This window comes from Bacillus sp. FF-1 (assembly GCF_028548245.1).
In the GTDB taxonomy this organism is placed as follows: Bacteria; Bacillota; Bacilli; order Bacillales; family Bacillaceae_G; genus Bacillus_A; species Bacillus_A paranthracis.
The window spans coordinates 140969-198639 of sequence record NZ_JAQQGG010000006.1 but is presented as its reverse complement, the minus strand read 5'-3'; the positions used below and the strand labels follow the sequence as shown (position 1 = coordinate 198639).

Genomic DNA, 57671 nt, shown 5'->3' with positions numbered 1-57671 from the left:
GGATTAGGAACAGATGTATGGATGCTCTATGCAGCGAGGGTGTTAGGCGGAATTAGTGCTGCGTTTATTATGCCTGGTGTTACGGCATATGTTGCGGATATTACATCTATACAGGAACGTCCAAAGGCGATGGGATATTTATCTGCTGCTATTAGTACCGGCTTTATTATAGGACCTGGAATCGGCGGATTTATTGCAGAATACGGTATACGTGTACCGTTTTTCGTTGCAGCTGCAATTGCTTTTATAGCATGTGTCATTTCGATCTTTATTTTAAAAGAACCGTTAACGAAAGAAGAGCTTGCAGAGATTTCTTCTAATACGAAAGAATCAAGCTTTATTGGTGATTTAAAGAAATCATTACATCCAATGTATGCAATTGCATTTATTATCGTATTTGTACTTGCGTTCGGTTTATCGGCGTATGAAACGGTGTTCAGTCTGTTTTCTGATCATAAGTTTGGATTCACACCGAAAGATATCGCGGCAATTATTACAATTAGTTCAATCTTTGGGGTAGTTGTGCAAGTATTTATGTTTGGAAAATTAGTTGATATGTTCGGTGAAAAAGTGTTAATTCAAATCTGTTTAATTGTAGGTGCAGTATTAGCGTTCATTTCAACTGTAGTCTTTAATTATTGGATTGTACTTCTCGTTACGTGCTTCATTTTCCTTGCATTTGATTTGCTTCGCCCAGCTTTAACGACGTTTTTATCAAAAGCAGCTGGAAAAGAGCAAGGATTCGTTGCTGGTATGAACTCGACTTATACGAGTTTAGGAAATATAGCAGGACCAGCGATGGGCGGAATATTATTTGATATGAATATTCATTATCCATATGCATTTTCAGGAGTTGTCTTAATAGTTGGTCTCGCTATTACATTTATGTGGAGAGAGAAACAGTTAGCTGAAAGTTTTGCGAAGTAATCAAACCCCTTACAACGGTAAGGGGTTTTTGTTTTATAAACTTAATCTAAATCGTTTTAATTCAATAAAAATCCTCTCTAATTGCTTTCCTTTATCCGTTAATGTGTACTCTACACGAGGCGGAACTTCTGGATATACTTTTCTCGTTATAATGTCTTGAGCTTCTAATTCTTTTAGTTGAAGCAATAATGTTTTCGGACTAATGCCGTCCATTGATTTTGTAAATCACTAAAGTGTAATGTTCCTTCGATAAGAAGGTCACGGATGATTAAAAACGTCCATTTTGTACGAATTACATCAATCGTTTTAGCGATAGGGCACAAGGTATGCCAGGTAAACCTTTCGTTAATTCAACTGGATTTATATCGTTCATGGAACTAGCCTCACCGCCATCAACCTAAGCAATACAAATACCCTCAAAATGAAAAAATGAATATTTTATTACAAGTTAGTACAAAATTTCGTTCTAGGGGTACTATATACTATAAAATTTCAGCTGAATAACGATGTGGCGGGACCAAAAAAATGCGTTTTAGTCTTTAAACACGCTCAGTTTTTCAAATAGATCTCCCAGGATATTGATAAACATTTCTTTTTCCTCATCGCTGTAGTTTTCCATTACCGCAGAGATTTTACTGAAATGACCGGGTAGAAATTGTTTCAGTTGTTCTTTTCCCTCTTTTGTCAGTTCAATGCTGATTTTTCGTTTATCCTTATTTTGATGCGTGCGGCTGACAAAACCGTCCCTCACCAGCCCGTCCAGCAAACCTGTAATCGTTGCTTTCGTAACGTTTGATTGCTTTGCAAGTTCTGTCGGACTTAACGAGTGGTCTTTTGCGTCGAAGAGTAGCATCAGGATTTTGAATTTTCCTTCAGACAGCCCTCTGCCTGCAAAGTAACGCTCCATCACATGATTCATTTTTTTTGATATATCAAATAGAGATAAAAACAATTCAAGAGAACTGGCATCTATATTGGAATACGTCTCGGTGTGTTCTGTTAAATATTTATATTTAGGTAAATGTTTTAATTCCATTAAAATAAGCTCCCGTTCGTTAGTTATGACACGATTATAAAGGAGTTAATATCATAATACAACCTGACTTAAAGATGATTGACAATTTTTCTGAGGATGTAGTAAAGTAATGTAGTTAGGCGCCTAACTATTTTCGAAAGAACTAAAAGGGGTTATTTATATGAAACATATTTTGATAGCTGGTGGGGGAATTGGCGGATTGTCAGCGTCTATTTCCCTTAGTAAAGTAGGATTTTCTGTTACCTTGTGCGAAGCGGCTTTAGAAAATCGCAAAACCGGTGCGGGGATTCTTATGCCGCAAAACGCACTGGCTGTCTTGAAAGAATTGGACGTATTCGAAGAGTGTTGTGAACATGGCTTTCAAACAAAATGGCTGAAAACATTTGATGCACAGGGGAATCTGCAGTTTCAAGTCAGTGAATCCTTTTTAGACGACACACTTCCAGGGCGCAATAATATCCCGCGAAAAACATTAAGTGATATTCTCATCAAGCATGCTGATGCAGCGGGTGTAGATATCAAGTGGGGGAAAAAGGTTGTTGCTTATGAAGAAAGGGCTGAATCGGTCTCTGCCATATTTGACGACGGAGAAAAGATAAAGGCTGATATTTTAGTAGGTTTTGACGGCATTCATTCAACTGTAAGGAATATGATGCTGCAAAAGGAAATAGAAAAAGAGCATCTCGGTATGGGAGCGTGGCGATTTTATTTCGAGCTTCCTGATTACAAATTTGAGGATTCGTCATTGATGTATATAAGCGGAGAAACGCAAATCGGCGTCGTACCATTAGCTGAACGCGCCGGCTATGTCTTTGTGCTCCAGCCTTGCGCCAGCGATTACTGGGATGAGGAAGATACCCGGTTTAATAGAGTCAAAGAGATTCTCTTAGGCTTTCCGGGACTTGATTTTATTACAAAGCATATGTCAAAAGATTACCCTGTTATTTTTAACAAATTGGAACAAGTCGCAGTGCAAGAGCCATGGTACAAAGGCCGCGTCGTCATTGGAGGAGACGCCGCCCACGTCGGAGCTCCGACTCTTGCGCAAGGAGGAGCCATGGCTATTGAGGATGCAATCGTTCTCGCCGAAGAGCTCAAAAACAATAATGACATTGAAGCAGCCTTTCAGGCATACTTCGAAAGAAGAGCACCAAGAGCGCTCAAAGTCCAGAATCTATCCTCAGAAATCGTTCGCCGTAGGCTGAAAGGCCAGACGGGAATAGAAGAGCTGATTTGGGAGTGCCACGAGGTGTTAAGGAAAGGTTATTAAAATCAAAAATTCAAATAAAAGAATTAGGTAAGAGAGAGGAAGACAATTTAATATGGGGAATCAACAAACAACAGCAGAGAACTCTAACATCAGAGCTCTCCCGATTATTACGTCATTTCTTATTGCTGGATTTATCGGCTTGTTTAGTGAAACAGCCTTAAATATGGCGTTAAAAGATTTAATTACAGGTTTTGATATTCTAGAGACAACAGCACAGTGGCTGACAACCGGCTACTTATTAACATTAGGAATTCTTGTGCCAATTTCAGGTTTAATTCTTCAATGGTTTACAACAAGACAGCTTTTTATCGCATCTCTTGTATTCTCCATTATCGGAACATTAATTGGAGCTATTGCACCAACATTTAGCGTATTAATGATTGCCCGCATTGTACAAGCAGTAGGAACAGCTTTACTTTTACCACTTATGTTTAACACCATTCTTGTTATTATTCCACCACATAAGCGTGGAAGAGCTATGGGAATTATCGGGCTTGTCATTATGTTTGCTCCAGCTGTTGGACCAACCGTCTCAGGGTTGATTCTAAAAACGTTAACGTGGCACTGGATTTTTTGGATTTCACTCCCATTATTAATTATCGCATTAGTATTTGGTACATTCTTCATGCAAAACGTAACAAAACTAACAAAGCCAAGAATCGATATTTTCTCAATCATTCTTTCAACAATTGGTTTTGGCGGTATCGTATTTGGTTTCAGTAGCGCTGGAGAAAGTGGAGGCTGGGGAAGCTCACACGTTATTCTTTCTCTTGTTATTGGAGTCGTTGGATTAATTGCATTTTCCCTTCGTCAAATGAAGATGGATGAGCCAATGTTAGACCTTAAGGCTTTTAAATATCCAATGTTCGTTATTGGACTTCTCTTAATTTTAGTATGCATGATGGTGCTGCTTTGTACGATGATGATTTTACCATTATACTTACAAACATCATTAGCGTTATCAACGTTTGCAGCGGGTCTTATGCTTCTACCGGGAGGAATTATTAATGGAATTCTTTCGCCTGTTATGGGGGGATTATTTGACCGTTTTGGTCCTAAATGGCTAGTTATTCCTGGACTTGTCATTGTAGCATGTGCACTGTATGGTTTCTCAACTTTAACATTGGAAACATCTACAGGATTTATTGTTGCACTACACATTGCACTTATGGTTGGAATTTCAATGATTATGATGCCAGCTCAAACAAACGGATTAAATCAGCTGCCACCTGAACTATACCCGCATGGAACAGCGATTATGAACACCTTACAACAAGTTGCTGGTGCTATTGGAACAGCTGTTGGAATTTCAATTCTTTCCTCAGGTTCAAGAAGCTTCCTTCAGACAGTATCTGATAAAGAAAATCCATTAAACCAAGTTCTGGCCTTTACAAACGGTGTTCAAAATACCTTTATCTTTGCTATCATTGTAGTAATTGTTGGATTAATAATCTCGTTCTTTATTAAAAGAGTCAATGTTGAACAGCGAGCATAATAATAAAAAAGTACTGGCATTGCCAGTACTTTTTTATCTCTATAAGACCTAGTGACAGAGGAGCTGCTCTCTTCATAGACTCTTTCTCTTATTTTTTACTATATGCTATATAAAATCCTCATATATATTTAAACTTCTGTTTTTTGTAATGCTCGCTTTAATGCACCGATATATTCTTCCTCAGCTCTTTGGCTAATTTCAGCATTGGGCACTATTAATTCGAATCCATGGTAGCCACCAGGATAAACATGAAACTCTGTTGGTACTCCAGCTTGCATTAATCTATTCATATATTCAATTGTCTCGTCTCGGAATAAGTCTATTTCACCCACCATTGTATAAGTTGGTGGAAGTCCTGTAAGGTCAGTTGCACGAGCTGGAGCAGCGTATGGGGATACCTCATCACCGTAAACTGAACCTAAATACATTTTCCAGCCAGAGATATTAGCTTTTCTGTTCCATAATTTTGAATCCGTTATCTCAAAAGCAGAAGGTTTTATATTACGATCATCAATCATAGGGCATAGTGGCATTTGGAATATGATTGAAGGTCCCTTTCTATCCCTTGCTAAAAGGGCAAGGGCTGCTGTTAGTCCACCTCCCGCACTCATTCCGGCAATTGCAATTCGAGAAGAATCGACACCAAGATCTTCCGACTTATTAGAAACCCACTGTAAAGCTGCATAGCAGTCCTCAAGTGGTGCAGGGAATGGATTTTCCGGTGCTAATCGATAGTCAACCGAAACCACTATACAGTTGGCTTCCAATACGAACTTTTCACAAAGTTTGTCATCCATTTCGGGTGATCCCACTTGATATCCACCACCGTGTATCCAAAGGACCCCAGGTAAAGCTTTTGTTTTTTTAGTTGGCTCATAAATGCGAACTCTAACTTCAGGCGCTCTTTCAGGCCCAGGTATAAATCGATTAGATACAGTAACTTCATCATTCGATGATAGAACTGTTGCAGTAAAAGATTCTTTAGCCCATTTCCTATATTGCTGGAAATTTTCCGGACTATTATCTACTTCTGGTAATACAGAAAACATTTCTCTTAATTCTGGATGAACTCTATTCTTCATTAAAAATTCTCCTTTATTATGAAATTTTTTGTCGCTACCTTAGTTACTTTCTTGCGAAACCAGTTTTAACTGCTCGCACATAATCATTCCAAGCGTGAATAGATATATCAGTATCCGGATGCATCATTTCGAACCCATGATAAGCTCCAGGATATAAATGGAACTCGACATCAACACCAGCTTCTGCAAGTTTGGTTACATAGGTTAATGTTTCACTACGGAATGGGTCCAATTGACCAACGCATGTGTAGGTACGTGGTAAATTACGATAATCTTCTGCTCGAGCAGCGGCTGCATAAGCGGGAATATGATCCGTTCCATGTAATTCTCCTAAATACATTTTCCAGCCAGCTTCATTTGATTTTTGATTCCAAACAAACCCTTCTTTAATTTCATTGGCAGAAGGTGTGTTATTACGATCATCAATCATTGGATAAAGCGGCATTTGGAAACAAATAGAAGGATATTGGCGATCACGGGCTAATAATGTTAATGCAGCTGTTAGTCCGCCACCAGCGCTCACTCCTGCAACACCAATTCGATTCGAATCAATGTTCAATGTCTCCGCGTTATCAGCAATCCATTTTAATGCTGCATAACAATCTTCAATTGGAGCTGGATAAGGATGTTCAGGAGCTAAACGGTAATCTACAGAAACGACCATACAGTTAGCCTCTTTTGCAATTTTTACAGCAAGATCATCGTTATCATTTATAGATCCCAAGATATATCCGCCACCATGTATCCACAACAGAGCAGGTAAGGATTCATTATTTGATTTTGGACGATAAATTTTTAATCGTAATGGATTTGCATCAGGTCCCTCAATGACTTCATTTGTTACAGAAAGAGTTTCATCAACAATGGTAGGAGGGAAGACTTTTGATGCTTCTTCTCTCATTACTGGCAAACACTCTGGGCGTAAATCTTGATCTGGATACATTTCTAAGCCTGGTAATAATGCTGGGTTTACTCGGTTCTTCATTTTAAAAACTCCTTTTTATTTTTTATGAAAGGTGAAATATTATTTTTAGAAATATAATTGTAAGCTAGCTATGTATAGCAATTTATCATAGGCATTAGAGGAAAACGATAATCAAAAATGTTTATGTGTTTCAAAATGCGACATATATCTCAAAGTGGTTCATTTTTTAATGGATTTTTAACGATATAAAGTATACACAGTGCTAAAACTAGCCTGTATGAAATATTCATTTTCTTGATTTTTCATATGTATTTTGACTGTTATTCTCCTTTTCCGAGGGGATAGGAAAAGGGAAATTAACTATCTTGAAATGGATTGATGTGGGATTTATAAGTTGTATTGTAAAAAAAGAAAAAGCATGCCCTTCTCGCAGTATAAAGAAGGGGCATGCTTTTTCTTTTATTCCAGCTGCGTAACACCTAGAAAAAATAAAACTGAATGAAATGTACAAAATGAAGCAACAAAGCGTAGGGCTTGATTAAAATTTAAGGCTTTAAAGATTTCAATGCTAAATTCATATAAGTATTCATTCTCTGTTCTAGTGAGTATTTTCCATCTAAAAGACACCAATCTAATATAAGTCCTCTAGCAATTGTAAAAAGATACGTTGTTATTTCTTCTACACTCATATCATTTGTTAATTCTTTTTCAAGTTGTCCTTTGTAAACAAAGCCATTTAGAGCTTCGTAAATGAGTGAAGGCTCATATATAAATGACCTTTTGTTGAAATCGTTAAGAAGATTTATATGTAACTCTAATTTAGTTGTATATTCAGCTATGCATTGGAAGAAAGTTAAAATAGTTGTTTGCATTGTTGTATGTTGATCTATATTTTCTAATTCAACATGTAGATTTTCTTCAATTTGTTGAAATAATTTTTTATAAATATCCTCTTTGGAAGTGAAATAATGATAAAAAGTTCCTACTGATACATTTGCTTTTTTACATATATCTTCAATTGTTATATTTTCAAATTTCTTTTCTTTCATTAAATTTAAAAACACATGAAATATATTGTTCTGTGTTAGTAAAGCTTGTTGTTTTCTATTTGTCAGAGTTTTTTTGTGCAATGTCTATTCCCCCTTATTTATATATTAACGGATATTTTAAAACCGAAAAAGTAGTTTGAATATTTTGGTTCTTGTTGTATAATCCTCATTACACCGAATGATATTCGGTGAATGTTATTCGATGTAATGAAATTTTTTTGAGAGGAGATTGTTGTATATGAAAACACCTTATCAATCAGTTGTTATGATTCCTACAAATAAGTTGATGGGAAAAAAGGCTTTAGAAGATCCGTATAAACCATTTGCATGGTATAAAGAGATGCGAGAAAAGGAGCCTATTTGTTTTAATCATCAGGCAGACATGTGGAATGTTTTTTTGTACGAAGATGTAAAAACTGTCTTAGAGGATAAAGAGTACTTTTCTAGTATTATGCCTGAGAAGAAAAAGTCTCCATTTCCACAAAGTATTCTTGGGATGGATCCGCCAAAGCATACGCAAATTCGGTCTATTGTAAATCGGTCTTTCACTCCTAAAGCATTAAGGGAATGGGAACCTAGAATCCAGCAAATCACAAACGATATACTCAATCAATTATCTAATCGTGAAACTTTTGATATTGTTAGAGAGTTATTTTATCCGTTACCAGTTATAGTAATTGCTGAAATGTTAGGTGTTTCTGCTAAGGATATGGAAAGGTTTAAGAGATGGTCTGATATTATCGTAAGTTCACCGAGTCATGATGATTCGGATTATTTGGAGGAATTTTTTAATACACGTTTACAAGCAGAAAATGAATTAGGAGAGTTTTTTGAAGAAATTATACAATCCAATCGAGGGAAATCCAAAAAAGATTCAAATAACATTATTTCTTTATTAGTTCAAAGTGAAGCGGACAAAAATATTTCAGGAAAAGAAATAGTACCGTTTTGTAAACTACTTTTAGTAGCGGGAAATGAAACAACAACCAATTTACTTGGAAACGCTTTATATTGCTTCATAGAACATCCAAATGTTTATGATCAATTACAACAGGATGTATCTCTTGTTCCGAAAGCAATTGAAGAAGTATTGCGGTATCGTTCACCAGTTCAAAGAATTGTACGCAGAGTAAAAAAAGAGATTCAATTAAAAGGACAAACTTTACAAGTAGACCAAATCATTTCAGCTTGGGTTGGATCAGCTAACCGTGACTCGCATCAATTCAAAGATGCCGATAGTTTTAACATATATCGTAGACGTAATCCTCATCTTACATTTGGACATGGCATCCATTTTTGTTTAGGTGCTCCTCTAGCTAGATTAGAAGCGAAAATTGTATTAACGGAATTAATAAAAAGATATAAATCATTTTCATTTATTGACCAGGATCTTCCTGTTCCTATCTCAAATAGTAGTTCTATATATGGATTACATTCTTTCCCTGTAAAAAGTGAACTAAATTAAATATTTTGGCTCTGGTATATTCGCGCCAGAGCCAAATTTATATGATCCATCTCAGTTTCATAAAAGGATTATATTCGTGGGGAAATGCCAGATTATCATTAATTTAGGCATACTAAAAGGAGATAAGGATTAGGAAAACAATTACAAATTCATGCAGTACTTAGATTCAATATAGGAGGATACTAAAATTGAGTAATTTCACACGTTTACGCACACAAAACATAATAAAAGATGCGTTTATGGATTTATTAAAAGAAAAAACATTTTCATCCATCACAATCAATCATATTTGTGAAAAAGCAATGATTCATAGAAGCACATTTTACCGTCATTATGAGGATAAATATGAATTATTTAGCGATGTATCAAATTCCATCGCAATCAATCTTTTTGAACAAACAAAAGAAGGATTGGATTTAGAACATACATTGTTTGAGGAAATAATTGAATACATAGATGTTAATCGTGCATTGTTTTTTAATATTACTAGTAAAAATAATAGCCTTGAGTTATACGAAAAATTGATTCGATTTGGTGCAGAAAATTTATATGAAAACTCAATGGAATATAATGATCCGCTTTCGAAAAAAATCCAAAACTCAGATTATCCAATGGTACTGTGTGATTTTTACTGTAGTGGCTTTTTTGAGATTATAAAAAAATGGTTAAGCAATGAATATTCCTATACAAAAGAAGATTTGATTCAGATTTCTAAGAACTTATTGATAAATGAACCAAATTAAAACAAATGTCTCAATTCGAGACGTATATTATTTTTTGCTCATCGTCTTCCTTAAAAACCTATGATAGATTATTGAACATAGCAAAGGAGGCATGAGTAAGGTTAAAGAGCAAAAGAATTACCGTTATGCTTTAAAAAACGAATTACGATCTAATATTAAATGAAAATTATATATAATATTCCAATTATTTGAGGGAGGATTTTTTATGAAAGCCGCAGTGTGGTATGGTGAAAAAGATATTCGTATCGAGGAAAGAGAAACAAAAGAGTTACAACCCAATGATGTAAAAGTTAAAGTGGCATGGGCTGGTATTTGTGGTTCTGATTTACATGCATACTTGCATCCAGATTCAGTACCAATGAATAAGAATATGATAATCGGACATGAATTTTCTGGTGAAATTGCAGAGGTTGGTGCTCATGTAACAAAATTTAAAGAAGGGGACAGAGTATGTATTTATCCAATGATGCTTAAAGATCCTTCAAATGCTGAAACTGAACGTTTTATCACTTTAGACGCAGTAGGTGCACAAATCGACGGAGGGTTTGCTGAATACGTGATACTTCCACAAAAAACGATTTTTAAAATTCCAGATACTTTACCACTAGAAGTAGCAGCAATGGTAGAACCAGCAGCTGTATCATTCCAATCAATTAAGGATTCAAATGTAGGAGAAGGAGATACTGTTGTTGTTTATGGCGCCGGTCCTATTGGGCTATTTGCTGTTTTAGGTGCAAAAGCTGCAGGTGCTTCTAATATTATTGTTGTTGATTTATTTGATAGTCGGCTTGCCAAAGCAACCGAAGTGGGTGCGACGCATGTCTTTAATGCTAAAGAAGTAAACCCTGTAGAAGAAATTCGTAAATTATTCCCAGATGGAGCAGATGTAACAATTGAAGCTGCGGGTGTTGAGTCAACATTTAATCAAGCCATTCAATCAACTAAAGTTCGTGGCACAATGATGGTTATTAGCTTCCATACTCAAGATATCCAATTTAATGCTCCTGCTTCCTTACTCTTTAGTGGCGTAAAATTAATGGGATCTGTGGGATACAGTAATGAAACTTATAATGAGGTCATTCAATTACTCGCTAATGGAAGATTACCTGCACAATCCATTATTACAAGTAAAGTTGATATAGATAATATTGCTGAACAAGGTTTTGAAGCGTTAATTCATGATAAAGCGCAAGCAAAAATTTTAGTTAAATTAAGTGGCGCACATTAATCATATTTTAGATAAAATAACTTGAGAAGATTAAAAAATTGTAAAAGTAGTCGAGAATATTAGAATGTAATTGAAATGTCTTTTAAAAGAGATTGGAAAAGAAATAATTAAAAATATAGAGAACTCTTAACTATTTACTCAAGAAATTCAATTCTTTTATCCTCTAATATTTTACGAGATCCTGCTAGAAATGTAGGGTTTGTGCAACGAACTAGTAAATAACAAGCCAAAGATTTAGTTGCTTTGCGTGTATACCCTCACAAGAAAAAATATAGATTTTATCTTGTGGGGGCATTATAAAATTTTTAAGCTGATGCACACATATGGAGACGTTTAATAGTGTGAAGATAAACTAATAAAATATAAATTTATACGCTACTTATTGACAGAATAAAGGTGGACAAAGTTCCCCCTCATATTCTAAATTCTTTTTGTATATATCTGCATAAGCAATCTTCAATTGCTCACGTAATTGTTTCTTCTCTTCTGCTAACTTCTTAATCTTACGTTTCAATGAGGCTATAATTACTTCTAATTATAGCCTGTTTAACGATGGTAAGGTTTTTTGGTTTATAAGCTTAATCCAAACCGTTTTAATTCAATAAATATCCCCTCTAATTGCTTTCCTTTATCCGTTAATGTGTACTCTACACGAGGCGGAACTTCTGGATATACTTTTCTCGTTATAATGCCTTGAGACTCTAATTCTTTTAGTCGAAGCGATAATGTTTTCGGGCTAATCCCGTCCATTGATTTTTGTAAATCACTAAAGCGTAATGTTCCTTCGATAAGAAGGTCGCGAATGATTAAAAACGTCCATTTCGTACGAATTACATCAAGCGTTTTAGCGATAGGACAAGGTATGCCAGGTAAACCTTTCGTTAATTCAACTGGATCTATATTGTTCATGGAACTAGCCTCCATAAAATTTTTTTGATGAATTTGCTTTATAGTATCACAAAACTATACTTTTGGTAACTATATGAAAAAAATATCACTACTTCCATAAAGGAAGTTAGTGTATATACAATAGCAATACGAAATATAAAGTTTTTTATGAGGGGGAGGTGATTTTCATGGGGGTAAAAAAGTTGTTTGGATTTCTTAGTTTGTTTGTTATTTGTATTGTGCTTGTAGCATGTGGCGTGGAGGGAAAAACTGAAGTACAGTTATTAAAAGAAATGCCAAAGGCAAAAAAAATGACAATCGATCCTTCACTAAGTAAAATGGAAGCGACCGAAATGGTTCATGCAGCGCAGCGTTTTTATGCATTTTGGGATACAGGTAAAGAGGAGCTTCTTTCGCAGACTGTTACAAAAGATTTTTTCGATAATACGTTGCCAAAAGGGCGACCACAAGGTGTTGAAGGGTTAAAGTTTGCAGCACAAAATTTTCGTAAAGTCGTTCCTAATATACATTGCGAGATTGAAGATTTATTAGTCGTCGGTGATAAAGTAACAGCTCGTCTTTCTTTTACAGGAACGCATAACGGTAAAAATATTAGCTTTTCTGCAATAGATATTTTGCATGTGAAAGACGGAAAGATTACGGAAGACTGGCATTTAGAAGATAATCTTACGTTGAAACAGCAACTTGGGTTAATAAGCGAGGAATAGAGTAGGGGAGAGGAAAACGATGAAAAAAATATTTATTATAAATGGACATGAAAAATACGGTACAAAGGAAGGACGATTAAATAAAACGTTAGTGGATCATATGGTGGCGGTATTAAGCGAGAACCATCAAGTAAAAACAACAACGATTCAAGATGGATACAATATAAAGGAAGAACAAGATAAATTTTTATGGGCTGATGTTGTGATTTATCAAACACCGATTTATTGGTTTAGTGTTCCAGGATTATTTAAAACGTATATGGATGAAGTATATGAATACGGTTTGTTCTTTAAAGGTGCAGATGAATACGGAACAGGTGGTTTATTAACAGAGAAAGAGTATATGTTCTCTACAACTTGGAATGCACCTGAAAATTCATTTGGAGATAAGACGAAGTTCTTTGAAGGGGAAAGTCTAGAATCAACGCTTAGTCATTTACACCGCGTGCAGAAGTTTCTTGGGATGAGTCCGTTAAAGAGTTTTGCTTGTTATGATGTGGTGAAGAATCCGGATATTGAGCAATATTTATTGAACTTGAAGGATCACTTAGATGAAGTAATTAAATAATAGTTTGTATTTGTATGTGAAGAAGGTACTACTAAGGATGTAGTACCTTCTCCTTTTATAATGAATTACATTTTAAGACATGGATGGCTGTATCCATAACTTCGCAAAATTTGCCCAACCGAATGAATCAATTGTTACGTTTTTTAAAGAAGAAGGGTATGTCTTTCTTTTTAAAACGTGATAGTTAAATAAAATGATGTGTTCTGTTTGTAAAAATTCTTCGATCTCATACATGAGCTCGTAGCGCTTTTCTTTATTTTCTTCTAATAAAAATGTATCAAGTAAACAGTTAATTTGTTTTTCATAGTGCGGGTCCATGAACCGGTTTACGAAGCAACTTTTATTTTTAAATACATTTAAGAATGCAAGTTCATGATCGGCAGCAAACACTTCTCCCATGAAAATAATATCGGCATGTTGATCGATAGAACGGTTCATATAATCTAAAACGAGAAATGGGTGAAGCTCTACTTGTATACCTAAACTTTCACATCGTTCTTTTAAGAAATATGCATCATTTGCACTATCTTTAAATGCGAAGAAGTAAATATGTATCGTCTCTCCATTATAGGTGCTCTTTTTTAAATACTCTTTCGCTTTTTCTAAAGAGTAAGACCTTTTAGAAGCTTGGCGACTTCTTTCAGGGAAAAAGCTTGATGCAGCAATTGTTCGTCTACCCTCTATGCTACGAAGTATCGTTTCAACATCATATAGTTCTCTCCAAGCCTTTCGAAAGTAAATGTCGTGATGAGGACCAGGTTTTGTAAAGTTGAATCCAGCATAAATACAACCTATTTCTTCTATTTGTATATTATGCCTTTCATTTTCTTCTTCATTTGGTAGTTCATAATCAGCATCGATTTGTACATGATCCGGAATACCCCAAAATTCAATACGATCTAATAAAGCGCGCTCTTTAAAATAATGAGTGAACGCTTCGAGCACGATATTGTCTTCAGAGTAATGAGCAAGTTTGAAAGGTCCAGTACCTATATAATGATGATTTTGAATAACTGCATCACGCGGCAAAATTGCTAGTTGTATGGAACTTACATAGTGTAAGAAGAAAAGGTTGGGCTTTGCTAAATGGAACCGTATTTGCAGTGGTGATGGTGTTTCAATTTGAACAATTTCTTCTGTTAACCATTCGAAAGGGGAATGAACTTCTTTTAGTCTTTCAAATGAAAATTGTACATCTTTAGAAGTTAAAACTGTTTCGTTATGAAAATATACATCCTTTCGTAAATAAAAAGTCCACGTCAGCCCGTCTTCACTTAATTCCCACGTATGCGCAATGTGTGGCTCCATTTTTTCCGTAACATCGTTATAAACGACTAACGTATCAAAAATTTGACTTGTAAGATGGCTTTCTGTAGTTACAGCCACAAAAGCCGGATCTAATGGGACTATCTTTCTCGATATAGGAATTTTTAGTATGTCGTACATATCATTTGAAGGTTCGTATCCAAAATGATGATGTAGTTTATTTTCTATCTTTTTTTGAAGTGCAAGGGGTAGGGGTTCTTTTAAAAGAAGAAAGATATCTTTTAATTTTTCTTGCGCTAACAGTTCATCTGTATAGGACTCAATCGCTTCTACGAAATTATGTATAAATAGAATTTCCGTTTTATTCCCGCGACCTCGCCCTGGAGTCCAGCTAATTAATTGCTCCTCGCTCATTTTCTTTAATAAAATCTTTACGTTTTTCGTACTGCAATATAAAACATCCGCTAATTCTTGTAAGCTATTTCGCATATGCTGTTGATCTTGTGCATGTAGTCTTAGTCTAATGTAATAGTCCATAATTTTCATATATACACTTCCTTCTATTATAAAAGGGGAAACTCTTTAGAATATTCTAACCTTTTTCTTCCTTTTTTTCAAAGTAAAATAAGTAAGCATAAGGAGGGGGAAACAATGGGATTTTGGAGTATGCATCGAAATATAAAAATTAGAATTATAACTTCGTTTTTAACACGTACTGTATCCACGATGATTTTTCCATTTATGGCGATTTATTTTTCAATAAAGTTAGGTAGCGCGATTGCTGGTGCGTTACTACTTATTAATGTCATAGCTTCATTAGTAATTGGTTTGTACGGTGGGTATGTTGGAGATCGGCTTGGTCGTAAAAAGGTTATGATTATCGGTCAAAGTATACAAGTCATTTCCATTGCTTGTATGGGGATTGCAAATTCCGATTATGTAGATTCACCTTGGTTAACATTTATCTTTATGCTAGTGAATAGTTTAGGATCTGGACTTATGAATCCTGCGACAGAGGCGATGTTAATTGATGTGAGTACACCTGAGAATCGAAAAGTGATGTACAGCATTAACTACTGGGCAATTAATTTATCCATTGCGATTGGAGCGATATTTGGCGGATTACTATTTGAGAACTATAGATTGCAATTGTTTATCGGATTAACAGTGATTGCGGTTATTACTTTATATGTGATGGCTGTATATATGGAAGAAGTGTATGTAGCACGGAAAACGGTGGAGAAGAAAAATGTATTAAAAGATATGGCGGATAGTTATAAAGTCGTAATGAAAGATAGAGCGTTTTTAATTTTTTGTGCAGCAAGTATATGTACATTATCGTTAGAGTTTCAAATTAATAATTATTTAGGAGTACGTTTGCAGAAGGAATTTGAAACGGTGCACTTTTTATTCGGGAATGGTGTTACGTTTGATTTAACAGGTATTCGCATGCTGAGCTGGATTTCTGCAGAGAATACAATTTTAGTTGTATTATGTTCAGCACTTCTTATTAAAATGCTGAAAAGCTTCAACGATTTGAAAATTTTATATGTAGGCTTATTCATTTATACGATTGGTTTTACAATACTCGGAACGAGCAATAGTTTATGGATTTTATTAATTGCAGGGCTTTTCCAAACGGTAGGCGAGATGATGTATGTGCCAGTACGTCAATCTATTATGGCAGATATGGTGCCAAATGAGGCGAGAGGTTCATATATGGCGATTAACGGAATGGTCTTTCAAGTGGCAAAAATGAACGGGGCATTGGGTGTTATGCTAGGTTCATTTATCGCATCTTGGGGCATGAGTGCTCTGTACTTTATCGTTGGTATGAGCAGTATTTTATTATTTATGAAGGCGATTGGGAGAGAGAAGTATGAGGGGGAGGTTTCTCAGATTGGATAAAACGATATGAAAAGCGATGCTAGAAATCGCTTTTCATATGGCTTTTAAAACGGATCAACTTCAGCTAAATTTGGAGTGGTGCTCGGTTGTAGTAAAAGATTTTTTAACGTTCCTACTTCAGAAAGAGTGACTAATATGTAGCCACTAATCAGTACAATAAGTCCGATGACGCGTAACGTTTGTAAGCTCACTTCATTATTATTCGTTTCCGCTGGATTTGGGGGCGTTGAAGGTGGATTGTTATTCATAAATAAGGCTCCCATCTTTTGTATTTATATATGTGTAAAATCATTATTTAACTTATGGATAGGAATTGTATAGTCATTTTCACTATATGAGAACTGCTTATGAAAAGTGATTAGAAGTTCCAGGGAGAGAAAAGAGGGTGTATGAAAAGATCATTAAAATAAGGTTCTTTTTTGTTTTTCATACAAATAAAAAGATTAATCAAAGTAGCTAAATAGCTACTTTGATTAATCTTTAATAACTATTCCAATATACGCAACGATTCTTCAATAAACGCCGGGATGTCCTCAGGTTGTCTACTTGTTACTAGCTGATTTTGGCATACGACAACTTCTTTGTTGTGGAAATTTCCACCGGCGTTTTTTAAATCGACTTCAATAGATTTATATCCAGTGACATCACGTCCTTCAAGTGTTTGTGCAGTGATGAGTAGCTGAGGTCCGTGACAAATAGCGAAAACAGGTTTTTCCGCATCCATAAATGCTTTACTAAAGCGAACGAAACGCTCATCTGCACGAAGTATATCTGGGGAAAATCCACCCGGTATGAAGAGTGCGTCAAAGTTTTCTGGAGAAACATCATCGATACCTTTATCAATTACAACTTCACTTTTTCCTTGCTTACCGTGTACCGTTTTCCCTTTTTCTGCTTCAATAGTTGTTAATTCATATCCCTTTTGTTTAAAAGCTTCTGCTGGCTCTGTGTATTCTGTGTCCTCGAAATAATCCGTTATTAAAATAGCAATTTTTTTACTCATTCTAATCCGCTCCTTATATTATATTATCGGTTCCAGAATCGTCCTTGGGCAATGCCTTCTATAAATGACTCAATTGAAGTGTTTGTTAAGTTGTAAATTCCTGCTCCATCTAATTTGATTTTACTATTGTCTAAAGCATGAGGATCGCTAAGGACATAGGCTATCGGTTTAAAGTGTTTAAAAGTAGTTTCTGCAAATTCTAAAACAGGGGGTTGAATGACAGATTCGCTACTAAACACTAATACCGCATCAAAAAGTGCAGAGTCTGCTGTTGTATAAGTATCCGTTACTTTAATGGAATCATTGAACTGATGAATTTTATTATCTATGATGCTATAGTTCATTCGGTGTTGTACAAAAGCTTGAATCCATTCGGACAGAAGGGAGACGCTTGGGTCACCATTCAATAGAATTGCCACATTTTTGGAATCAGCTTTAAAAATAGTGTTGGACATGCTTAGTGCAGGTGATTTTGCATCCGAATTTATTTCGTGATTTTCTTTAGGCAAAGGGGCTCCAATCATGTTAGCGACTTCCTTTGCTAATTGGCGATCGACGTGGTTTAAAAGAGCAATTACATTTGCCTTCACCATGTCTGATTTGCACTTCCCAACTTCAAAGCAAAATGCATCTTTTATGTGCTGCTTTTCAATAGGGTTCATACTATTGTAGAAAAGTTTAGCTTGCGAATAAAAGTTAAGAAAGCTTTTACTGCGCCCCCTAATTTTATGTCCATCAATCTTTTCTTGATAATGCTCATATCCGCCCTGTTCAGCTTGCACGGTTGCTGGTTGATTATTATTTAAGCCATTAGGGTGATAGCTTGTTTGACCGCGATGAATTTGCATTTGATGCATGCCATCACGTTGATTATTATGAAAAGGACATACGGGCTGGTTAATAGGAATTTGGTGAAAATTAGGGCCTCCTAAACGAGATAATTGTGTATCTGTATAGGAGAACAATCTTCCTTGCAGAAGAGGATCATTTGAAAAATCAATACCTGGTACGACATGGCCAGGGTGGAAAGCTACCTGCTCCGTTTCTGCAAAGAAGTTATCAACATTTTTGTTCAATGTCATTTTACCAACTAGTTTTACAGGAACTTCTTCTTCTGGCCATAATTTCGTTGGATCTAAAATATCAAAATCAAATGCATGCTCATCTTCTTCTGGAATTAGCTGCAATCCAAGCTCCCATTCTGGATAATCGCCCTTTTCAATTGCTTCATATAAATCTTGACGATGGAAATCAGGGTTTTTCCCAGCAATCCTTTGAGCTTCATCCCATACTAATGAATGAACCCCGAGGGTAGGTTTCCAATGAAATTTTACGAAGTGGGCTTTTCCTTCTTTATTAATAAGTCGAAATGTATGAACCCCAAAACCTTCCATCATTCGTAAACTACGCGGAATAGCACGGTCGCTCATCTGCCACATAACCATATGAGTAGACTCGGGATTATGCGCAACAAAATCCCAAAATGTATCATGAGCGCTAGCTCCCTGAGGAATATCATTATGTGGTTCTGGTTTAACTGCATGGACAAAATCAGGGAATTTAATAGCATCTTGGATAAAGAATACAGGCATATTATTACCTACTAAATCATAGTTACCTTCATCTGTATAAAATTTTGTGGCGAATCCGCGTACATCTCTTACTGTGTCATTGGATCCTTTAGAGCCTTGAACGGTCGAGAACCGTACAAATACAGGTGTCTTTTTTGAAGGGTTAGTAAGAAAATCTGCTTTCGTATATGCCTCTAACGATTCATAAAGCTGAAAATAACCATGAGCGCCAACTCCGCGTGCATGAACAATTCTTTCAGGAATTCGCTCGTGATCAAAATGGGTCATTTTCTCTCGAAAGTGGAAATCCTCCATTAAGGTTGGGCCTCTTAAGCCCATCTTTAAAGAGAATTCATCCTCGGCTATTTTTACTCCTTGGTTTGTTGTTAAAGCATGTTTGCGTTGATTATCCGTAACGTGGTGTTCCAATTGTTCCGTTTTTTTATTCACAATATAGGCCCCTCCTTTACGCTGTTAATTAATAGATACCCTTTTTGTTAGGATGTAAACATGTATTATCGTTTTTGTATGTAAAAATCATAAAACGTTGGTTGTACCAGTGATTCTTGTTTGAGAAGGGAAAATAAAAAAGCCAAGGAGATACTTTATTTTCTCCTTGGCATTTAAGATAATTCTTTTCGTTAAAACGAAGAAATGCGTTGTTTCGTTTTTGGTACAATAATAAATTTGATCCAGAGTAACCCGACAATCATAATGATAAGGCTATGTAAAAATTGACCTGTAGCAATGAGTATAACAATTGAAAATATAATGAGCTGAATGCTTAGCAATATAAAGATTAAGTGAAGAAATTGATTCATTCGTTTTTCAGTATCAATTGGATATAATGCTACAATAATATTTCCCGAAAAATATTTCCATAGGGAACGGAGCTGCATAGAAATCATATATAGGACGATATATGCGATAGCGCCTTTTACGTATATGTTTGGTATAAAATATAAGGCGAAGGCACCGATCAACCCTAAGCGAATATATATACCGAAATAATCATTCCCGCGTAAAAATGCGAGTGTATGTAAATAGAAGAAAGTTGCTCGTTTTTTATGTAATAAAGGTTCAATCCAAGTTGTAAGCCATTTTCTTTTATTTACTTGCTTATTTAGTTGCGGAACATCAGTGAAGATGCTAGCAAATTGATAGAAACGAACGTTCATTTTTTCTTCTTGCTCGATTATGTAATCCCACGGTATTCGTTTTGTAGGCTGTTTTTTCGTATATAGAAGCAGGAAAGCAAGTAGTAAAAGTAATCCGCCCAATATGAGAACATTTGCCGCATAAAACAGTATATAAATGACTAGGGCGTTACAAGCAATACGAATAATCAGCCATATATTTTTTTCGTGACAATCACGCCACATCCAATGTATGTATATGTTCCAAGCTTTCGTAACCATTAAAATGATAAAGGTTGTACATAAGAAAGGTATCGTTAATTGTAATGATTGCAGTGCAAGCGGAACGAGAATAAGGAACGTAAATAATAATGGGAAAAGCTGAATGATGTAATTGTATAGAAGAGATTTTTTGAAATAAGAAGTTAATTTCTCTTCTAGTGCTAGTAAATAGACAGCGTCAGGTTTTTGAATAAATGTACGAATAGGGCATCTCGTTATAATGAATGTAAGTACAATCGTGATGAGTAGTAAAGATATTCCTTTAGAAGGAGATGCTTTTAGAAACTGAGCATAGTAGTATGCGCCAACGCATGAAATAAAGATAAAGCTATATAGTAAACCGTTAATCATACGTGCAAAGTATGTAATGATATTTTGCATATGTTGTTGGAAACGGCTGCTCCATAGTGATTCGATTGACATGTTTTTCACCTCTTTGTTCTATTATATATGTTTTGGAAAAGAAAAAACGAGCAAATTGCGTTATGCAACTTGCCCGTCTTTCTTTTCGTTATTTTTTTTCTGATCACGATTCATTAAAGGATAGAAAGCAAAGCCGATTACGAATAAACCAATTCCGAGAAGGAATGTTTTTATATCGGCTGCGCCTGTTTTAATAACCCACAGTGCGTAGCAAAGTGCAATCACTGCGACTATGCCATCTGTAATTCTTGCCCGCATTTCATTTTTATACGTTTCACCAGTTGCGACTAGTTTTAACTGGAAGATTGGTGAAACGAGATATGGAATGAGGTAGGCCAGTGTCGATACAGTAATAACGAATGTATAAGCTTCCGCAATTGTTCCTGATAATGTTGAGAATAAGAACACTTGCGACATAATGTTTGTTAATCGTAATGAATAAATTGGACTTCCTTTTTTGTTTGTTTTTGTGAAGAAGGAAGGGAAGAAACCTTCTTTTGCTGCTTGATATGGTACTTCTGAGCTTAATAAAATCCAGCCTAAGATGGAACCGAATAGGGAAGTAAGAGCAAGTAATGCCATCAGTTTCCCGCCGCCATGACCCATTGCAGCGTTTAGTGCATCTGCTAATGGACGTTCAGAAGCTTGTAATTTATCAATGTGAAGTACACCCATTGTTAAAATTGTAATTCCTAAGTAAATCGCAACTGTAATAAGTAATCCTGCAACTGTTGCGCGTTTTACCGTTTTTGGAGAAACAGCACGGTTTGATAAAAGAACCGCTGATTCAATTCCGATAAATGCCCAAAGCGTCGTAAGAGCAGCTAAGTTTACTTGTGAAAGAAGGCCGTGTGATACACCTGATTTATCGATCATCGGTGTGTACCATTGTCCAAACTTAGAAGCTTCGAATGCAAATAATGTAACGACGATGAATAATAGGAATCCAGTTACTTTCGTTGTTGTTGCTAAGAAGTTTAGCTTTCCAGCTCCGCTTACACCGTTTGTTAATATAATATGAGTTCCCCAAAGTAAGATGGAACAAATCGTAAATGTAATTAGTTTTCCGACTTCTACATTAAAAGAACCGATTGAAAATAGTAGTCGTGTATCTTTCATAATTGGGAAGAAGAGTGATAAATATCCCGCAAATGATGTAATGATGGCAACGTTACTTGCCCAGTTTGCAACCCAATATCCCCATACCATACTGAAACCAGCCATTTTTTTCTTTTTTGGTGTTGAGAATAAAGCATATGCATGACTTTGTGGCCCTGTCGTTAAATCAGGACGACGAATTGCTAAATTACCGAAAACAAGAGCTAGCATTAAAACACCAAACCCTGTTGTTAACCAAGCTAAAGTGACACCGAGAGGGCTTGCTGTTTGTGCCAACGTACTTGGCACCATGAAAATACCAGCGCCAACCATATTACCGACAACGAAAGCTGTGAGTACCCAAAAGCCCCATTTTTTTTGTTGCATAGAAAATACCTCCAAAGTTAGTATAACCAAGTCAAGCGAGGAGATATGTATGTCTTCCTGAGTCAGGAAGAGAAGTCCCAAACAAAACAAAAAAAGCACGTAATTTGCCGCTACATGCTTTCTATCTTATAAGAAACCCACGACATACCTCTCGATAGCTCTCCACAAACGAAACGTTTGTGACAGTTCTGCACTTATTAAGTAGCAGACCCAGCAAGCGTGCATGGTGGACACGGGCTTACTTCGGCAACCATTCCTTTCTCATTCCTTCATCAATGCCACTACATCTCCGGAAATGATACTCTTAATGATTGCAACCTCTACCTCACCGAGATACGAATGAGGATTTAAATATTAAATTAACGTATTTAAGAGTAACAAATGAATTTTTATACGTCAATGGATATAATAATAATCAGATTATAGAGAAGAGTTTGTGATTAAAAGTAAGAGGGATTATTATGTAATATTGAATTTTCATAATATAATAAATGTTGTTGGCGCTAGATGATTGAAAAGGGGATGAAGTATATGTCTGTATGTCATAAACATTCAGTAATAGGTGTGTTAGATTCGGGAGTTGGGGGATTAACAGTTGCGAGCGAAATTATAAGACAATTGCCTAAAGAGAGCATTTATTATATTGGTGATAATGAGCGTTGTCCGTATGGGCCAAGAAGTGTAGAAGAGGTACAATCTTTCGTATTTGAAATGGTTGAGTTCCTCAAACAGTTTCCGTTAAAAGCTCTAGTTGTAGCATGTAATACTGCTGCAGCTGCTGCATTGGCTGCGTTGCAAGAAGCACTGTCCATTCCAGTTATTGGCGTTATACATCCGGGAGCAAGAGCGGCTATTAAAGTGACGAAGAAAGGGAAAATCGGAGTAATTGGAACTGTAGGTACGATAAAATCTAATATGTACGAAAAAGCATTGCATGAGCTTGATACATATTTGGAAGTGCATAGTCATGCGTGCCCGACCTTAGCTACAGTTGTAGAAAATCAATTAGAAGATACAGCATATGTAACCGAGCAAGTGAAACAAGCTTTACTGCCATTAACGGAAGAAGATATAGATACGTTAATTCTGGGGTGTACGCATTATCCACTTTTAGAGTCTTATATTAAAAAGGAACTAGGAGAGGATGTAACGATTATTAGTTCTGCAGAAGAAACAGCGATAGAGTTAAGCACAATTTTACAGCACAAAGGAATTCTGGCTGACAATCTGAATCCGAAGCATCGATTTTTTACAACAGGCTCTGCCTTATCATTTGAACATATTGCTGAGCGTTGGCTAGGATATCACATTTCTGTAGAATGTGTGGATTTACCCGTAAAGAATGCTCGCATCTGTAATTAGACTGTATGAAAGTACTTTTTGTTCAATACACTAGGTTAGTTGCATAAGAAGGAAAAAATGCACTTTTAATTGAAAGGATTAAGGTCATTTCAATTAAAGGGGAGATTGGATTATGGAATTATCAAGGTCTCAATTATTTGCTTTAGAGTATATTTCAAAATATGCAGAGAACGAAAAACGTGAGGCGAAAGCAACAATTAATCATATACTTAACATGTGTAATATTACAGATGAAATATTTGAAGAAGCTGTGGCTAACTTAAAATCTCATGCAAGGATCGCTTTACACTTTCATCCAGACAGACTCGATTCGAGTATGAAAAGTGTTGCTGAAGCATTGTTTGAGCAAGGAATATATAAAAGTCAGTTTGAAACATTGCTATCTAACGGAAGCGTATCTGCTTATCCTGGTGGTGAACGTGACCTTTGGGAACAGAGAATATTTGGAGGAGCATATCAATTGGAAGGTGTAACGAATGATCAACGGCCAAAGTATGGGGCGCTAAATTTGATGTTACATCCAGATGGGCCGGCTCCGCGTTTTGGATCATGTTATTTTCTCTTATCTCCAAAAGTTTCTTCTCGCTCTACATATACGTATTTAGATTCGCATCAAGATCCAAAAGAAAAGGGGACTTATGAGGAGTTTGATATGATTTTAGCTGCTCTTTTGGAAGAGACATTCGTAAGAGAGTGTACAATTGGTGAAGGGAATTTGACTCCAACAAGATTAGTTAATCATTTACTGGCTAACATGGAAAGGCCGTTTATAGATTTAGTAAGCAAAGAGCCAGCCCGTAATCTTAATCATTATATTGAAGCGCAAGTTCATGGAGAGATTTCTCTTAAAGAAGACGTGGAAGCTCTTGTTGTAGATCCTTCATTTAAGGGTACGGATGTAGGAAGAACTTTAGAAGAAATTTGCCTGAAGTATGCTATTGATTTGTATTGGCACATGGGTTTTGTACTGCCGGTAGACGAAGTTCCAATGGATTTTAGAGGTTCCAAAATGCCATCTTTGGCAAGACGTATTGCACGACATAATTGTATCGATGCAAATATAATCGGTTCTGCTGTAGCGGATTTGAAACACAATCCATTATCTTGGAGTGATCGTGGAACTTATGAGGAAGTGCTTCAAGAATTAAAATTATTATGGCATGTTTTAGTTCGGTTTGGAAAACCAAATCGGAAGTAGAACGAAATACTCTGTTTTTTGGAAGTATATATAGAAAAGAAGCTGATCTAAAACTAGATCAGCTTCTTTGTATAAGATTAAACTAAGTTTAATACAGTTACTTTTTCACGTGTCATAGACTCAAGGCTCTTACGAATACCTTGTGCGCCCATACCTGAACCTTTTACACCGATGAATGGGAAGTGGTCAGGACCGCGCTCTGTGCGTCCGTTAATTTGAACAGAACCAGTTTCGATTTTGTTAGCAATTGAAAATGCTTTGTTAATGTCTTTAGTGAAGACACTTGCTTGCAGACCGAACTCTGATTTGTTAGCAATTTCAATTGCTTGCTCATCTGAAGAAACACGAATGATTGGAAGGATTGGGCCAAATGGCTCTTCCCAAGCAACTTTCATTTCTTCTGTTACGTGGTCGATTAATGTTGGATAAATTAAGTTACGCTCACGTTTATTACCGATAACGATTGTTGCACCTTTTTCCACAGCGTCGTCAACTAAGCCTTGAACGAAGTCAGCAGATTTATCGTCGATTAATGGAACGATTGTGCTGTCTTGTTCTGGAGATCCAACTGATAGGTTAGCTACTTGCTCTTTTAATAAGCCAACAAGCTCGTCTGCTACGTTTTCGTGTACAAGTACACGTTTAATAGCTGTACAACGTTGACCAGAGTAAGAGAATGCACCGCTTACGATATGGTTTGCAGCATCTTGTAAGTCAGCATCTTCACGAACGATACCAGGGTCTTTACCACCAAGTTCTAATACAAGTGGAATCATTGAAGCTTTTTTCGCTAAATGTTTACCTGTGTTTGTACCACCTGTGAACGATACCATATTGATGCCTTCGTGTTCTACTAAGTAGTCACCAATTACAGAACCACGTCCTGTCGCTACGTTTACAAGACCTTTTGGAAGGCCAGCTTTATGAAGTGCTTCCACCATTTTAATACCGCTAATTGCACCTTGAGTTGCTGGTTTGAAAATAACAGCGTTACCCATAATTAATGCTGGTGCAAGTTTTGCAGCAGATAAGTTTACTGGGTAGTTAAATGGTGCGATTGCTAATACAACACCAAGTGGTGCGCGTTGGATAATCGCAAGTTTTGATTTTGTACCGCCCGGGAAGCTATCGCCCATCATGCTTTCCCCGTGCATATGTAAAGCTTCTTCAATCGTATAACGAATGAAATCAGCTGTACGAACAACTTCTTTCTTCGCATCTTTATATCCTTTACCGACTTCTTTCATAATGATATCGGCAATTTCATCCTGCATATTTACGAGCTCATCAGCCCATTTATATAAATACTTTGCGCGATCTTGTAGAGAAGCTTCCGCCCATGATTTTTGAGCTTCCTTTGCAGATGCAATTGCTTCATCTACTTCTCCGCGAGTAATTGCTTGTACTTGTCCAATTACTTCGTGTAAGTATGGAGATGGAATTTCGATTGTTTCTCCTGAAGAGCTTTCTCTCCATTCTCCATTTAAATAAAATTTGTACGTATTGCTAGTTGTCATGATTAGTCCTCCTAAAATAGCAACTTGTAAGAGTGAGTATAAGGTGATTGTATGGGGTTTGATAACATTTTTCAAATGAAATATTTGTGAAAACGATTTCTTATGAAGTTTTTATTTTGTATGCCCTTTCTTACAGAACATTCCCTTATTTCGAAATGATGGATCATATGTTTTTATTCAATTTGTAAAAAAACAATTGACAGAATACTCAATAAAGTTATAAGATTATAAATGGAAAATAAATGAAGGGGGTGTGCGTAATGATTGTAATCGTAAATGTAATGGGTTTAGCTCTGTTAAATGGCAGAAAACATTTATATCATTACGCAACCCGTGCGGATATATAGGGCATTTTTGTCTTATAAAAAGCGTACGTTGCGTATATCGTAACGTACGCTTTTATGCATTTTTGTGCATATCGTCAAGCGGCGGTATGCTTTTTTTTGTTTATTTTCCATGTTACTAAATAAAACTTTGGAAGGTGGAAAAATGTGATGAGATTGTATGGGTTACGAAATGTAAATGTAATGGGTCTGGATAGCGGATAAAGAAATGAGAGATAAACGAGAACGAGAAGGGAGAGATTACATTGTTTTCAGTATTACTAAAGTTAAAGTGGTTTTTTAAAGAGCATTGGAGGAGATATAGTATCGCCATTGGAGCTCTTTTAATTGTGAATATAGTTGAAGTTATTCCCCCGAAAGTGTTAGGGGTTACGATAGATAATATAAAAACAGGAACGTTATCGAACGAAGCTATTATACAGTCTATTCTTATTTTAATTGGGGTTACGATAGTTGGATATGGCCTCACTTTCGTATGGCAACATCAATTGTTTGGCGGTGCATTCGTGCTTGAGAAAACGATGCGCTCTAAATTTATGGGGCATTTACTTAAGATGACGCCGACTTTTTATCAAAAAAATCGTACTGGTGATTTAATGGCGAGAGCGACAAATGATTTAAAAGCAATCGCTATGACAGCTGGTTTCGGTATATTAACGCTCGTTGATTCGAGTTTATATATGCTTACGATTGTCTTTATGATGGGATTTACAATTAGTTGGGAGCTTACATTTGCGGCACTTATACCGCTTCCAATTATGGCGTATGCGATGAATATATATGGAAAGAAATTGCATGAAAGATTTACAGTTGCGCAAGATGCGTTCGGTGATATGAACGATAAAGTATTAGAATCGATTGCTGGCGTGCGTGTTATTCGTGCGTATGTACAAGAGAATGCAGATCAGGAAAGATTTCATCAATTAGGAGATGACGTCTACGAAAAGAATATGAAAGTAGCTAGAATTGATGCACTATTCCAGCCAACTGTGAAAATGCTTGTCGGTCTTAGTTATTTAATTGGTTTAGTGTATGGCGCATATCTTGTATTTCAATCAAAGGTGACACTTGGTGAACTTGTTTCCTTTAACGTGTATTTAGGGATGATGATTTGGCCGATGTTTGCAATTGGTGAATTAATCAATGTTATGCAAAGAGGCAATGCGTCACTCGACCGTGTAAATGAAACGTTAGCGTATGAACCAGATGTAAAGGATCCGAAACATCCAAAGCTTGTACAAGAGCCGAATTATATTCAGTTTGATGATGTTACCTTTTCATATCCTTCATCAACTGAAACAAATTTAAAAAAGGTTTCGTTTACATTAAAACAAGGGGAAACGCTTGGTGTTGTTGGAAAAACAGGAAGCGGAAAAACGACGCTCGTACGTCAGCTTCTTCGCCAATATCCGCTTGGAGATGGAGATATTGCAGTCTCTGATGTGACGTTAGATCAAATGACGAATGAAAATGTGCTTGGGTGGATTGGTTATGTACCGCAGGAACATATTTTATTCTCAAAAACAGCGAGGGAAAATATTTTATTCGGAAATAGGGAAGCGACGGAAGAGGAACTCGAGAAAGCGATTGAAATTGCAGCGTTTAAAAAAGACTTAGAGTTTTTACCAGAAGGGTTAGAAACGCTCGTCGGAGAGAAAGGTGTTTCCTTATCAGGAGGGCAAAAACAAAGGATTTCGATTGCACGAGCTGTTATTCAAAATCCGGAAATATTAATTTTAGATGATTCTTTATCAGCTGTTGATGCTCGTACGGAAGCAGCGATCATTGAAAATATAAGAACAGAGAGAAGCGGAAAGACGACGATTATTACGACGCACCGTTTATCTGCCGTACAACATGCGGATTGGATTCTCGTGATGGATGAAGGAGAAGTAATAGAAGAAGGTACGCATGATCAGCTTATTCAAAAGGGAGGCTGGTATGCGGAACAGTTTGAAAGACAACAAGGAGAAAGTGAAAGTGCGGATAGTGGGGTGAAAATATGAGCGTTTCAAAACGATTGTTTCAATACGCAATGAAAGTAAAAGGGACGATTTTTGCAGCGATGCTAATGTTATTTATTTTCGTCATCGCAGAGCTTGCTGGTCCTTTCGTCGCGAAAACGATGATTGACGATCATATCGTTGGAATAGAGAAGCCTTGGTATGAAACAGAAAAGAGTGAAGAGGCTGTTTCGTATAATGGCGCCTTTTATAAGCGAAGCGATCGCTTCCAGGAAGGTGAGAAAAAAGGAAAAGAAGTACGCGTGATGCAAGTCGGTTTTCAATATTACTTTGTACCGAATAAAGTAAATCTAGAAGGATCACGGACTGTAAAAGGTGATATGATTACCGTTCAAAATGGTAAGGCGGTGCAAGTGTATAAAGCGAAAGCATTGACGAAAGAAGAAGTGTTTTCGTTTTATAAACCAGAAATAAACCGACTATTATTACTTGGTGGAGGCTATTTTGCTTTATTAGTAGTCGTTTCATTATTTGCATACGGAAAGCAGTTTTTCTTACAGAAGGCAGCGAACAAAATTATTCAAATTATGAGGGAAGATGTCTTTTCTCATATTCAAACGTTGCCGATTCGTTATTTTGATCATTTACCAGCAGGGAAAATTGTGTCGCGTGTAACGAATGATACAGAGGCTATTCGTGATTTATATGTAACGGTGCTGGCAACATTCGTTTCAAGTATCATCTATATTATTGGGATATTCGCTGCGCTATTTTTACTTGATGTAAAATTGGCGACGTTATGTTTACTCATCATCCCAATTTTAATTGTTTGGGCTATTTTATATAGAAAGTATGCGTCTGTATACAATCATAAAATGCGCTCTCGTTTATCTGATATTAACGGAACAGTGAATGAATCCATTCAAGGGATGCCAATTATTCAAGCGTTCCGTCAAGAGCGTGAAACGAAAAAAGAGTTTGAAGAATTAAATGGCGATTATTTTAAGTATCAAAATAAAATTTTAAATTTAAATGCAGCAACTTCTCATAATTTAGTAGCCGTATTAAGAAATATTGCTTTCACAGGAGTAATTTGGTATTTCGGCGGTGCTTCATTAAGTGCTACAGGCGTCATTTCTTTAGGGATACTATATGCGTTCGTTGATTATTTAACACGATTATTCTCACCGATTACAAATATGGTGAATCAGCTTGCTAACTTAGAACAATCGCGCGTTGCATCAGAACGTGTTTTTGAATTATTAGAGGAAAAAGGGGAAGCAGTAGAAGAAGAACGTATACCTCGCTTACAAGGAAATGTGAAGTTTGATAATGTGTCGTTTTCTTATAATGGAAAAGATGAAGTGTTAAAAAATATTTCATTTGAAGCGAAACAAGGCGAGACAGTCGCACTTGTCGGTCATACTGGCTCAGGAAAAAGTTCCATTATGAATGTACTCTTTCAGTTTTACGAGTTTGAAAAAGGAAAGCTTACAATTGACGGTCATGACGTAAAAGAGATGCCGAAACAAGCAACTCGTGAACATATGGGAATTGTACTGCAAGATCCATTTTTATTTAGCGGAACAGTAGCATCTAATGTTAGTTTAGAAAATGAAAATATTTCAAAAGAGCGCATCGTAAAAGCATTGCGTGATGTAGGTGCTGAAAGATTTGCGAACAATATAAATGAAGAAATTACGGAGAAAGGAAGTACACTTTCAACCGGAGAACGTCAGCTTATATCGTTTGCTAGGGCGCTCGCTTTTGACCCAGCCATTTTAATATTAGATGAAGCGACATCTAGTATCGATACAGAAACAGAGGCGATGATTCAACAAGCGCTAGAAGTTGTGAAAAAAGGAAGAACGACATTTATTATTGCCCACCGTCTTTCAACAATTAAAAGTGCAGATCAAATTATCGTGCTTGATAGAGGGACGATTTTAGAAAAAGGGTCTCATGATGAATTAATGAAAAAGCGCGGGCGTTATTACGATATGTACAAAACGCAAATGGAAGGGAATCAGAGCGCTTAATAGGTATGGGGAGGAACTTGTGATTTTCACAAGTTCTTTTTTAGTGAATCACGGCAATTAAATAAGAAGTATTATTTTACCTTTCGTACAATAAATGCTATATTAAAAAATGTTACTTATTTTTTGTATGTAGCATTATTTTTCCTTTTTGTTTGATTATGAAGAAAAAGGATAAACTAAATAAGAACATTTTCATTGAAAAATTGTTCAAGATTGCATACAATCAATATAGTTTTTAAATTCCTATCAGAATACTTGGAGGATTACCATCATGAAGAAATTATTTTCAGTACTTGCAGTAACTACATTAGCGATCGGGATTGTAGCCGGCTGCGGTAAAGAAGAGAAAAAAGATACAGCTAGTCAAGACGCGTTACAAAAGATTAAACAAAGCGGTGAACTTGTAATTGGTACAGAAGGTACATACCCACCATTTACGTTCCACGATTCAAGCAATAAATTAACTGGATTTGACGTTGAACTATCAGAAGAAGTTGCAAAACGTTTAGGTGTAAAACCTGTATTTAAAGAAACGCAATGGGATAGCTTACTTGCTGGTTTAGATGCAAAACGTTTCGATATGGTTGCAAACGAAGTTGGTATTCGTGAAGATCGTCAAAAGAAATACGACTTCTCTAAACCATACATTTCATCTTCAGCGGCATTAGTTATCGCAAAAGATAAAGATAAACCTGCTACATTTGCTGATGTAAAAGGATTAAAAGGAGCACAATCTTTAACAAGTAACTATGCAGATATCGCTAAGAAAAATGGTGCGGAAATCGTTGGTGTAGAAGGATTTAGCCAAGCAGCAGAACTATTAGCTTCAGGGCGCGTTGATTTCACAATCAATGATAAATTATCAGTGTTAAATTATTTAGAAACGAAAAAAGATGCGAAAATTAAAATTGTAGATACAGAAAAAGAAGCTTCAGAAAGTGGATTCTTATTCCGTAAAGGTAGCACTAAGCTTGTACAAGAAGTAGATAAAGCGTTAGAAGATATGAAAAAAGACGGTACGTATGACAAAATAACGAAAAAATGGTTTGGTGAAAATGTATCTAAGTAGTGCATTGATTTCAGATCGATTGTCTACTTGGATGGATATTATGCAGACTTCCTTCATGCCTATGCTGAAGGAAGCTGTTTTTACGACAATTCCATTAACGCTTATTACATTTATTATCGGTCTTATACTGGCAACGTTAACGGCGCTTGCACGTATTTCAGGTAGTCGTATTTTACAATGGATTGCTCGTATCTATGTATCTATCATTCGCGGAACGCCACTTCTTGTACAGTTATTTATTATTTTCTATGGTCTCCCAACTCTTAATATTGAAGTTGAGCCATATACAGCAGCAGTTGTTGGATTTTCATTAAATGTCGGTGCGTATGCATCTGAAATTATTCGTGCTTCTATCCTTTCCATTCCGAAAGGGCAGTGGGAAGCAGCTTACACAATTGGGATGACATATCCGCAAGCGTTAAAACGTGTTATTTTACCGCAAGCAACGCGCGTATCAATTCCGCCGCTTTCGAATACATTTATTAGCTTAGTGAAAGATACTTCATTAGCATCGTTAATTTTAGTAACAGAAATGTTCCGAAAAGCGCAGGAAATTGCGGCAATGAACTATGAGTTTTTAATTGTTTATTTTGAAGCAGGTCTTATTTATTGGGTTATTTGTTTCTTATTATCAATCGTACAACAGATGTTAGAAAAGCGTTCAGAACGCTATACATTAAAATAATCCTTTTACAAAAGGAGTTTTTGTTTTTATGATTTCAATTCAGCACTTACAAAAAAGTTTCGGAGATAATACCGTACTAAAGCATATAGATTTAACAGTTGAGAAGGGCGAGGTTGTTGTTATTATCGGGCCGTCTGGATCTGGTAAAACGACATTCCTGCGTTGCCTTAACGTATTAGAAACGCCAAACGCTGGTCATATTCGTATCGGTAATAAAGAGCTTAACTTCTCTCAAAAAGTAACGAAGAAAGATATTGTCAACCTTCGTACGCAAACAGGTATGGTATTCCAGCACCATAATCTATTCCCGCATTTAACAGCACTTCAAAATGTAATGGAAGGGCTCGTTACAGTGAAAAAGATGGGGAAAGAAGAAGCGAAGAAAAAAGCAAACTATTTCCTTGAAAAAGTGGGTCTAGCAGATAAAGTGGATTTATATCCGTTCCAATTATCAGGCGGACAACAACAGCGCGTTGGAATTGCTCGCGCGCTTGCGATGGAGCCGGAAGTGTTACTATTTGATGAACCGACGTCAGCACTTGATCCTGAACTCGTTCAAGAAGTTCTGAAGGTCATGAAAGAACTTGCTAAAGAAGGTATGACGATGGTCATTGTAACGCACGAAATGCGTTTTGCACATCAAATTGCGAACCGTGTTATTTTCATGGATGGCGGTGTCGTTGTCGAACAAGGTACACCAGAAGAAGTATTTACAAATCCAAAAGAAGAACGTACGAAGAAGTTTTTACAAATGTTGCAATAAATGAAGGAAGGTCTCAAGGCATATGCCTTGAGACCTTTTTGCCATATATATTTATTTGTGGAATCCGCCAAGGCTTTGCTCAGCCATTGCAACTAGACGTTTTGTGATTTCGCCACCAACAGAACCGTTAGCACGAGCTGTAGAATCTGCTCCTAATTGTACACCAAATTCTTGAGCGATTTCGTACTTCATTTGGTCGATTGCAGCTGTTGCTCCTGGTACTACTAATTGATTTGAAGAATTTTGGTTTGCCATAGGAATATATCCTCCTTAGAGTTATAAAAATTTTTTTGGTTGGACTAGCTGGAGTTGAACCAGATTATCGCCCCGTTTGGCGCTAATCCATCGGTAATTAAGTTTGTACTCATAGTATGGATGTTACCTAGAAAGATATACGAAATAATAATTTGTAAATTTTGTAAAAAAATCTTAGTGATTTCGTAAATTATGAAATAAGAGTAATCGTTGTATTTTTTAGAAAGAAGGCTAAACTAAGAGCGATATGAAATATATTTTTCTTTTTGTATCCTGCTATTTTGAGGTAAATGTAAGTAAGAACGGGGCAAGACGCTCCTATACGTAGCTAGATACAATTATATGGAGGAATCGTGATGGGAATTTGCCCGCTTTGCAACGCATTAGAATCACAAACATATTCTTGTCAAAATTGCCAAAGTATACTCCAAGATTATGGGAAGGCTGTAGATTACATAGACGATTATAGTGCGTATATGGACCAAGAATTATTAAGTGCAGTAGATGGATTGACACATAATAATTCAAATGAATATTGCAATCATATTTTTTATTGCGGAGTATGTAACGTGGAAACAGAGTTTGTAGTAAAACTTGTGTAAATAGAAAACTTCCACCTTATGAATGAGGTGGAAGTTTTTGTTTTTGTATTTGTGAGTGAATCATAGGAGACGGAATATGCTCGTTGTTTGAGGAAGTCTCTGATTTTATTTGAGACATTTTTTCTTTTGTATCGCGCAAAGAGTGTTCAGTTAAGTAGATGGCATATTCGTAAAATAATTGGCGCGTTAGTTCACTCTGTTCTTTTAACTTGGCATCTTGGAATACAGTTCGCCCTGGTTTAGAGTTTGCTTCAAAGAGCCACGGGTTTTCCTGCGTGTCTAAACCGATATCAAAACCGATTTCTCCAATATTTCCGGTTACTTGTTCATCGAGTGCGTAACTAATTTGTAAGGCTGTATGTTTTAATTTATTTTCAATTTGAATTTGTTTCGTTGAATCAGGAAAAAGTTCTTGTAGCAATTTCGTATCGCCACCGCTATTTACATGCGTTGTTAAGCTACCTTTGCCAGCAATTTTTGCGACGATTGCACTGACCATCCATTGGCCGAAATGATTTTTATTTGTATGAATGCGGAAATCAACAGGCTGCCCATCGAAGCGTAGCAAGGAGATACCTTGTTGTACGATAAACTTTTTTAAATCATGTCCTTTTAACACATGGTTCAGAAGCGTTTCTAATGATTGGTACTTTCTTAGTTTATTTTCTTCATTTTCGCGATAACGACAGTAGTAGCAATTCTCTGCTTGAGAATAAAATAGTTGATGAATATTTCTACCGAAGCTACCATGAATCGGTTTCATATAAATGGATTTATACGTTCCGAGAAATCGTTCCACTTGTTCGAAGTGCTGAAATGTTTCTGTGTTTGGTAATAACGGCATGATGGATTCATCTTTCATAAGAAGTTGATGTACTTCCCATTTATTAAAAAACCCTGAGTTAAACCAAGGAATAGCATAGTCATGCTCTAGCTTTCTTTTTGCTCTTACGATCGGTTTATAATTTTCGGCTTTCCGATTTGGTAATCGATCGTAAATGACATTCGGTAAAGGGACTTTTTTCTTTATCCACTTTTCCTCTTGAAAGAAATACCCTTCAATTGTTTCGTCTTCCCAGTCTATATGTTGCACACCAAAAACGAATACAAATGGTCGTAAGGTGAATGGTGGCGTTAGTAACTCGCCAAGAGAAGTTGAACGGTTCCCTAAAGGATTAGAAGCGTCATCGTTAAAACCAGTTGTGAAAATCCCGATTAATGGTCCGAAAATAATCGTTTCATTTTGTGTGAATGCATGGATAGTAGTGGAATGAGGCAGTAAAAGTTTCTCTGCAATTTGTTTTCCAATAATGATTTCGCGAGTAAAGGAATAATGAATTTTTACCTCTTCACTTGCAACATGGCGTAGGCCGAAGGAAAGGGATGTAATTGGTGGTGTGATGGAAAAAATATAAGGTAAAGTAATACTATTTGGATGTTCATCTGAAATATTTAACGTATATATGTGCTCTTTCAAAATAGACTTACCCCCTTTCTTTATGGTGTAAAGCGACTAAATTGTAATGGTCCGTGATATATTTTTTCGGCTAATGAATCACTATGGCGAATGTAATGTTCGTACGGGGGAATCGTGTTGACATACATAAGCCAAATTGCCCCTTTTTGATCCATAATAGTGGAAAGCTCTAGCTCGAATAATGAAGAATAAGATGCATCTAGCGTTTGAAACACTTCATTTATAATGTCTTGTAAAGCGTCTTGTAACAATTGTACACCGGTACTAGATAGTACGTATTTAATTTTTGAAAATGCATGCAGCGAGGAATCATCGGTTGCCGATAGTAAAAGTTGATTCGGAAATGAACTTTTTTGTATAAACTGACCGATAACGTTCCACTTCTGTTCTTTATTTTTTTGTAAAATGGTTCGAATATGGAGTGGGTATGTTAATTGATTTGGAGGTTGCAGCATTGTATGCGTGATGTAACGTGCTGATCGTATATGAGATTTGTACCAAGATATAAATTCATCAGTTCGTTTAATTGGAGTAGAAGTATGGTAAGCATCATTTATCGTATCAACATGAAACGTTTTATTTTTATAAACGACCCGGTACAAACTTTCATTGGAATGTGCGTTAGTAGGACGTATAATAATATCTTTTGTTTTTAATAACAGTTTGAAAATGTTGTGTATCGTTGCTATTTCAAATTTTGGTATATAAGGAGATAATTTTTTATTCGTGAGAAATACATCATGTAGTTCGCTTAAGTCAATGAGTGTGTTATTTAAAAAGGTAGTGGAAGCACGGTTGTGTAATGAGCGAATAATTGACTTTGCTTTTTCGACGTTTGTTTCCTCGTTAAAAGAAGAACGATCGTATATATAAGAAGGAATAGGGAATATTTGCTCTTTCCATTTTCCTGTATCTGTATCATAAATCAGACCAGAAATAAGATCTGTTTTAGGGTCAATACCAAACGGCGTAAACTGGGCCACGACATTATGATAAAGCCGAGCGCGTTTAGCGATTTCGGTGTAATACGTTTGCTCATAATGAGGCTGAGAAGTTAAAATACCGAGAACCAACGAAATCACTCCTTTACTAACAAAATGTTGGCATAATAGGCGAAGCTATATATTGCAAATACGTTTTTATACCATTATACTTTTGTCCGTATGATGATATGCTATAGTTTTGGAGAAGCGAAAGGTTGATTGTAATGGATATATGGTTAAGTATGTTAACGACGACAGGGCTCGGAGCGATTATTGGAGGATTTACAAATCATTTAGCGATAAAAATGTTATTTCGTCCTCATCGTCCTATGTATATTGGGAAGTTTCAAGTGCCATTTACACCAGGATTAATTCCGAAGCGCCGCGATGAACTTGCTGTTCAATTAGGGAAAATGGTTGTAGAACATTTGTTAACGCCAGAAGGAATCGGCAAGAAGTTAACAAATGAAGAGTTTCAAAAAGGTTTAATCCACTGGGCACAAGTAGAAGTGGATAAAGTAATTACGAATGAACAGTCACTGCGACACATGTTAGAAAAATGGGACGTAGCGCATGTAGAAAAAGAAGCAACTGAGAAAATCGAACAGGTGATTACAGAAAAGATTCAGGCATTTTTAGAAGAGTACTATACATATACATGGGAACAAGCTTTACCTCATTCTGTTCATGAGAAAATAGAGAATGCGATCCCAAATGTCTCGGCGTTTATTTTAGATCGAGGAATCAGTTTTTTTGAAAGTGAAGAAGGGAAAGCGCGTCTTTCAAAAATGATTGATGATTTCTTTGCTTCTAGGGGGACATTGCTTAACTTAGTCGGAATGTTTTTAGGGAATGTAAGTGTAGTGGATCGTGTGCAGCCTGAGGTTATTAAGTTTTTAGGGCAAGATGGCACAAAGCAGCTTTTAACTGAAGTACTGCAAAAAGAGTGGGAAAAGTTAAAAGGAAGAGATGTAAAAGAAGTAGAAACGTTTGTAGAAAAAGAAATGATTGTAAGCTCTATATTGTCAGCAGTTAAAGTTGAGGAAACAGTGAGCAAGTTTTTAAATCAATCTGTGCAGCAAGTATGTGAGCCAGTTCGAGAAACAATTATGGAAAAGGTAGTCCCAAGTGCAGTAACGAAAGGCTTGAAGTGGGGAGCAGAAAACGTAGCGAGTATACTAAATAATCTCCACTTGGCTGAAATTGTGCAGCAAGAAGTGTCCACATTTTCCACGGAGAGACTAGAAGATTTAGTGCTGTCCATTACAAAAAATGAACTGAAAATGATTACGTATTTAGGTGCCTTATTAGGCGGTATGATTGGAATTGTGCAAGGTTTATTACTGTTGTTTCTGAAATAATAAAATACGTACATATAAATAAAAGTGAAATTTCTTCACATCTCTTGCATAGTTTGATATGGTAAGAAGAGGTGCGTATGTAAATGCACGTAAAAGGCAGTGCGTATGATAAGCGCTAGCCTTCTAAAGGAGGAAAAATAAAATGACAAAAAACATTCATGATGTAGCATATGAATTACAAAAAGCAATCGCTGAAAACGATGACTTCAAAACGTTAAAAGAGAGCTACGCAGCAGTTCAAGCTGATGCAGCTTCAAAGAACTTATTCGATGAGTTCCGCACAATGCAACTTAGCCTACAACAAAAAATGATGCAAGGCCAAGAAATCACTGAAGAAGACAACCAACAAGCACAAGAAGTTGTAGTTCGCATTCAACAAGATGCTAAAATTACAAAGTTAATGGAAACTGAGCAACGCTTAAATGTTGTAATCGGCGACGTTAACAAAATTATCATGAAACCACTTGAAGAATTATATAGCGCGCAACAACAAGCGTAATAGTGGAAGACGCCCCTTGTATGGGGCGTCTTTTTTGTTTAGGGAATTTGATAGTTAGACCACAAAACCTCACTTTCAAAATAGCTATTTTGAAAGTGGTATGTAGTACATCCGTTAATTCTTTTTATTGCTGTTAATTGAAGTTTTAATGTTTTTTTCGTTTAAAAACTTTTCAATCTCTTTTTGCTTCCGTCCATTAGCTTTCTCAAGGTGCTTCGTAAAAGAAAAATCGGCTTTGAATAAGTTACCATCTTGGGCGAGTTTGTTTAATTCTTGATCTAGTTCTACGAAAATAGCCGTAGATGATGACATAAATTCATAGATTTCTTTTGAAGGTTTTTTATAATCAGTAGGTAAATTATTATTACTAATAAACTCATGGAAATTCATATCGTTTTGTTTCGCTAGATCGATTAGTTTTTGTAATTTTTTTCGATCGGAATCAGTGAAATTCTTATCAGGAGTTGTTGAGGCAAGTGGAATGATGTTTTCAGATAACTCCCAGCTATAATCTATATAATCTTTTATATTTTTTCTCATTTCATCTTCATTAATAGTTTCATTCTTTTTTGAGGAAGTGAATATAGTTTCCGGAATTTTAACCGTAACATCTTTAATAGATTGTACATCGTTTTCTTCCTTAGGTTGTGCACTGTTTGAACAAGCTGATAGAAATAAAAGAGTAAGTAGCATGAGTGAATATAAAGTATATTTCTTCATTTTAATCTCCTTTTTTATTCATTAGTGTCTTTGTAAAATAGCTATATTCCATTTTAAATACTTTACTAAAAGTGCGTATATATGTTTGACCATTTGATAACATACGACGGATATGAGTAAACCGACGCAAAAAGCGATGAACACATTATAAACATCGGAATAACTAATTTGATGAAACCCTTTAAAGAATCCTAATCCTATTAATAAAATAGGTGAAATAATTAATACTGGAGTGGCAATGATTAGTGCTAGAAGAAAAGGTAATAAAAAGAGTAGTACGAAAAAGGCGATAAAGATAAAGGCAAAGTTTAAAACACTTAAGCTCATAACAGAAAATAGTGCAGTTATCATATTTTTGAAGCTTCGTTTCTTGTCAGCATTGCTTATTGCATAGGAAACATTAAGTTCTTTAGCAATAGCTTTAGGGTTTCCTAGTTTTTTAGAAATTTCTTCTTCGCATATTCCATCCTGTTTACCACTAATAAAATGAGTTTCGTACTCTGAGATGATATCCTCCTTTTCTGAATTAGGTATATTCCGTAGGGAGGAACTAAGTTGGCTTAAAAATTCACTTTTGTTCATTGTAATCACTTCCCTTTATAAAATAATGAATTATAGCTGAGAATTCGCTCTTTTTTGAGAGGGGGATATACTAACCACGAATGTTATTCCAATTAATGGGTGTTCCAATATTTACAAATATATCATTTAGTAGTGTTCTTTGCAAGGTACTGTAAACATTTTGGTACCGTGATGAGATGGAAGCTTTTTAGATTTTTTCGAGAAAATATGAAAATATTATTTTAAGATAAATAAAGGGTTGTAAGCGCATTCCTTAATGAGTGTCATAAAACTGTCAAATTCATATCGTTGGAAAAATAATGCATTTGTAATATAATGATAAATAATACTTCACCACGTTAATTAACCAGGTGAAGTTTAAAATCTTTATTACACAAATTATGAAACAAAGGAATGGTTAGTTTGAGTACAGGTGTAAAAGCAAACGACGTGAAGACAAAAACAAAAGGAGCAGATCTTGTTGTTGATTGTTTAATTAAACAAGGTGTTACACATGTTTTCGGTATTCCAGGAGCGAAGATTGACTCTGTATTTGATGTACTGCAAGAAAGAGGACCAGAGTTAATTGTTTGTCGTCATGAACAAAATGCAGCATTTATGGCAGCTGCGATTGGTAGATTAACAGGAAAACCGGGCGTATGTCTTGTAACTTCAGGACCAGGGACATCAAATTTAGCGACAGGTCTTGTTACTGCGAATGCGGAGAGTGATCCCGTTGTTGCTTTAGCTGGTGCAGTTCCACGTACAGATCGATTAAAACGTACGCACCAATCTATGGATAATGCTGCACTATTCGAACCAATCACAAAATATAGCGTAGAAGTAGAGCATCCTGATAATGTGCCAGAAGCATTATCAAATGCATTCCGAAGTGCGACTTCCACAAATCCAGGCGCTACTTTAGTAAGTCTTCCGCAAGACGTTATGACTGCGGAAACGAATGTAGAGTCTATCGGTGCGCTTTCTAAGCCACAGCTTGGAATCGCTCCCACACATGATATTACATACGTAGTAGAAAAAATAAAAGCAGCGAAATTGCCAGTTATTTTACTCGGTATGAGAGCAAGCACAAATGAAGTGACGAAAGCTGTTCGTGAATTAATTGCGGATACAGAACTTCCTGTCGTTGAAACATATCAAGCAGCTGGTGCGATTTCACGTGAATTAGAAGATCATTTCTTCGGCCGCGTTGGCTTATTCCGTAACCAACCAGGTGATATTTTACTAGAAGAAGCGGACCTTGTTATTTCTATCGGTTATGACCCAATTGAGTATGATCCGAAATTCTGGAATAAACTTGGGGACAGAACGATTATTCATCTTGATGACCATCAAGCAGATATCGATCATGATTACCAACCAGAGCGTGAATTAATTGGTGATATTGCCTTAACAGTAAATAGTATCGCAGAAAAATTACCGAAACTTGTGTTAAGTACGAAATCAGAAGCAGTATTAGAACGATTACGTGCGAAATTATCAGAACAAGCAGAAGTTCCAAATCGTCCTTCAGAAGGTGTTACGCATCCACTTCAAGTGATTCGTACACTTCGTTCTTTAATTAGTGACGATACAACTGTTACATGTGACATCGGTTCCCATTCTATTTGGATGGCGAGATGTTTCCGTTCTTATGAACCACGTAGATTATTATTTAGTAACGGTATGCAAACGTTAGGTGTTGCACTCCCTTGGGCAATCGCAGCTACTTTAGTAGAACCAGGTAAAAAAGTAGTTTCCGTATCAGGTGACGGTGGTTTCTTATTCTCAGCGATGGAGTTAGAAACGGCGGTACGCTTAAATTCTCCAATCGTCCATCTCGTTTGGAGAGACGGCACATATGATATGGTTGCATTCCAACAAATGATGAAATACGGCAGAACATCAGCTACAGAGTTTGGGGATGTTGATCTTGTGAAATATGCGGAAAGTTTCGGGGCGTTAGGTCTTCGTGTTAACACGCCTGATGAATTAGAAGGGGTATTAAAAGAAGCATTAGCAGCAGATGGTCCTGTCATTATTGATATTCCAATTGACTATCGTGACAACATTAAATTAAGCGAAAAATTATTACCAAACCAATTAAACTAATGGAGGCAGATTTGAGATGACGGTTGCGCAATTAATTGATATTGATGCAAAAAAAACGAAAACGAATAACGAAGTATATCAAACATCTACAATGCTTGCGCTATTAGATGGTATATATGATGGTGTGATTAGCTTTGAGGAACTAAAAGAACGTGGTGATTTCGGTATCGGCACATTTGATCAATTAGATGGTGAAATGATCGCGTTTGATAATGAATTTTATCATTTACGTTCAGACGGTTCAGCAGAAAAAGTAGAGCCAGAAGAAACAACACCGTTTGCGACTGTAACGTTTTTTGAGAAAGAAATGAGTTATACAGTGGAGCATCCGATGAATCGTGAAGAAGTGGAAGCTTTATTACATGAATTAATGCCGAGTAAAAACCTATTTTATGGTATTCGAATGGATGGTACGTTCCGCGAAGTAAGAACGAGAACTGTTCCAAGACAAGAAAAACCGTATACACCACTCGTTGAAGTGACGAAATCACAACCAATCTTCTCATTTGAAAATACAGAAGGTACGCTTGCTGGATTTTGGACGCCAGATTATGCGCAAGGTATTGGTGTAGCTGGTTTCCACTTACATTATATTGATGATGAAAGAAGCGGAGGCGGACATGTTTTCGATTATGTGGTTGAAAACTGTACGATCCAAATTTGTCAAAAAGCTCATATGCATTTAGCACTTCCAGAAACAGCTGATTTTATGGCGGCTGAATTATCTAGAGAAAACTTAGAGGATAATATTGCGACTGCGGAAGGTGCGGAGTAAAAAGGGAGAGACTGTTCCATTTTGGAACAGTCTTCTTTTATTTGTAATGTTATTCCTTGTCGAATCGTTGATATATTGTGAGTTATGATAGATATATTCGAAAAATCGTTGATATCGTTTATCCCGCTTTAATGGGCAGTAAGATCCCCACTTCCAAATTCAGCGAAAGCAAAGAAGTTAGGCGGGGGATCAACTGCCCATAAAAGTCCGATTGGTTCAACTAATAATCAGTGGGGGATGAAGGCACTCCCCACTGATTAAAGTTTCACTTTATTTCTTTGAAACAAACGGATGCCCCTCATAATAAAAACGCCACGGATAATGTACAGCTTCTTCTGCATAGTCGATATTAATACGAGGTCCTGCTGTTATTTTATATTGTGATGATAGGTGTTCTTCTTCTGGGACGAGTTCAATATGCAATGTGTCACTTTGTAATGATACGCCTCGTTCTTCCAAAGTGATTCCAAGGGCACGACATAATTTTCCAGGTCCGTTCGTTAAGTTTTTATACTGTGCTTTTGTAATGTCTGTTTTGTTGTAGCGCGCTAGTTTTATTTCTTCTATTCCATCTACCGGCTCAAGGGCTCGAATGAGAACACCTTGCGGGGTGCCTACTGGTGCTGTAATGACGTTAAAACAATGGTACATACCGTAAATTAAATATACGTAAGCATGTCCTGGCGCACCAAACATGACTTCCGTACGATCCGTCCGTCTGCCGCCGTAACTATGTGCGGCCTTATCACCCGGACCTTTGTATGCTTCTACTTCAACAATGATTCCACTTCGCTTTATTCCATCTACAATATGAACAAGTTTCTGTCCGAGTAATTTTTTTGCGACTTCTAACGTATCGCCTTCATAAAAGGAAGGTGGTGCTTGCATTGTACTATCTCCTTTACTAAGTGTATATGTATATAGTAAACCAAATTTTCAGTAGTAATTCTAACTCGTTCTATTTGCTACATTTATTTCATAAATTATGGATAGAGTACAACAGCGAAGAGGGGGAGTGCGACATGATTTATCGCTTACTAGCTCTTAACATAGATGGGACACTACTATACAACAACGGAAAAATTGCAAAAGGATTACGTGAAACAATTGAATTTGTAAAAAGAAAAGACGTATACGTTACATTATTTACGAGCCGGAATTTTCAGTCCGCTCATAAAGTAGCAAAGGCGTTAAAATTAGATTCTATATTAGTGACACATGGCGGTGCTTTCGTTTCAGCAACTTTAGATAAGCCGTACGTTCAAAGAAGATTATCGGAAGAGAAGACATTTAACATTGTGCAAGTATTGGAGCATTTTGACTGTAACGTCCGCATTTCTCATGAACGGTTTTCAATCGGAAATCGTGAGAGAAATACACCAAACTTAATTGCGCGTACTGTGCTATCGAGTGCGGATCCGTTATTTTATCCAGTTCAATTTGTAGATTCGTTAGGTGATGCGCTTCGTGATCATCCAGTCGCGGCGCCAAAAATTGATGTTCTTTTCCAAACGAAAGGTGAAAAAGAAAGAGGACTGAATACATTAAGAAAAGCGTTTCAAGATATAGAGTATATTGAATGTGATTCAAAACGAATAGAAATTTTGCCACAAAATGTATCAAAATTACGTGGATTACAATTGCTTGGAGAGCATTTAAATATTTCGTTAAACGAAATGGTTGCCATTGGAGATAGCATGGAAGATTTAGAGGTTATTGAAAATGTGGGTCTCGGGGTAGCGATGGGGAACGCGCCTGTAGAGGTAAAACAAGCGGCCGACTGGATTACACGTTCAAATAGTGAGAACGGCGTAGAATATATGATTAAAGAACATTTCCGCAAGCAATTCCCGCTTCCGTTTTTGAAAAATCATAAAAATACACCGAAACGATAAAGGAAAAACGTAGCTTTTGGCTACGTTTTTTTATTAGTTTTATCCCGCTTTAACGGACAGTAAGACCCCCACCTCAAAATTCAGCGGAAGCAAAGAAGTTAGGTGGGGGATGAACAGAACCCCCACTGATTAAAGTTTCACTTTATTTTGAAAATGAAAGCGTTCTATAAAGGTGAATTGTGTCTGGAATCTATACAATTCACTTGAATCCTTTAGAAAACTGTTGTAAAGTGAATGATGTTGCCAAAATAGTTACACCATATGAAATATTCTCCAGATTAATTTTGTTGAGCTCCGTATGCAAAAAAATACTCCCGCATGATAGTTTCATTCACGTATTATCTCAAAAATGAATTGTAGTAATTATATTAATTAGTTGTAGAGTTTCTTTGGTTTATTTAAATGGATTATTTTAAGTTAATGTCAGTAAGGATTGGTACATATGAAAAGTACTTCTTTTCATAAATTTAGGAATTATAAAAGGGGGAATGAATTTTTTGAGGAAATCATTTAATCAAAAAATCAAAAAATTAAGTAGTAGTTTTATAGTCGTGTTACTAGTATGTATGAATTTTTTAATCCATTTACCATATAAAGCAGAGGCAGCTACAACAGAATTAAAAGGTTTAGGTGATGTATCTTATTACAATGCAATCATTTTTGGAGATCATAGTGCAACGAGTGCGGATATTGAGGGTGCGATGGCTATTCAAAAAAATATGAATGCATCAAGTTATACAGTCTTAGCGGCTGCAACGGGAGCACATAACTTAGCTGGAGCGACATGGGTAGATGAAGGATACCCATCATTATTACTAGGCGGTCAATTTACGAAAGCGGGAACAGGACAAGTAATTATTCAAGATGGAACAGTGGCAATGACAAAAGATGGTGATCCAGAAGGTGCAATGAAATCATCATATGACCGTATCTCATATAAAGAGCAAGCGGAGATTGATGCTAAGTTTAAAGAATTTAGAAAAGACGTTGATGGTGTAATTGGGGATGCAAGTAAACTACAGACTGATAAGCCAAAACCTAATATGAGCTTTGGAATCGGTGAAGATGTAAACAACCCTAATATTTATGTCTCTTCAGGCCAAACGGGAAAGAAAGCATTTGATGTAAAAGACGTTTTTCTTCCGAATGTAGAGAATAAAGACTTTATTGTTATTTATTCAGATGCAGAAGAAGTGAGTTTTGGTGGCGGTGCAATTTTGTATGATACAAGAAATACTGGGATGGCGACGGATTTAATTAATACATCTCAAGCATACGACCCTAATTCATCTTTTACTGAGTTAGCTAGTAAGGTAATTTGGGTATTTCCTAATGCTACAAAGATAACAACTAAAGGATATGGTGTAGTAGGAAGTGTATTTGCTCCTAATGCAGTTGTAGATACAAAGGGTGGCTCTATTAATGGACAAGCCTATGTTGGTGGATTACACCAAAGAGATGGATTTGAGGTTCATAACTTTAAATTTAACTGGTCAAAGTGGAAAAAGCCAGCAGCTGAAAAAGGAAATTTACAAATTAAAAAAGTTGATGAAAACGATGAAAACATTGTTTTAAAAGACGCAAAATTTGATGTTATAGATAAAGAGAATAATGTTGTAGATACGGTTACAACAAACGAAAAGGGTATCGCGGAAGTTAAAGATTTACCATTTGGTGATTATTTTGTAAAAGAAATTAGTGCACCAGAAGGATATATAAAAGTTGATACACCAGTAAAAGTAACAATTGATAATACAAACATAATTGAATTTGTTATGAAGAATACGAAAAAAGTAGAAAATGGTCAATTTAAATTATTGAAAAAAGATAGTGAATCTGGTCAACTTCTGCCAGGTGCAAAATTTGATGTTATAGATAAAGATGGGAACGTTGTCGAAACAATTATTACAGATGATAAAGGTGAAGCTTTATCAAAACAACTTCCAGTTGGAACATATACATTAAAAGAAATTGAAGCACCGAAAGGATATGAATTATCATCTAGTTCAGTTTCTGTTGATGTAGAGGCTAATAAAGTAGTAACTGTAGATGTGGTGAATAAAAAGATCCCCGAAAAAGTAACAGGTCAATTTGAAATCGTAAAAGTGGATGCAGAAGATAAAGCGAAAGTATTATCAGACGCAGAATTTGAAGTGTACAAAGATGGTAAAAAAGTAGAGACGTTACGAACAGATAAAACAGGTAAAGTAATCTCTCAGAAATTAGAGCCAGGAAAGTACACATTAAAAGAAACGAAAGCACCACAAGGGTATAAATTGCTGAAAGAAGAAATTGAAGTCGTTGTGGAAGCAAACAAAGTAGTACAAGTACAAGTAGAAAATGCGAAAGAACTAGGAAGCTTACAAGTAATCAAAAAGGATGCAGAGAGTGGAAAAGTTCTAGAAGGCGCAGAATTTAGACTAAAGAACGAAAGTGGTCAAGTAGTTGGAGAAGCAAAAACAACGAATAAAGACGGTGTTGTGAAATTCGAAAACTTAGTGCCAGGAAAATATACGTTAGAAGAAACGAAAGCGCCAGAAGGCTACAAAGCAGTCGAAGTAACAGTCGAAGTAAACGTAGTAGCGAATGAAGTAGTAAAACAAGAAGTTACGAATGAAAAAGTAACAGGTCAATTTGAAATTGTGAAAGTAGATGCAAATGATAAAACGAAATTGTTATCAGGTGCAGAATTTGCAGTGTATAAAGATGGTAAAAAGGTAGTAGAACTGAAAACAGATGAGAGTGGAAAAGTGCTGTCACCAAAATTACCATTAGGTGAATACACAGTGAAAGAAACGAAAGCACCAGAGGGTTATAAGCTTTCGAATAAAGAATGGAAAGTAACAATTCAAAATGAGAACGAAATCGTAAAATTAGAGGTAGAAAACGAAAAAATATTAGGTTCCCTACAAATTATTAAAACGGATGATAAAGATCAAACGAAACGTTTAGCGGGCGCAGAATTTACATTGAAAGATGTGAAAGGCAATGTTGTAAAAGAAGGAATTACAACAGATAAGTCTGGAACTGTTAAAGTAGACGGACTTGTGCCGGGTGAATATACGTTAGAAGAAACAAAAGCGCCAGAAGGTTATGAGTTAACTAAACAAGTAATTCATGTAACAGTTGACGGTGAAAAAATTGTTGATGTAAAAGTAACGAATAGTAAGAGTCTTGGTCAATTCGAAATCGTAAAAGTAGATGCAGAAGATAAAGCGAAAGTATTATCAGATGCAGAATTCGAAGTGTATAAAGATGGTAAAAAAGTAGAGACATTACGAACAGACAAAACAGGTAAAGTAATCTCTCAGAAATTAGAACCAGGAAAGTACACATTAAAAGAAACGAAAGCACCACAAGGGTATAAATTGCTGAAAGAAGAAATTGAAGTCTTTGTGGAAGCAAACAAAGTAGTACAAGTACAAGTAGAAAATGCAAAAGAACTAGGAAGCTTACAAGTAATCAAAAAGGATGCAGAGAGTGGAAAAGTTCTAGAGGGTGCAGAATTTAAGCTAAAAAATGAAGCTGGTCAAGTAGTTGGAGAAACGAAGACAACGAATAAAGACGGTGTTGTGAAATTCGAAAACTTAGTGCCAGGAAAGTATACGTTAGAAGAAACGAAAGCACCAGAAGGTTATAAGACATTAGAAGTAACAGTAGAAGTAAACGTAGTAGCAAACGAAGTAGTAAAACAAGAAGTGTTGAATGAAAAAGTGAAAGAAGAAATTAAAGGGCAATTAGAAATTACAAAGGTAGATGCTAATGATACAAATAAAACATTAGCAGGTGCAGTGTTTGAAATTTGGAAAGACGGAACAAAAATCGACACATTAACATCAGATGCAAATGGTAAAGCAACTTCGAAAGAACTGGATCCAGGAGATTATATTTTAAAGGAAGTTCAAGCACCAGAAAGTTATGAGTTATCTGATAAGGAAATCGAATTTACGATTTCTAATCAAAAATTTGAAGTTGTAAAACTTCAAATTACAAATAAAAAAGAAACAAGCAAAGGTCCAGAGAATCCAGGCGAAGAAACAGAAAAGCCAGGCGAAGAAACAGAAAAGCCAGGTGAAGAAACAGAAAAGCCAGGCGAAGAAACAGAAAAGCCAGGCGAAGAAACAGAAAAGCCAGGTGAAGAAACAGAAAAACCAGGTGAAGAAACAGAAAAACCAGGTGAAGAAACAGAAAAGCCAGGTGAAGAAACAGAAAAGCCGGGTGAAGAAACAGAAAAGCCGGATGAAGAAACAGAAAAGCCAGGTGAAGAAACAGAAAAGCCAGGTGAAGAAACAGAAAAGCCAGGTGAAGAAACAGAAAAACCAGGTGAAGAAACAGAAAAACCAGGTGAAGAAACAGAAAAACCAGGCGAAGAAACAGAAAAACCAGGTAAAGAAACAGAGAAGCCAGGCGGAGAGACAGAGAAACCAGGTGAAGAAACAGAAAAACCAGGTAAAGAAACAGAGAAGCCAGGCGGAGAGACAGAAAAACCGGGTGAAGGAATGGAAAACCCAGATAAAGAAAAAGGACAAGGTACCTCTCATGCTCAACAGCTTCCAGCCACAGGACATGATATGAATTATCTTCCATTCATTGGCTTTGCTCTTGTTTTATTAGGGATACGCTTAAGATTTATGATTAAAAATAACTAATATGTTTTATAAAAGGCATAAGAGAAATATTATCTCTTATGCCTTTTGTTTTTTATTTAAGCTTCAATAACTTTAAGCATTCGATTTAAAAATGCGGCTGCTTCAGCGCGTGTTGCTGTGCCTTTTGGTACGAATTCATTTCGTTCGTTACCTTTTACAATTCCGTATGCATAAACATTTTGTAATGCTTTTTTATCGTATGCTAAGTGTTGGTCAGTGAATGGTAATTTCACTTCTTTTCTATAAATCCAGTTATATTCTAATGCACGGTCAATCATAATAACAGCTTCATCACGTGTTATTGTAGCATTGGGATCAAATTTATTATTCCCACGACCATTAATGATCCCTGCGCTAGCGGCGCGGTTAATTCCATCTATTAAAGATGGGTGTGCTTCGTTTAAGTCTGTAAATTTAGCGTTTCCAGCAGGTAATTTTAAAGCTCTCGACATTAAATTTGCAAACTCAGCTCGTGTCACGAGGCGGTTTGGCCAGTAAGAACCATTGCCGTCACCGAACATGATTTTTCTAGCAGCTAATTGACGAATGTCTTGCTCATACCAACCACCTGAAATGTCGTCTTTTTCATGAGGGACTTCTGGCGGCGGCATAACATCTTTACGATGTTCGTTATAGTAAGCGTTCGTGCCCTTTAAGAAAGCATCCCATTGTCCGCGCTGAATCATAAATGCAGGGCAGTTTTTTCCGCTCCAAAATTGATGCTTTTGAACGTGATCTAGAGATATGTTTAATTCATTCATTAAGAAAGCAGCTAACTTGCGCGCATTTTCTACCGCTTTTGTATAATTTCCATCACTATTCACAGCAATTTCAATTCCGATAGATTCATAGTTTCCAGTTTTATCTCCAGCATGCCACCCAACTTCATTTAGCGGAAGATGTTGATAAATTTCTTTGTCATCTACTGTAAAATGCCAAGACGCTGAACGATCAGTATTTCCGCGAGCTTGATTATCTAAGTACTTCGCATGATTTAAAGCGTTCGCACCTTTACTTGTATTAGCAGTTTCATGAATTGTAATGTATTTCGGTTCCATTGCGTAGCCAGGGCGAATATTTTCATTTCCTTTTGGAACAATCATTTCTTTAAAAGTAACACCATAAACGTTATTTGTAGGTAAATTAGATGGTGTTTTGAAGAAAGTTGCGCTTCTCTTTTCGATAGCACCTGTTTTTTCAAATAATGATGCTTTCGTACCGTCGAATGTAGCTGAAGGAGCATAAATCCATTTCTCAGTTCCGTTCATTTGAATGTTAAACCAATTCCCAGCTTGTTCAGTAGGAGTTACTGTTTGTGGCTGTAATTTCGTTTCTTCTTTAAACGATTGGAAAGGGAAGGAATATACTGATGCTTCTTCTGTTACGATTAGTTTTTGATTCGAGAGTTTATGAATCTCTTGTACTTCTAAACTATTACTTTCCTTATTAACCCAGCCAGCACCAAACGTAGTTTGTATGTAATATGCATTCCCTTTTTTCTTCGTTGCTTTTACTACTGGTTCAGCAATTTCAATATTTGTTTTCGTTTTTAAGTCATTTGAATTGTATAGTGGAAGTTTTGTTGATAAGTGGAGAAGATATTCACCCGAGATTTCAAGGTCGTTTTCTTCGTCATGTCTATGCTGTTTTGCATGTTCTTCAATGCTTTTTAAAGCTTGTTCATCCATAGACAATTCCGCAGTTTTTTCTATACTTTCTGCGAATGAATGGGTAGGCGCTACAAATGTTTGTACTGCCAAAGATAATGCTAAAATGTTGTAAAACTTTTTTTTCATAGTTGTTTTAACACGTGATAGTCTTTCGTGCGTGTTAAGAGTCCTCCTTTATATGTATTTAAATTAGTAGCAAGTACTAATACGTTCTAGATTGTAACAAGAGTATATTCTAATGTCTATACAACTAGGGAAAGTTCATGAAAAATCAATATTCAGTTTGTTTTAAATAGGATATGAAAATAAGGTAAAACCTTCTGTATTGACCTGCAAACGCCCTTCAAGTAAACTAAAGAGAGTTTGCAAATGAAAAGGTGATAATGTTGTTAATTTCAATTAAAACGTTACAAGATGATCGTTTTTTACGTCCGCTACAAAATATTGGCGGCTTATTTTTTGAAGATAGTACGATTGGATTTGAACAAGAGGAAGCAAATCTTATCGTTGATATACACATTGAAGAGAATGTGAAAGCATCAGCTCGTTTAACAGATGTTGCGACTGGAAATGTGTATGAAGAAACATTCGCAAAAGATTTATCTGCTTTTACAGATGAAAAAGAGCGTATGAAGCAAGTGAAGCACGTTGTTTCTTATGTATATCTTTCTGTTCTTCAGCAGTTAACTGGTATTGAACAAAGCTGGGGTATTTTAACTGGAGTTCGTCCAACGAAACTTCTTCATAAAATGCTTCAAAACGGTATGTCAAAAGAAGAAGCACACCAAGAACTTCGTGAAAGTTATTTAATTCATGAAGAGAAAATTGAACTTCTTCAACGTATCGTTGATTGCCAATTAGCGGTAGTTCCGGATTTATATCGTTTGAAAGAGGAAGTAAGTATTTATATCGGTATTCCATTCTGCCCAACAAAATGTGCATATTGTACATTCCCGGCGTATGCAATTAACGGACGTCAAGGCTCTGTTGATTCATTCTTAGGTGGTTTACATTATGAAGTTCGTGAAATTGGTAAGTTTTTAAAAGAAAAAGGTGTAAAAGTTACGACGATTTATTACGGCGGCGGTACACCGACAAGTATTACAGCAGAAGAGATGGATATGCTGTATGAAGAAATGTATGAAGCGTTCCCAGATGTGAAAAATGTGCGTGAAGTAACAGTTGAGGCAGGTCGCCCAGATACAATTACGCCAGCGAAGCTAGAAGTGTTAAATAAATGGAACATTGACCGTATTAGTATTAATCCGCAGTCATACCATCAAGAAACATTAAAAGCAATTGGACGTCACCATACTGTAGAAGAAACAATTGAGAAGTATCATTTAGCTCGTGAAATGGGAATGAATAATATTAATATGGATTTAATTATTGGTCTTCCTGGTGAAGGGTTAGATATTTTCAAGCATACGCTAGATGAAACAGAAAAGTTAATGCCAGAATCATTAACAGTTCATACGTTATCATTTAAACGTGCTTCTGAAATGACGCAAAACAAACGTAAATATAAAGTAGCAGGTCGCGAAGAAATTACAGCGATGATGCACGAAGCAGAAGAGTGGACGCAAAAGCATAATTACGTACCATATTACCTATACCGTCAAAAGAATATTTTAGGTAACTTAGAGAACGTTGGTTATGCAATGCCGACGCAAGAAAGTATTTACAACATTGTCATTATGGAAGAAGTACAATCAATTATCGGACTTGGCTGCGGGGCATCAAGTAAATTTGTTCATCCGAAGACAGGTGCAATTACGCACTTTGCGAATCCGAAAGATCCAAAATCATATAACGATGGCTTCGTAAAATATACAGAAGATAAACTGAAAATTTTAGAAGAGCTATTTGCATAAGAAGAAAGGAGCTGTTCCGAGTCGGGACGGCTTCTTTTTTATCTTGTCAGTTTTTGTCGGTAAGTCGATATATCTGGAAAATCGCCGATATAATTCAAGTTGCGCCGATATATTTTGAAAATCGCCGATATAATTCAAGTTGCGCCGATATATCCGGAAAATCGCCGATATAATTTCACTTACCCCCAAAAGCGGAACTGTTTGTAAAACTATGTCGATAATAATCAGAAAAATTAGTCAAATCATTAAAGGACAATGTCTACTTATGGACGAAATGATAGATTTATGAAAGAGAAAAGGGGGAAATTGTTGGCATGTACATGACGATAGGGAGAATATTTGATTTATCTGTTGGTAAGTATCCGAATAAAGAGGCGTTAGTGGAACCAGAAAAAAATATTCGCTGGACGTATAAACAGTGGAATGAGCAAATAAATAAAACGGCGCATGCTCTATTAGAAGAAGGGGTAAGAAAGGGCGATACGGTATCTGTTTACTTATATAATTGCCGTGAATTTGTAAACGTTTACTTAGCCTGTGCAAAAATTGGAGCGATCTTTAACCCAATTAATTTCCGCTTAAAAGCAAAAGAAGTATCTTATATTCTTCAGGATGCATCCTCGAAAGTCGTTGTTTTTGAAAAAGCAGTTGAGCCAACTGTCGCTATCATTGAACGAGATTTTCCGAATTCGTCTTTTTGGTATGTAGAAGACGATACACCTTCTTATGCAAGTTCTTACCATGAAAAAGTGAACGCAGCATCTTCTAAGAAAATAGATATCGAAATTAATGAAATGGATTATTGTTCGATGCTGTATACGAGCGGTACGACTGGTCATCCGAAAGGTGTATTACATCGCCATCGTGAAATGGCTGAGCATAGTATGATTTGTACGTATTTCCTAAAATATAATCGAGATAGTGTCGGACTTGTCGTTGCACCTTTATATCATTGCGGTGAGCTGAATGCTGGAATTATCCCGCGTATTCAAGTTGGCGGAAAGAATGTTATTTTACATCATTTTGATACGGAAACAGTATTACATACAATTCAAGAAGAGAAGATTACGACATTCTTTGCAGCACCGACGATGTGGAATATGCTGTTGCAAAAAGATTTAACGCAGTATGATTTAACGTCAATGAAGATCGGTATATACGGCGGGGCTGCAATGGCGCCAGCATTAGTGAAGGAATGTAAAGAACGTCTTTATATTGATCTTGTTCAAATATACGGAATGACAGAAATGGGACCAGTTGTTGCGTTTCTCGTAGAAGAAGATCAAATTACGAAAGCAGGTTCAGCAGGCACGCCATGCTTTAGTCATGAAATTCGAATTGTAAAACCAAACGAAGATGCACCGGCAGAACCAGATGATGTATTGCCTCCTTATGAAGTAGGAGAGATTATTTTGCGCGGTCCAACTATGATGGCTGGTTATCATAACCGAGAAGAGGCAAATGTAAAATCGATGTATAAAGGGTGGTATCACTCTGGTGATTTAGGTTACTTCGATAAAGACGGCTATTTATTCGTCGCAGATCGCGTGGATGATATGGTGATTAGTGGCGGCGTTAATATTTATCCACGTGAAATTGAAGATTTTCTCCATAGTCATCCTGGTATATTAGATGTTGCGGTGCTTGGTGAGCCGGATGAATTATGGGGAGAACGTGTTGTGGCAGTTGTTGTGAAGAAAGATGAAACAATTACAGAGGCTGATTTAGAAACGTATTGTAAAGAAAGTGATGAATTAGCAGATTATAAACGTCCACGTCATTATTTATTTGTGAATGAACTTCCTCGTAATGCAAGTGGGAAATTACAAAAATTTGTGCTGAGAGAGTCGTTGAAAGGCGCGAAAAAGTAAGCGGTAGAACGGTTGTCTATACAGATAAAGCTATCTTTTTTAATAAGAAAAGATAGCTTTATTTTTTAAATGATTAAAAAAGTAGTATGTATCTTTTATTTAAACGTTCTCTTATTATTATATAAAAATATTTTTCGTAGCGTTTTATTTTGCTTACGAATGTATATATGTCGCTTTAGATAAGGTTTTTTTGATTTATTCATGTGGATTTTATAGATTTTGAGATAATAATTTCAGTAAGAGTAGAATAAAGTTATGAGAGAAGAATCATCGCTGAAAGATAAAGATAGCCAACCATCAGATGACCATATGACTGAAATGGTCATTAAGTATATTTTGGTATTATGAATATAATAACAAATTAATATGTAAATAAACAGTCTTGTAATGTATTTTTATTAGGAATAGTATTTATTGTTGGCTGCCCAAAAAAAGTAGAAATGAATAATATAGTTAATGAATTGTATTGTTTGCTATTTTATGTCGTATCACTAACGATGGTTTGATGCTACAAATAATCTTTAATTCGTATCCCCCTTATTTTTAAGGGGTATTTTGAGTGGAATCGATCTCACGATTAAAAATTTAATGATTAATATTGGAGGCGTTATGAGTACATATTTAAAGAGAATTTCTGTAATTTGTTTTATTTTCACCGTTATAATAGGACAGGTTTTCACACCTATTATAGGACATGCTCAAGAATTAAGAACATCGGGAATAGTCGATAGTTTTACAATCGAAAAAACAAAATTAACTTATGGGGAAAAGACTAGCATACATGTAAACTTTAGCGAAAAACCCGGCAAAGAGATGAAGGCAGGGGATACATTAACGTTAGCGCTACCGCCAGAATTAATAGGATTTAGTGGTACGATTACATTAAAGGATGAGTCAGGACGTGTTTTCGGTACGTGCCAGATTAATGCAAATAGTGTAGTTTGTACATTTAATGAGACGGTAGAGGAACGCGAAAATATTCGCGGGAGTTTCAATTTCACTGTCCAAGCTATGAATGTAGAAGCAGGAAAAACGAAAGATATACAAACAAACTTAGGGACAGATTTAGAAAAACAATCGGTTAGCATTACTCATCCGAAAAGTGAAGGTAACGAACCGGGAATCTTTTTCTATAAAGTTGGTGATATTCAACCAAACAACAGTGATGAAGTACGTTGGTTTTTAAATTTTAATTTAAAGAAACAATATTTACACAACAACATCGTTTTGAAAGATACTTTACAAGAGGGGCAATTACTTAAAAAAGATAGTTTTACTGTAACTATTAATAATAAAGAATATTTGTCTCTTAAGCAATTTCAACAGCGAGGCTATGGATATATAAATTTTACGGGTGATAACTCGTTTGAAGTTGTCATTTATAAACATATGGGGAATGCTACTTCATTTACCGTTGCTTACAAATCTACGATAACTGAAAGTGGGAAGAAGTTAAAGTTTCTACAAAATGACTATAAACTTGATTATCAAATTTTAAATGAAAAGCCTACTTCTGAATCTAATAGCGCAAAGGTTGAAAATATATCATTTGGCGGCGAAGCTGAAGGCGATTTACCTGCAAAAGGAACGCTGCAAATTGTTAAGCATATTGAAGGAAACGAAGGGAAAGTTATCCCAGGTGTTTCTTTTGAATTGTATACAGAGTCAGGACAGAAAATTGGTGATTCTTATACAACAAATAAAGAAGGAATAGTGGAAGCCTCAAATCTTACTCCTGGTAATTACTATGTGCAAGAAATTAATGCCCCGAAGTACGTAGAGTTTGATCCGAAAGCAAAAATTCCTTTCACAATTAAGAAGGATGATGTAAACGGAATAAAACTTATGATCCCAAATAAGTTAAAAACTACATCTGTTATAGGAACGAAAAAGTGGGAAGGCGACAAAGTGAATGATCGCCCGGAAACAATTAAAGTGGACTTACTGCAAGATGGTAAAGTTATTGCAACGAAAGAAGTTACTGCTGCCAATGGCTGGAACTATGAGTTTGGAAAGTTACGAGCATTTGATAATGAGGGAAAAGCTTATAAGTATGAAGTGAAAGAACAACCAGTATCAGGATATCAGTCGAAAGTGAACGGATATGATATTACAAATATAAAGATACAGGAAGCAATAGAAGTAGAAGAGCAAAATAAAGAAGAAACAACAGAAGATCTGAAAGAGTTAGAAAAACCGGAAGAGCCAAAGGTGACAGAAGAGCCAAATGTGCTAGAGAAGCCAGAGGTAACAGAAAGACCGGAAATCTGGGTAAAACCAGAGGAAGAAGAAGTTGAAGAAGAAACAACAGAAGAACTAGAAGACTTAGAAAAACCGGAAGAGCCAAAGGTAACGGAAGAGCCGAATGTGTTAGAGAAACCAGAGGTAAAAGAAAAGCCGGAGATCTGGGTAAAACCAGTGGAAGAAGAAAATAAAGAAGAAACAACAGAAGACTTGAAAGAGTTAGAAAAACCGGAAGAACCAAAGGTAACAGAAGAGCCAAATGTGCTAGAGAAGCCAGAGGTAACAGAAAAGCCGGAGATCTGGGTGAAACCAGAGGAAGAAGAAAATAAAGAAGAAACAACAGAAGAACTAGAAGACTTAGAAAAACCGGAAGAGCCAAAGGTAACGGAAGAGCCGAATGTGTTAGAGAAACCAGAGGTAACAGAAAAGCCGGAGATCTGGGTGAAACCAGAGGAAGAAGAAAATAAAGAAGAAACAACAGAAGAACTAGAAGACTTAGAAAAACCGGAAGAGCCAAAGGTAACGGAAGAGCCGAATGTGTTAGAGAAACCAGAGGTAACAGAAAAGCCGGAGATCTGGGTAAAACCAGTGGAAGAAGAAAATAAAGAAGAAACAACAGAAGACTTGAAAGAGTTAGAAAAACCGGAAGAACCAAAGGTAACAGAAGAGCCAAATGTGCTAGAGAAGCCAGAGGTAACAGAAAA

General features: G+C 36.2%; 46 protein-coding genes, 1 pseudogene and 1 riboswitch (1 of these 48 cut by a window edge). Of the genes and pseudogenes, 26 read left to right on the top strand and 21 right to left on the bottom strand.

Going from position 1 to position 57671, the window contains the following annotated elements:
• Positions 1–927: the 3' portion of an MFS transporter gene (locus PQF83_RS20140; RefSeq protein ID WP_000742938.1), read on the top strand. The gene continues 276 nt to the left of window position 1, outside the view; the window shows 927 of its 1203 coding nt (coding positions 277–1203); the start codon falls outside the window, past its left edge; the stop codon is at positions 925–927.
• Between the two features lie 33 nt (positions 928–960).
• Here PQF83_RS20140 and PQF83_RS20135 read toward each other — a convergent pair.
• Together PQF83_RS20135 and PQF83_RS20130 are read right to left on the bottom strand one after the other, a co-directional pair.
• Positions 961–1300: pseudogene (locus PQF83_RS20135) on the bottom strand (winged helix-turn-helix transcriptional regulator).
• 159 nt (positions 1301–1459) lie between these two features.
• Entirely contained in the window at positions 1460–1963 is a 504-nt protein-coding gene (locus PQF83_RS20130) for a MarR family winged helix-turn-helix transcriptional regulator (RefSeq protein WP_000420689.1), read from the bottom strand.
• Positions 1964–2123: 160 nt separating this feature from the next.
• Between PQF83_RS20130 and PQF83_RS20125 the strand changes: the two genes are divergently transcribed.
• Both PQF83_RS20125 and PQF83_RS20120 read left to right on the top strand, forming a co-directional pair.
• The gene (locus PQF83_RS20125) at positions 2124–3233 is read left to right on the top strand and encodes an FAD-dependent oxidoreductase (RefSeq protein ID WP_000680551.1); all 1110 of its coding nucleotides are present in this window, start codon (positions 2124–2126) and stop codon (positions 3231–3233) included.
• A gap of 52 nt (positions 3234–3285) precedes the next feature.
• On the top strand, positions 3286–4728 hold the full coding sequence (locus PQF83_RS20120; RefSeq protein WP_000528112.1) for a DHA2 family efflux MFS transporter permease subunit: 1443 nt from the start codon (positions 3286–3288) through the stop codon (positions 4726–4728).
• 128 nt (positions 4729–4856) lie between these two features.
• On the opposite strand, the gene PQF83_RS20115 is transcribed toward PQF83_RS20120, so the two are convergent.
• The 3 genes from PQF83_RS20115 to PQF83_RS20105 form a co-directional block, all read right to left on the bottom strand.
• On the bottom strand, positions 4857–5810 hold the full coding sequence (locus PQF83_RS20115; RefSeq protein WP_000797636.1) for an alpha/beta hydrolase: 954 nt from the start codon (positions 5808–5810) through the stop codon (positions 4857–4859).
• A gap of 43 nt (positions 5811–5853) precedes the next feature.
• Positions 5854–6795, bottom strand: coding sequence for an alpha/beta hydrolase (locus PQF83_RS20110; RefSeq protein ID WP_000797646.1), 942 nt, complete (start codon positions 6793–6795; stop codon positions 5854–5856).
• 485 nt (positions 6796–7280) lie between these two features.
• Entirely contained in the window at positions 7281–7865 is a 585-nt protein-coding gene (locus PQF83_RS20105) for a TetR/AcrR family transcriptional regulator (protein ID WP_000549135.1), read from the bottom strand.
• Positions 7866–8022: 157 nt separating this feature from the next.
• Here PQF83_RS20105 and PQF83_RS20100 point away from each other — a divergent pair, with 157 nt between their 5' ends.
• The 3 genes from PQF83_RS20100 (at position 8023) to PQF83_RS20090 (ending at position 11220) form a co-directional block, all read left to right on the top strand.
• Entirely contained in the window at positions 8023–9249 is a 1227-nt protein-coding gene (locus tag PQF83_RS20100) for a cytochrome P450 (RefSeq protein ID WP_000856908.1), read from the top strand.
• Positions 9250–9437: 188 nt separating this feature from the next.
• Positions 9438–9992: a TetR/AcrR family transcriptional regulator gene (locus tag PQF83_RS20095; protein WP_000064551.1), complete on the top strand. Its 555-nt coding sequence runs from the start codon at positions 9438–9440 to the stop codon at positions 9990–9992.
• Between the two features lie 205 nt (positions 9993–10197).
• A complete protein-coding gene (locus tag PQF83_RS20090) occupies positions 10198–11220 on the top strand; it encodes a 2,3-butanediol dehydrogenase (RefSeq protein ID WP_000642451.1) in 1023 nt (340 codons plus the stop codon).
• Between the two features lie 379 nt (positions 11221–11599).
• Here the strand turns inward: PQF83_RS20090 and PQF83_RS20085 are convergent, their stop codons facing one another.
• Complete coding sequence (locus tag PQF83_RS20085) at positions 11600–11734, bottom strand: hypothetical protein (RefSeq protein ID WP_000823294.1); 135 nt, start codon at positions 11732–11734, stop codon at positions 11600–11602.
• 56 nt (positions 11735–11790) lie between these two features.
• Positions 11791–12129 (bottom strand): winged helix-turn-helix transcriptional regulator, encoded by a 339-nt coding sequence (locus tag PQF83_RS20080; RefSeq protein ID WP_001059468.1) that lies wholly within the window; start codon positions 12127–12129, stop codon positions 11791–11793.
• 167 nt (positions 12130–12296) lie between these two features.
• On the opposite strand from PQF83_RS20080, the gene PQF83_RS20075 reads away from it, so the two are divergent.
• Together PQF83_RS20075 and PQF83_RS20070 are read left to right on the top strand one after the other, a co-directional pair.
• Positions 12297–12836, top strand: a complete 540-nt coding sequence (locus PQF83_RS20075; RefSeq protein WP_000538345.1) for an ester cyclase — start codon at positions 12297–12299, stop codon at positions 12834–12836.
• A gap of 19 nt (positions 12837–12855) precedes the next feature.
• Entirely contained in the window at positions 12856–13404 is a 549-nt protein-coding gene (locus PQF83_RS20070) for an NAD(P)H-dependent oxidoreductase (RefSeq protein WP_000718019.1), read from the top strand.
• A 72-nt stretch (positions 13405–13476) separates the two neighbouring features.
• Here the strand turns inward: PQF83_RS20070 and PQF83_RS20065 are convergent, their stop codons facing one another.
• Complete coding sequence (locus PQF83_RS20065) at positions 13477–15237, bottom strand: SgrR family transcriptional regulator (protein WP_130777034.1); 1761 nt, start codon at positions 15235–15237, stop codon at positions 13477–13479.
• Between the two features lie 84 nt (positions 15238–15321).
• Between PQF83_RS20065 and PQF83_RS20060 the strand changes: the two genes are divergently transcribed.
• On the top strand, positions 15322–16578 hold the full coding sequence (locus tag PQF83_RS20060) for an MDR family MFS transporter (RefSeq protein WP_000508188.1): 1257 nt from the start codon (positions 15322–15324) through the stop codon (positions 16576–16578).
• Positions 16579–16622: 44 nt separating this feature from the next.
• Here the strand turns inward: PQF83_RS20060 and PQF83_RS20055 are convergent, their stop codons facing one another.
• From PQF83_RS20055 to PQF83_RS20035, 5 genes are all read right to left on the bottom strand, one after another.
• Positions 16623–16826, bottom strand: a complete 204-nt coding sequence (locus PQF83_RS20055; RefSeq protein ID WP_001063858.1) for a hypothetical protein — start codon at positions 16824–16826, stop codon at positions 16623–16625.
• Between the two features lie 239 nt (positions 16827–17065).
• Positions 17066–17581 (bottom strand): type 1 glutamine amidotransferase domain-containing protein, encoded by a 516-nt coding sequence (locus tag PQF83_RS20050; RefSeq protein ID WP_000037520.1) that lies wholly within the window; start codon positions 17579–17581, stop codon positions 17066–17068.
• Positions 17582–17604: 23 nt separating this feature from the next.
• Positions 17605–19602: a catalase gene (locus PQF83_RS20045; RefSeq protein WP_001036524.1), complete on the bottom strand. Its 1998-nt coding sequence runs from the start codon at positions 19600–19602 to the stop codon at positions 17605–17607.
• A gap of 191 nt (positions 19603–19793) precedes the next feature.
• A complete protein-coding gene (locus PQF83_RS20040) occupies positions 19794–20993 on the bottom strand; it encodes an ABC transporter permease (RefSeq protein WP_000021407.1) in 1200 nt (399 codons plus the stop codon).
• A 60-nt stretch (positions 20994–21053) separates the two neighbouring features.
• Entirely contained in the window at positions 21054–22478 is a 1425-nt protein-coding gene (locus tag PQF83_RS20035) for an amino acid permease (RefSeq protein ID WP_001186311.1), read from the bottom strand.
• Between the two features lie 147 nt (positions 22479–22625).
• A riboswitch (Lysine riboswitch) is annotated at positions 22626–22809 on the bottom strand.
• Positions 22810–23009: 200 nt separating this feature from the next.
• On the opposite strand from PQF83_RS20035, the gene racE reads away from it, so the two are divergent.
• Both racE and PQF83_RS20025 read left to right on the top strand, forming a co-directional pair.
• Positions 23010–23840, top strand: coding sequence for a glutamate racemase (gene racE / locus PQF83_RS20030; protein ID WP_000109646.1), 831 nt, complete (start codon positions 23010–23012; stop codon positions 23838–23840).
• Between the two features lie 112 nt (positions 23841–23952).
• Positions 23953–25038: a DUF3626 domain-containing protein gene (locus PQF83_RS20025; RefSeq protein WP_000423691.1), complete on the top strand. Its 1086-nt coding sequence runs from the start codon at positions 23953–23955 to the stop codon at positions 25036–25038.
• 77 nt (positions 25039–25115) lie between these two features.
• Here the strand turns inward: PQF83_RS20025 and gapN are convergent, their stop codons facing one another.
• Entirely contained in the window at positions 25116–26555 is a 1440-nt protein-coding gene (gapN, locus tag PQF83_RS20020) for an NADP-dependent glyceraldehyde-3-phosphate dehydrogenase (protein WP_000213633.1), read from the bottom strand.
• 589 nt (positions 26556–27144) lie between these two features.
• Here gapN and PQF83_RS20015 point away from each other — a divergent pair.
• From PQF83_RS20015 to PQF83_RS19995, 5 genes are all read left to right on the top strand, one after another.
• Positions 27145–28905, top strand: a complete 1761-nt coding sequence (locus tag PQF83_RS20015; protein WP_000493204.1) for an ABC transporter ATP-binding protein — start codon at positions 27145–27147, stop codon at positions 28903–28905.
• Positions 28902–30902, top strand: a complete 2001-nt coding sequence (locus PQF83_RS20010) for an ABC transporter ATP-binding protein (protein WP_000116629.1) — start codon at positions 28902–28904, stop codon at positions 30900–30902. The genes PQF83_RS20015 and PQF83_RS20010 overlap by 4 nt, the downstream gene beginning before the upstream one ends.
• A 271-nt stretch (positions 30903–31173) precedes the next feature.
• Positions 31174–31971: an amino acid ABC transporter substrate-binding protein gene (locus PQF83_RS20005; protein ID WP_000732854.1), complete on the top strand. Its 798-nt coding sequence runs from the start codon at positions 31174–31176 to the stop codon at positions 31969–31971.
• Positions 31958–32656: an amino acid ABC transporter permease gene (locus tag PQF83_RS20000; protein ID WP_002170323.1), complete on the top strand. Its 699-nt coding sequence runs from the start codon at positions 31958–31960 to the stop codon at positions 32654–32656. The genes PQF83_RS20005 and PQF83_RS20000 overlap by 14 nt, the downstream gene beginning before the upstream one ends.
• A 28-nt stretch (positions 32657–32684) precedes the next feature.
• Positions 32685–33419 (top strand): amino acid ABC transporter ATP-binding protein, encoded by a 735-nt coding sequence (locus PQF83_RS19995; protein WP_000623602.1) that lies wholly within the window; start codon positions 32685–32687, stop codon positions 33417–33419.
• 51 nt (positions 33420–33470) lie between these two features.
• Here PQF83_RS19995 and sasP read toward each other — a convergent pair whose 3' ends face one another.
• A complete protein-coding gene (gene sasP / locus PQF83_RS19990) occupies positions 33471–33674 on the bottom strand; it encodes a small acid-soluble spore protein, SasP family (protein WP_000013338.1) in 204 nt (67 codons plus the stop codon).
• Between the two features lie 356 nt (positions 33675–34030).
• Between sasP and PQF83_RS19985 the strand changes: the two genes are divergently transcribed.
• On the top strand, positions 34031–34276 hold the full coding sequence (locus tag PQF83_RS19985) for a hypothetical protein (RefSeq protein ID WP_000510467.1): 246 nt from the start codon (positions 34031–34033) through the stop codon (positions 34274–34276).
• A gap of 16 nt (positions 34277–34292) precedes the next feature.
• Here PQF83_RS19985 and PQF83_RS19980 read toward each other — a convergent pair whose 3' ends face one another.
• Both PQF83_RS19980 and PQF83_RS19975 read right to left on the bottom strand, forming a co-directional pair.
• On the bottom strand, positions 34293–35753 hold the full coding sequence (locus tag PQF83_RS19980) for a YheC/YheD family endospore coat-associated protein (protein WP_272792313.1): 1461 nt from the start codon (positions 35751–35753) through the stop codon (positions 34293–34295).
• A gap of 20 nt (positions 35754–35773) precedes the next feature.
• Positions 35774–36826, bottom strand: coding sequence for a YheC/YheD family protein (locus PQF83_RS19975; protein WP_000242722.1), 1053 nt, complete (start codon positions 36824–36826; stop codon positions 35774–35776).
• A 134-nt stretch (positions 36827–36960) separates the two neighbouring features.
• Here PQF83_RS19975 and PQF83_RS19970 point away from each other — a divergent pair, with 134 nt between their 5' ends.
• Together PQF83_RS19970 and PQF83_RS19965 are read left to right on the top strand one after the other, a co-directional pair.
• Positions 36961–38097, top strand: a complete 1137-nt coding sequence (locus PQF83_RS19970) for a DUF445 domain-containing protein (RefSeq protein WP_113732813.1) — start codon at positions 36961–36963, stop codon at positions 38095–38097.
• Between the two features lie 142 nt (positions 38098–38239).
• A complete protein-coding gene (locus PQF83_RS19965; RefSeq protein WP_000164606.1) occupies positions 38240–38596 on the top strand; it encodes a YlbF/YmcA family competence regulator in 357 nt (118 codons plus the stop codon).
• Positions 38597–38710: 114 nt separating this feature from the next.
• Here the strand turns inward: PQF83_RS19965 and PQF83_RS19960 are convergent, their stop codons facing one another.
• Together PQF83_RS19960 and PQF83_RS19955 are read right to left on the bottom strand one after the other, a co-directional pair.
• Entirely contained in the window at positions 38711–39316 is a 606-nt protein-coding gene (locus PQF83_RS19960; protein ID WP_000760974.1) for an NDxxF motif lipoprotein, read from the bottom strand.
• A gap of 21 nt (positions 39317–39337) precedes the next feature.
• Positions 39338–39898 carry a DUF1700 domain-containing protein gene (locus tag PQF83_RS19955; protein WP_001042981.1) on the bottom strand — a complete coding sequence of 187 codons (561 nt, stop codon included), beginning with the start codon at positions 39896–39898 and terminating at the stop codon, positions 39338–39340.
• A 402-nt stretch (positions 39899–40300) separates the two neighbouring features.
• Between PQF83_RS19955 and alsS the strand changes: the two genes are divergently transcribed.
• Positions 40301–41989, top strand: a complete 1689-nt coding sequence (gene alsS, locus PQF83_RS19950) for an acetolactate synthase AlsS (protein WP_000103506.1) — start codon at positions 40301–40303, stop codon at positions 41987–41989.
• 16 nt (positions 41990–42005) lie between these two features.
• A complete protein-coding gene (gene alsD / locus PQF83_RS19945; protein ID WP_000215014.1) occupies positions 42006–42764 on the top strand; it encodes an alpha-acetolactate decarboxylase in 759 nt (252 codons plus the stop codon).
• 270 nt (positions 42765–43034) lie between these two features.
• Here the strand turns inward: alsD and PQF83_RS19940 are convergent, their stop codons facing one another.
• Positions 43035–43652 carry a DNA-3-methyladenine glycosylase gene (locus PQF83_RS19940; RefSeq protein WP_001148803.1) on the bottom strand — a complete coding sequence of 206 codons (618 nt, stop codon included), beginning with the start codon at positions 43650–43652 and terminating at the stop codon, positions 43035–43037.
• A gap of 134 nt (positions 43653–43786) precedes the next feature.
• Here PQF83_RS19940 and PQF83_RS19935 point away from each other — a divergent pair, with 134 nt between their 5' ends.
• Together PQF83_RS19935 and PQF83_RS19930 are read left to right on the top strand one after the other, a co-directional pair.
• Entirely contained in the window at positions 43787–44659 is an 873-nt protein-coding gene (locus PQF83_RS19935) for a Cof-type HAD-IIB family hydrolase (RefSeq protein WP_000640425.1), read from the top strand.
• 497 nt (positions 44660–45156) lie between these two features.
• Entirely contained in the window at positions 45157–49308 is a 4152-nt protein-coding gene (locus PQF83_RS19930) for a SpaA isopeptide-forming pilin-related protein (protein ID WP_272792312.1), read from the top strand.
• Between the two features lie 56 nt (positions 49309–49364).
• Here PQF83_RS19930 and PQF83_RS19925 read toward each other — a convergent pair whose 3' ends face one another.
• Positions 49365–51104 (bottom strand): S-layer homology domain-containing protein, encoded by a 1740-nt coding sequence (locus tag PQF83_RS19925; protein WP_000726521.1) that lies wholly within the window; start codon positions 51102–51104, stop codon positions 49365–49367.
• Positions 51105–51361: 257 nt separating this feature from the next.
• Between PQF83_RS19925 and PQF83_RS19920 the strand changes: the two genes are divergently transcribed.
• From PQF83_RS19920 to PQF83_RS19910, 3 genes are all read left to right on the top strand, one after another.
• Entirely contained in the window at positions 51362–52852 is a 1491-nt protein-coding gene (locus PQF83_RS19920) for a coproporphyrinogen III oxidase (protein WP_001998823.1), read from the top strand.
• Positions 52853–53166: 314 nt separating this feature from the next.
• Positions 53167–54723 (top strand): fatty acid--CoA ligase, encoded by a 1557-nt coding sequence (locus PQF83_RS19915; protein WP_000282005.1) that lies wholly within the window; start codon positions 53167–53169, stop codon positions 54721–54723.
• Between the two features lie 609 nt (positions 54724–55332).
• A partial coding sequence (locus tag PQF83_RS19910; RefSeq protein ID WP_272792311.1) for a Cna B-type domain-containing protein occupies positions 55333–57671 on the top strand: 2339 nt, incomplete at its 3' end.

Excerpts from the sequence above, each read along its gene's own strand:
- PQF83_RS20130 (WP_000420689.1), bottom strand. The coding sequence starts at position 1,963 with ATGGAATTAAAACATTTACCTAAATATAAATATTTAACAGAACACACC.
- PQF83_RS20125 (WP_000680551.1), top strand. The coding sequence starts at position 2,124 with ATGAAACATATTTTGATAGCTGGTGGGGGAATTGGCGGATTGTCAGCG.
- PQF83_RS20120 (WP_000528112.1), top strand. The coding sequence starts at position 3,286 with ATGGGGAATCAACAAACAACAGCAGAGAACTCTAACATCAGAGCTCTC.
- PQF83_RS20115 (WP_000797636.1), bottom strand. The coding sequence starts at position 5,810 with ATGAAGAATAGAGTTCATCCAGAATTAAGAGAAATGTTTTCTGTATTA.
- PQF83_RS20110 (WP_000797646.1), bottom strand. The coding sequence starts at position 6,795 with ATGAAGAACCGAGTAAACCCAGCATTATTACCAGGCTTAGAAATGTAT.
- PQF83_RS20100 (WP_000856908.1), top strand. The coding sequence starts at position 8,023 with ATGAAAACACCTTATCAATCAGTTGTTATGATTCCTACAAATAAGTTG.
- PQF83_RS20090 (WP_000642451.1), top strand. The coding sequence starts at position 10,198 with ATGAAAGCCGCAGTGTGGTATGGTGAAAAAGATATTCGTATCGAGGAA.
- PQF83_RS20080 (WP_001059468.1), bottom strand. The coding sequence starts at position 12,129 with ATGAACAATATAGATCCAGTTGAATTAACGAAAGGTTTACCTGGCATA.
- PQF83_RS20075 (WP_000538345.1), top strand. The coding sequence starts at position 12,297 with ATGGGGGTAAAAAAGTTGTTTGGATTTCTTAGTTTGTTTGTTATTTGT.
- PQF83_RS20070 (WP_000718019.1), top strand. The coding sequence starts at position 12,856 with ATGAAAAAAATATTTATTATAAATGGACATGAAAAATACGGTACAAAG.
- PQF83_RS20060 (WP_000508188.1), top strand. The coding sequence starts at position 15,322 with ATGGGATTTTGGAGTATGCATCGAAATATAAAAATTAGAATTATAACT.
- PQF83_RS20055 (WP_001063858.1), bottom strand. The coding sequence starts at position 16,826 with ATGAATAACAATCCACCTTCAACGCCCCCAAATCCAGCGGAAACGAAT.
- PQF83_RS20050 (WP_000037520.1), bottom strand. The coding sequence starts at position 17,581 with ATGAGTAAAAAAATTGCTATTTTAATAACGGATTATTTCGAGGACACA.
- PQF83_RS20040 (WP_000021407.1), bottom strand. The coding sequence starts at position 20,993 with ATGTCAATCGAATCACTATGGAGCAGCCGTTTCCAACAACATATGCAA.
- PQF83_RS20035 (WP_001186311.1), bottom strand. The coding sequence starts at position 22,478 with ATGCAACAAAAAAAATGGGGCTTTTGGGTACTCACAGCTTTCGTTGTC.
- racE (WP_000109646.1), top strand. The coding sequence starts at position 23,010 with ATGTCTGTATGTCATAAACATTCAGTAATAGGTGTGTTAGATTCGGGA.
- PQF83_RS20025 (WP_000423691.1), top strand. The coding sequence starts at position 23,953 with ATGGAATTATCAAGGTCTCAATTATTTGCTTTAGAGTATATTTCAAAA.
- gapN (WP_000213633.1), bottom strand. The coding sequence starts at position 26,555 with ATGACAACTAGCAATACGTACAAATTTTATTTAAATGGAGAATGGAGA.
- PQF83_RS20010 (WP_000116629.1), top strand. The coding sequence starts at position 28,902 with ATGAGCGTTTCAAAACGATTGTTTCAATACGCAATGAAAGTAAAAGGG.
- PQF83_RS20005 (WP_000732854.1), top strand. The coding sequence starts at position 31,174 with ATGAAGAAATTATTTTCAGTACTTGCAGTAACTACATTAGCGATCGGG.
- PQF83_RS20000 (WP_002170323.1), top strand. The coding sequence starts at position 31,958 with ATGTATCTAAGTAGTGCATTGATTTCAGATCGATTGTCTACTTGGATG.
- PQF83_RS19995 (WP_000623602.1), top strand. The coding sequence starts at position 32,685 with ATGATTTCAATTCAGCACTTACAAAAAAGTTTCGGAGATAATACCGTA.
- sasP (WP_000013338.1), bottom strand. The coding sequence starts at position 33,674 with ATGGCAAACCAAAATTCTTCAAATCAATTAGTAGTACCAGGAGCAACA.
- PQF83_RS19985 (WP_000510467.1), top strand. The coding sequence starts at position 34,031 with ATGGGAATTTGCCCGCTTTGCAACGCATTAGAATCACAAACATATTCT.
- PQF83_RS19970 (WP_113732813.1), top strand. The coding sequence starts at position 36,961 with ATGGATATATGGTTAAGTATGTTAACGACGACAGGGCTCGGAGCGATT.
- PQF83_RS19965 (WP_000164606.1), top strand. The coding sequence starts at position 38,240 with ATGACAAAAAACATTCATGATGTAGCATATGAATTACAAAAAGCAATC.
- PQF83_RS19960 (WP_000760974.1), bottom strand. The coding sequence starts at position 39,316 with ATGAAGAAATATACTTTATATTCACTCATGCTACTTACTCTTTTATTT.
- PQF83_RS19955 (WP_001042981.1), bottom strand. The coding sequence starts at position 39,898 with ATGAACAAAAGTGAATTTTTAAGCCAACTTAGTTCCTCCCTACGGAAT.
- alsD (WP_000215014.1), top strand. The coding sequence starts at position 42,006 with ATGACGGTTGCGCAATTAATTGATATTGATGCAAAAAAAACGAAAACG.
- PQF83_RS19940 (WP_001148803.1), bottom strand. The coding sequence starts at position 43,652 with ATGCAAGCACCACCTTCCTTTTATGAAGGCGATACGTTAGAAGTCGCA.
- PQF83_RS19935 (WP_000640425.1), top strand. The coding sequence starts at position 43,787 with ATGATTTATCGCTTACTAGCTCTTAACATAGATGGGACACTACTATAC.
- PQF83_RS19925 (WP_000726521.1), bottom strand. The coding sequence starts at position 51,104 with ATGAAAAAAAAGTTTTACAACATTTTAGCATTATCTTTGGCAGTACAA.
- PQF83_RS19920 (WP_001998823.1), top strand. The coding sequence starts at position 51,362 with ATGTTGTTAATTTCAATTAAAACGTTACAAGATGATCGTTTTTTACGT.
- PQF83_RS19915 (WP_000282005.1), top strand. The coding sequence starts at position 53,167 with ATGTACATGACGATAGGGAGAATATTTGATTTATCTGTTGGTAAGTAT.